This is a genomic window from Rhodococcus sp. PvR099, from assembly GCF_017833315.1.
Classification (GTDB): Bacteria; Actinomycetota; Actinomycetes; order Mycobacteriales; family Mycobacteriaceae; genus Rhodococcus_G; species Rhodococcus_G oryzae.
Genome location: NZ_JAFIBV010000001.1, coordinates 1,036,247 through 1,093,917, shown reverse-complemented (window position 1 = coordinate 1,093,917; position 57,671 = coordinate 1,036,247). Strand labels below are relative to the sequence as shown.

Sequence of the window (57,671 nt, the reverse complement as noted above, 5' to 3'; positions counted from 1 at the left end):
CCGGACCCGCTACCGGGGTCAGCCCCGCGGTTTCAGCGGCGGTCAAGATGGGCACGTCCCCCACCGGCCGGCCAGGATCCGCGGTGACCCCGGCGAGCAGCCGCTCGAACCGATCGATCAGGGAGGTCACGGTCTGCTCGTCGAGCGTGGCGTTGTCGTAGGTCAGTCGCGCGTCGATACCGGCGGGCGTGCCCCGCGTGGTGAAACGCTCGGTGAGGTCGACCGTGAGTTCGGTGTTCTCCGGAGCGATCACGGCGGGCGGGGCGGCGTGGGCGCTGAACGTCACCCGCGGACGGGGCGCGCCCAGCGTCGCGACGACCCGCTCGAACGGAGTCTCCTGGTGCGCGAAGGCGCGGTGCTCGCTTTGGTCCGTCTCACGCACCAGGTCGGTGAACGCGGCGGACGGGTCGATCGGGGTGCGCAGGGCCACGGTGTTGCAGGTGGGGGCGGTGGCGGGCCGGTCCCGGTTCGCGCCGGACCGGTTCGGCACCGGAGCGGCGACGACGATGTCGTCGGTGTCGGTGAGCCTGCTCAGCACGGCGGCCAGCGCGGTGTGCAGCATGGTGAACGTCTCGACGTCGAGGTCGCGGGCGAGCACCGTCGCCGCAGCGTGCAGGTCGCGGTCGAGCGAGCACGAGATCGAGCCCCGACCGGTCCGGCCGGTCGCCGGGCCTGCGCGGGGCAACACCGCCGATTCCGGCTGCCCGGCCAGCTCCTGCGTCCAGAACGCCAGCTCGTCGGTCTCGCGCCGCATGCGCTCCCCGATCAGTGCCGACTCGGCATGGAGGTCCGCCAGCACGGTGGTCGGCTCGGCGGCGAGCAGGGCCTCCACGAGTTCGACGAAGCGCCGGTGGTGGGTGCGCAACTCCTCCTCGCCATATCGGTTGGGATTGCCGCGGAAGTCGACGAGCGCCCTGGCCGGCGTGCCGCTCTGGTAGATGTTGACCAGCAGGTCCTGCACGGGTCCGGAGGTCACGATGTGATACTCGCCGACGATCGGCCCGAGGGTGATCTCCTGGCGGAAGAGCATCACGTTGACCATCGGCCCCGCCAGCCCGTGCTGCACACCGGTCAGCCCGGCGTCGCGCCGGATGTCCTCGAGACTGCACCGCTGGTGGCGCAGGGCGCCCATCAGTTCCAGCTGTACCCGCCGGACGAGGTCGGCGACGGTGTCGTCGGTGTCGACCGTGATCCGGAGCGGCGCGACGTTGACGAGCATGCCACCGGAATGCTGCAGCGGCGCGGTTGTGCGTGCGGACACCGGCACGTTCACCAGGACGTCGCGGCTCCCCGTCATCCTCGACAGATAGCAGGCGAACGCCGCGATCAGCTGCGCCGCGGGCGTCGCGCCGACCCGGGTGTCGGAGGAGTTCAGCCGATCGAGCGCCGCGTCGGTCAACTGCGCGCTCTCCAGCCGGCAACGGGCCGCCGCAGGCCCGTCCCGGTGCGCGAGCGTGGAGCCGGCCTCGATCCCCCGCACGTGCTCGGCCCAGTATTCGCGGTCGACCTCGAACCGGCTCGACGAGCGGTACTTCTGATCCAGCTCGTAGAGCGTGCGCAGGTCGAGAGCCCGGCTCGGTTCCGGATCGACGCCTTTTGACGCGGCGGTGTAGAGGGCCGCGATGCGGTTCACCATGGTCATACCGCTGTAGCCGTCGAGCGCGACGTGGTGGATTCGCGAGTACCACAGGTAGTCCCTGTCGGCGACCTGGAGAATGGTCATCTCCACCAGCCGGTCCCGCGTCAGTTGGATCGGGGTGACGTAGTCATGGTCGATCCACGCATGCGCCGCACCGAGCGGGTCCTTCTCCTGCCGGAGGTCGAACGACGCGATCGAGGTGTCGATCGAGTGGTCGACCATCTGGCGCGGTTCCCCGCCGGTGTCCACCAGACGCAGGAACGGCGACTGGAATTCACGGGCCGCAGTCACCGCCGCCGAACGCAACAGGTCGAGGTCGACGTCGCCGTGCAGCTCCACGTACTGCGCAATGAAGATCGGCGCCGTCGGGTTGAGTTGCTGACCGAACCACACACTCCGCTGGACCGCCGACAGCGGAAACGCATCAGACGAACCGTCCGGTCTGCGATCGGCGGTCTGCGGCCACTCGACGCCCTGATCTTGATCCGATGATCGATCTTTCATCATCAACCTCGTGTAGAGGGCAGCATCGCTTCGCGGTCGGCGTGTCGCCATCTTTCTGTTCAGACTAACGGCATGTGACGGTTGTCGTCTGCAGTGCTCGGGCCGGCCGGTGTCGCGGCCAGGGCGCGTAGCTCCTTCGCCGCGAGACCCGCGGCCCGGTGGGAGTTCACCCGTTCGAAAGTTCCCCCTGCCGCTCGAAACGAAACGGGTTTTCGCATGGTGGCCCTCGGGTACCCGCCGTGAACAGAAAGGAAGTCCCATGTGCCCGCCCGATGATCCGAAGTATGACGACCTGAACCCCTCCCGAGTGCCCGCGGAGTCCGGCCGTCTGACTACCCAGCAGGGGGTGCGCATCGGTCACACCGACGATGCGATCACGGTGGGTGAGAGGGGCCCAACGCTCCTGGAGGACTTCCATCTGCGGGAGAAGGTCACCCACTTTGACCACGAGCGCATTCCCGAACGTGTCGTGCACGCGCGCGGGGCGGGTGCCTACGGTGAGTTCCGACCATACGACGGCTGGCTCGGTGAGTACACGACAGCGCAGTTTCTCCGCGATCCGTCGATCGCGACTCCCGTCTTCGTGCGGTTCTCCACCGTGGTCGGCTCGCGCGGCTCCGCGGACACGGTGCGGGACGTGCGCGGTTTCGCCACCAAGTTCTATACCGGGCAGGGCAACTATGACCTCGTGGGGAACAACTTTCCCGTCTTTTTCATCCAGGACGGCATCAAGTTCCCGGATCTGATCCACGCGGTGAAGCCCGAACCGGACAACGAGATCCCGCAGGCTCAGTCCGCGCACGACACGTTTTGGGATTTCGTTTCGTTGCAGCCGGAGACCCTGCACGCGGTGATGTGGCTGATGTCGGATCGCGCCCTCCCACGCAGCTACCGGATGATGCAGGGGTTCGGGGTGCATACCTTCCGGTTGATCGACGACGATGGTCGAGGCACTTTCGTCAAGTTTCACTGGAAGCCTGCGCTCGGGACCCACTCGCTGGTCTGGGACGAATGCCAGCTCATCGCGGGCCGTGACCCCGACTTCAACCGGCGCGATCTGTGGGAGGCCATCGAGGCGGGTCAGTATCCGGAGTGGGAACTCGGAGTTCAGCTCGTCGCCGAATCGGACGAGCACGCCTTCGATTTCGACCTGCTCGACGCGACCAAGATCATCCCCGAGGAGCAGGTACCGGTCCGGCCGGTCGGTCGAATGGTGCTCAACCGCAATCCGGACAACTTCTTCGCGGAAACCGAGCAGGTGGCGTTCCACACCGCCAACGTGGTGCCGGGCATCGACTTCACCAATGATCCGCTGCTGCAGGCCCGCAACTTCAGCTACCTGGACACCCAACTGATCCGGTTGGGAGGTCCGAACTTCGCTCAGCTCCCGGTGAACCGGCCGCTCGCCGAGGTCCGCACCAACCAGCGAGACGGCTACGGGCAGCACCAGATCCCGCAGGGTCGCAGCGCCTACACGAAGAACAGTCTGGGTGCGGGGTGTCCTGCGTTGGCCGACGAGGGGGCCTTCCGGCATCGGGCCGAGAAGGTGGAGGGCCACAAGATCCGTGCCCGCAGCGACAGCTTCCGCGACTTCTACAGTCAGCCGCGGCTGTTCTGGAATTCCATGTCCCCGATCGAGCAGGAGCACATCGTCGCCGCATTCGGCTTCGAGCTCGGCAAGGTCCGCAACGGCGAGGTCCGCAACCGGGTGCTGTCGCAATTGAATCTCATCTGCCACCCGCTGGCCGCCCGGGTCGCGCCCCAGCTCGGGCTTCCCTGCCCCTCCCACGATCTCCTTCTTGGCAACGGGGCCAGATCGCCGGCACTGTCCCAGATCGGTCAGGAACCATCGGGCATCGTGAGCAGGAGGGTGGCGGTCCTGGTCGCGGAGGGTGTGGATGTGACCGGCGTCGAGCGCCTGACCGAGTGGCTGAGCGAGCGCGGTGCGGTCGTCGAGATCATCGGTCCCGCCGAGGGGGTCGTGCCGGGCGGCTCCGGCGGTGAGCTGATCATCGACCGCGCCCTCCCGACCACGGCCTCCGTGCTCTTCGATGGAGTCGTGGTCCCTTGTGGCCCCGCGGCCGTCGCGGCCCTCCTCGAGAGCCGCGCAGCCGTCCGGTTCGTCGCCGAGGCCTACGATCACGCCAAGCCGCTCGCGGGGTTCGGGTCCGGGCTCCGCCTGCTGCTCGCCGCTGGGGTGCGCGAGCCGATCGCCGAGGAATCGGATGTGGTCACGGCATCCGGCGTGGTGACATCGGCCGCGGCCTCGGATGCGCTGCCCACCCGGCTGTTCACCGACTTCGGGGACGCGCTTGCCTGCCATCGGGCGTGGGACCGCACGTCGGACCCGGTGGCGGCGGAGACGGGGGGTCCTTCCTAGCCGAGATTCCGGCGCGCGGCCGCGGCGGCCTCGCGGTATTCATCGCGATGGGTCAGCAGGTGCGCGTCGAGCCGCGCATGGTCCTCGAGTCCCGGGATGGTGCAGTCGGTCTCGTGGGGGTACCCGTTGCGCGCCAGCCAGGAATTGACCTCGGCCCACGCCCAGGTCTCCCCCGGGACCAGCGTGACCGGCAGCGGGAACGGATCGTGTTGGTGCCGCTGCCCTGTCACCCAGAGCGCGACGGCCTGCCTGGTGCAGCGGGCCCGCTCGGCGATCATCCGGCGATTCACGAGGTCGGGCTGCGTTCGTTCCGCGGCGACACCGCGCTCGGCAAGGGCCTCGGCGAGATTCATGCCCGCGACGGCGCGTCGGTACGCGGCGCCGACCACGGTGACGACATTGAGGTGCCCGTGAACGGTCACCGTGGCGCCGAGGTCGTCGCGGATCCGATTCTCCACGGAGGCCGGCAACAGGGGGGTGATGAACGAGTACCGATAGCTGTTCTCCTCGTGGTCCACCCGGCGAGCGTAACTGCTGGTCCAACGCCGTGTTGACATTCGTCAACACGGCGTTGGGGCGTGGCGGCCGTCTCGTCCGCGCGGTGCCAGTAACCTAATGATCACTCGGTAATCAAGGAGAAGGCATGACCGTCAGTCTGTCCCGCATCACGATCTCGCGCGGCGAGCTGTCCCTTTTCGAGGCGACGCCCGAAGCGGGCTCGGAGGTCAAGGGCACCGTCGTCATGGTTCCCGGCTTCACCGGCTCCCGGGAGGACTTCCTCCCGATGGCGCCGTTCGTCACCGCCGAGGGCTACCGGCTGATCTCGTACTCCCAGCTCGGCCAGTACGACTCGGACGGACCGGACGGCCCCGAGGCGGTCGGCGAGTACACGATCGCCAAGTTCGCGCTTGACCTCGCCGAGGTGCTCGACCAGGTTGCGCCAGGCGAGAAGGTTCACCTCCTCGGCCACAGCTTCGGTGGCCTCGTCACCAGGGCGGCTGTGCTGAACGACCCGAAGCGATTCCTGGACTACGTGATCCTCGACTCGCCGCCGAGTGGTCAGAACCTGGGCGGCGCCATGGACATGGGCCCGATCCCGGAGCTGCTGTGGGCGGGCGGCAACGAGGCCTTGTGGCAAGCCATGTTCGGCACCTTCGAGGACATCTTCCCTGCACCGGTCAAGGAGTTCCTGCACAACCGGATCATGGTGACCAAGACCGCGAACATCGCCGGGATCGCCCTTACCATGGGCACCGAGCCGGACCGTGTCGGGGAGCTGTCCGCGACCGGCGTGCCGATCCTCGTCGTCGCAGGCGAGCACGACGTCATTCCGGTGGACATCCAGGCCGACGCCGCGGCGCGCCTCGGCGTGAAACTCGAGATCATCGCGGGGGCCGCTCACACGCCGAACGAGGAGAAGCCCGAGGAGCTCACGAAGGTGCTCGTCGAATTCTGGGGCGGGGCAGCCTGAGCGCGGATCGCTTTCATGCGGCGGTGAGCGCGAACACCCGCAGGGAGCGGGTCGTGCGGTGTTCGTACCCATGGTAAGTCGAGAACATGTCCTTGAACGCCTGGAAGATTCGCGTCCGTTCGGGCTCGGCGAGGAGAGTCGCCGTGACAGGGATGGCCTTGCCGCCTGTGGCCACTGTCGCGCTCGGGTCGGCGAGCAGATTGCCGGACCAGGCGGGATGGTTCGCTTGGCCGTAGTTGCTGCCGACCACGAAGATCTGGCTGCCCTCGCGGTAGTACACCAGAGGGATCGTTTTCGGCTCCCCCTTCCTGCGCCCGGTGGTGGTCAGCAGCATCAACGGCGTGGCGAACGGACCGAAGACCGTGTACCGACCGGCGCTCCGCTTCAGCAGCCACCGATCGATGGGCACGAGCTTGCGGTTCGCCCATGCGCCCGCCCGAGTCGAGAGAAAGGCGAGGCCCGGTTTCCGCAAAAGTCTGTTCTCGGTGCCCACCGGATATCGGGAAACGGTGAATCGGCCATGAACAAGTTGACTCGCACGGTTCCGATGGTGTCAACAGTTGATGCGTCTCGGCATTGTTGACACCTGCCGGGCGCGAGTACGACGCTCGACTCCATCGTTCGCTCATCCAGTGCCAGGTCCCCCCAGATCAACGCGTCACAGGGTTGATCTGGGGGGCGATCTCGACCTTGGTCAGGCGCCGACGTAGGCCGCGAGGTGCTCGCCGGTGAGGGTGGAGCGGGCGGCGACCAGGTCGGCGGGGGTGCCCTCGAAGACGATCCGGCCGCCGTCGTGGCCCGCGCCGGGGCCGAGGTCGATGATCCAGTCGCCGTGCGCCATCACCGCCTGGTGGTGCTCGATCACGATCACCGACTTGCCGGAGTCGACGATGCGGTCCAGCAGGCCGAGCAGGTTCTCGACGTCGGCGAGGTGCAGCCCGGTCGTCGGCTCGTCGAGGATGTAGACGTCGCCCTTCTCGGCCATGGCGGTGGCGAGCTTGAGTCGCTGCCGCTCGCCGCCGGACAGCGTGGTGAGCGGCTGGCCGAGGCTGAGGTAGCCGAGCCCGACATCGGCGAGCCGTTGCAGGATCTTGTGTGCGGCGGCAATCTTGGCCTCGCCGGCGCCGAAGAACTCCTCCGCCTCGGCCACCGGCATCGCGAGCACCTCGGCGATGTTCCGGCCGCCAAGCGTGTACTCGAGCACCGACGCCTGGAACCGCTTCCCCTCGCACTCCTCGCAGGGGGATTCGACGGTGGCCATGACCCCCAGGTCGGTGTAGATGACGCCCGCGCCGTTGCAGGTGGGGCACGCGCCCTCGGAATTGGAGCTGAACAGCGCCGGCTTCACGCCGTTGGCCTTCGCGAACGCCTTGCGGATCGGCTCGAGCAGCCCGGTGTAGGTCGCCGGGTTGCTGCGCCGGGAGCCCTTTATCGCGCCCTGGTCGATCGAGACCACACCGTCCCTGCGGGACACCGAGCCGTCGATCAGTGAGCTCTTGCCGGAGCCCGCGACGCCGGTGACCACGCAGAGCACCCCGAGCGGGATGTCGACGTCCACACCCTGCAGGTTGTGCGACGTCGCGCCGCGGATCTCCAGCGCACCGGACGAGGACCGCACCGATTCCTTGACCGCCGCGCGGTCGTCGAGATGGCGGCCGGTCATGGTGTCACTCCCCCGTAGCCCCTCCACGGAGCCCTCGAAGCAGACGGTGCCGCCCGCCGTGCCTGCGCCGGGGCCGAGGTCGACGACGTGGTCGGCGATCACGATGGTCTCCGGCTTGTGCTCCACGACCAGCACCGTGTTGCCCTTGTCGCGCAGCTGCAGGAGCAGGGCGTTCATCCGCTCGATGTCGTGCGGGTGCAGGCCGATGGTCGGCTCGTCGAATACATAGGTGACGTCGGTGAGCGACGAGCCGAGGTGCCGGATCATCTTGGTGCGCTGCGCCTCGCCGCCCGACAGCGTGCCCGCCGGTCGGTCAAGCGAGAGGTACCCCAGCCCGATGTCCGCGAACGAGTCGAGCAGGTGCCGCAGCGCGGTCAGCAGCGGCGCCACCGAGGGTTCGTCGAGACCCCGGACCCAGTCGGCCAGATCGCTGATCTGCATCGCGCAGGCGTCGGCGATGCTCTTGCCCTCGATCTTGGAGGATCGAGCCCCCTCGCTGAGCCGGGTGCCGTCGCACTCGGGGCAGGTCTGGAAGGTGATCGCGCGGTCGACGAACGCCCGGATGTGCGGCTGCATCGCCTCGCGGTCCTTGGACAGGAACGACTTCTGGATCTTCGGGATAAGGCCCTCGAAGGTCACGTTGACGCCGTCGACCTTGATCCTCGTCGGCTCCTTGTACAGCAGGTCGTTCACCTGCTTCTTCGTGAACTTCGAGATCGGCTTGTCCGGGTCGAAGAAGCCGCAGCCACGGTAGATGCGGCCGTACCAGCCGTCCATGCTGTAGCCGGGGATCGTCAGCGCGCCCTCGTTCAGCGACTTGCTGTCGTCGTACAGCGCGGTCAGGTCGAAGTCGGAGACGTTGCCGCGACCCTCACAGCGCAGACACATGCCGCCGGTGATGCTGAAGGCGCGACGCTCCTTGATCTCCCGTCCGCCCTTCTCCGTGGTGATCGCGCCCGCACCGCTGACGGAGGCGACGTTGAAGGAGAACGCCTGGGGCGAGCCGACGTGCGGCTGCCCGAGCCGGCTGAAGAGGATGCGCAGCATCGCGTTGGCGTCGGTGGCGGTGCCGACCGTGGACCGGGGGTTCGACCCCATCCGTTCCTGGTCGACGATGATCGCGGTCGTCAGCCCCTCCAGGACGTCGACCTCCGGCCGCGCCAGGGTCGGCATGAAGCCCTGCACGAAGGAGCTGTAGGTCTCGTTGATCATCCGCTGCGACTCCGCGGCGATCGTGCTGAACACCAGCGAACTCTTGCCCGAGCCGGAGACGCCGGTGAACACCGACAGCCGCCGCTTCGGGAGCTCGACGCTGATGTCCTTGAGGTTGTTCTCCCGCGCCCCGGTCACGCGGATCAGATCGTGGCTGTCGGCGGCGTGCAGCTCAGGCGACTGCGTAGCGGTCCTCGTGGCAGAGCTCATCGTTCCCCTTCTGTCAGGCCGCCGTCGCGACCCGTTGTCCCTATATTCCACCGATCACGCCCTCCCGGGCACGGTCTCCCACGCGAAGCCATCCGGGTCGACGAAGGGTCCGGCATCGCTGCCGATGACGATCCGGTGCGATCCGGTTCCGTCCGGGGACACGCCCGCGTCCTTCGCGAGGGCGCGACGGCCGTAGAGCGCCAGCTTGACGTTCGACGGCGGGGTGGCGAATTCGACGTACTTGCGGCCGTAGCTCTTCCCCACCTCCAGTCCGCGGTCGACGTAGAACTGCTTGGTCGCCTTGACGTCCTCGACGCCGAGCAACAGCACGATGTCATCGATCTGCCGGGTGGCCGGTCCGTCGTTCTTCTTCGTGGACGTCGCGATCTTCCAGATCGCGCCGTCCGGGGCCTGCACGACGCCGCCGTAGCCCCAGAACCCCTTCTTGGCCGGCTTCATGGCGGTGGCGCCGCCGTCGAGGGCGGCCCCGACGAAGGCATCGACGATGTTCGGCCGGGACACCACGAGCGACAGGGTGTAGCCGCGGAATCCGGTGGTCGGTGCCTCCGCGGCGCGTACGCCGACATGATCGCCGACCCCGAATGCGGCGTAGAAGGCCTCGGCGGACGAGGGGTCCGGCACCTCGAGGACGACGGACTTGATGGCGGTCATGGGCTTGGTGGAAGTCATGTCAGCGCACCTCGTTGATTCGGAGAAGGTTCCCTGCGGGGTCCCGCACAGCGCAGTCGCGGATGCCGTACGGCTGCTCGATCGGTTCCTGGACGATGTCCGCGCCGTTGGCCACCAGCTTGCCGAAGGTGTCGTCCAGGTCGGGGGTGGCCAACGTGAGGATCGCGTAGGTCCCCTTGGCCATCATCTCGGTGATCATGCGCCGCTCGTCGTCGGTGACGCCGGGGTCGGCGGCGGGCGGGTGCAGGACGAGCGAGGTGTCGGGCTGGTCCGGGTGGCCGACGGTGATCCAGTACATCCCGTTGTAGCCGACCTCCTTGCGGACCTCGAAGCCGAGGGTGTCGCGGTAAAAGGTCAGGGCGGCGTCGCGGTCGTTGTGTGGGAGGAAGGCCGAGTGAATTCTGATGTCCATGGCAGTCACGCTAATTGGGGTGACACCGCCTGCGCTTCTCGATTCCTGATCGGTCTGGTCACCTGCTTCGCGACGCAGGACGGCATCTCCCCCCCGGGGCGCGTCTGGTCCCGGTATGCGCTCGGCGGCATACCGACCAACTCTGTGAATCGGGTGCTGAAGGTGCCCAGCGACGAGCAGCCCACCGCGAAGCAGACCTCGGTGACGCTGAGATCGCCGAGACGCAGCAATGCCATCGCGCGCTCGATGCGCCGCGTCATCAGATAGGAATACGGCGACTCGCCGTAGGCGAGACGGAACTGGCGGCTGAGATGCCCGGCCGACATGTGCGCGTCGCGGGCGAGCGCCTCGACATTCAGTGGCTGCGCATACTCCCGGTCCATCCGGTCGCGGACACCGCGCAGCCGGGCGAGGTCACGAAGGCGTTGTGGCTCGGCGGGTGTGCTGGTCACCTCACGATGGTGGCACGTCCCACCGCGGTTGCCTAGCACCGCAGGCGTCCCACCCCGGTTGCGTCCGGCTCCCCCGGTGTCACCGGGTCGGCGACGGCTCAGGCGACGGTGTCGAGGCGGAGCGGGCCGACCGCACCGCGATCGAGCTGCACGGTGTCCGCGCCGACCTGTCGCCAGGCTGCTCGCAGCTCGTATTCGTCGGCCGTGATGTCGCCGGCCAGATACCGAGCCAGATCCGCGACCTCCTCGCGGCTCACGTCCTCGGAATGATCGTCTGCCAGCGTCTGCGACAGCACCCACCGGTCCGCTTCGCTCAGCGGCTCCCACAACTCGGGCCAACGCCGCGCGTATGTGCATGGGCTCCACATCATCGCGACCTCTCTACCTCGGTCGTACGCGTCCAGGTGGTCCAGCTTCGCCGGCGCAGGAACCACTCCAGGATGTCGCCCGCGTTGTGCGTGTGGTGCTGTCGGGGTGGCGGTTCGTGTGTTGGCGCCTTCTCCCGACGGCAATCGCAGGCGATCGAGCCGACCACGCCGCGGAGGGGGAATCTCGCGCCCCGGATCGCCGGGTGCAGCAGCACGCGCACTCGCTGGCCCGTTCGAACCAGGACCTCGCCCTCGATCGACGCGTAGATCCGTCCGCCGCTGTCGAGATCGACGATCGCGATCGTGGTCGGCAGCGGTTCCGCGTGCATCTCGTTCATGGCGGGTTCGACCACCATCCACGACACGATCGAACCGGATCCCGACGACGGAGCTCCGGTGAACGTGGCTTCCTCGGTTACCTCACCACTCCCGGCGCGGGCGTCTCGCCGGCCGATCTCGTCGACCCGACACGTCACGCGCGGGTGTAGCAGTTGGTGTTGGTACATCGCGGAAACCTCACCTTCGTAACCTTCGCCCCGTGTACGACACATTGCCCGCAGGCGCGGGTACCCGACAACGGTCGGACTACCTGGGTACATGCCTGTATTGCGTGTGAGGTGCATCACACGTGCCGGTCCGGGGGTGTGTGGACCAGGTGTCAGGCGACGAACGAGGTGACGGTCTCGGCCAGGTCGTCAGGGATCCGCATGGGGGTCGTGAGTCCCGCGGATGCGCGCCCGGTGTTCCCCTCCGGGTAGCGCCCGGACAGTGAGCCTGGGGCGGCCACGATGATCCGGACGACCTGGCCGAGCGCCTCTCCCCGATCCCGCTGGGCCAGCGCGAGTGCGAGCATCGCGACATGGTTGCGGGTGTGCAACCAGGGGTGTGGCTGCGAAATGATGTGGGCGCGCTCGAGGTGCCGCCACCTTTCTTGCGCGGTGGGCGCGGTCCGGCCAGCGGTCATCTCGTGGTCGTACAGCGCTCGGGCGGGTGGGGTGATGGCCCGCATCGGGGTCTCCCGGTGTCTCGGTGCTCAGTCGCAGCAGTCGCAGTCGGGATCGGCCGTGTCGTCGCTCGGCCGTCCGGCCGCCGGAGTGGGGCAGCAGGGATCGCCCCGCCAGGCGTTGATTCCCTCCCTCACCGCGATCACGGCGATGACGAGGGCCGCGATCGGGTCGGCCCAGGACCACCCGAACAGGCTGTTGAGGGCGAGCCCGACCAGCAGCACCGCCGACAGGTAGGTGCAGAGCAGGGTCTGCTTGGAGTCCGCCACCGCGGAGAGCGACCCCAGTTCGCGGCCGGCTCGCCGCTGCGCCCAGGACAGGACGGGCATGACGGCCAGGCTGACGGCGGCGAGCGCGATGCCCACGGTCGAGTGGCGGGCCTCGCCGAGACCGAACAGGGACCGGAGCGCGTCGATGCTGACGTAGAGGGCCAGGGCGAAGAAGGAGAAGGCAATGATCCGCAGGGCGACCTTCTCGCGGGCCTCGGGATCGCGGCCCGCGAACTGCCAGGCAACCGCCGCCGCGGAGGACACCTCGATCACCGAGTCGAGGCCGAACCCGATCAACGCCGCCGACGAGACCCGGGTGCCCTCGGTCAGCGCGATCGCTGCCTCGATGATGTTGTAACTGATCGTGGCGCCGACGAACAGCCGGATCCGGCGCGAGAGGACCCGCTTACGTGCCTCGTCGGGTGCGGGTGCCCCTGGCCGTGGACGCGCTGCGGGCAGTCCGAGGTTCGACGCCATCAGCAGCATTCCTCGGTCGCGGCGTCGGGGCAGTACGACGGATCGACCGCGAGGACGAGGCCGATCAGGTCCTCGAGCGCTCTGCCGATCCGCGGATCGGCGAGTTCGTACCGGCTACGGCGGCCTTCCGGAACCGCGATCACGAGGCCGCAGCCGCGCAGGCACGCGAGATGGTTGGACAGGATCTGTCGTGAGACGCCGATCTTGTCGGCGAGATCGGACGGGTATCCGGGCCCGTTGCGCAGGCTCAAGAGGATCTGCGACCGCGTCGAGTCCGACAGCGCGTATCCGAACCGCGATAGTGCGTCGCTGCTCACCAGGGTGTCCATATGTCAATAATACAGATTTATCTGTATTAACAACACCCTGCATCGAACTTGCCGGCTCCGGCGATGAAGATGGCATGAACACTTAAGTTAGGTGTTTCAAACTTTGCGATGTGATCAATCGAAATTTTGCGCGCGCCATGCCCGTCGCCCCGATCGAGGGCGGCTCGGCGAGCGCGCCGTCGCGGCGTCAGCTGCTGATCGGAGGGGCGCTGGCGGGTTCGGCGGGCCTGCTGCTGGGCGCCTGGCCAACGGATCCGCCTATGCCGTCGGTGAGCTCGCCCTCGGGGCGGGCGTCAGCAACGCCGAGGTCTCCGCGTTGCTGCTCGGTGTCGGTGTCGGTGTCGGTGTCGGCGCGATCATCCAGGTGATCGTCCAGATCACGCCGTCCCTGCACGGCCGCGATCGCACGTCCGTGGACCCGGTGGTCCTGGGCGGGATCGGCGTTGGAATCATGCTGATGTACCTGACCGGATTGGTGGTTCCCGCATGACCGACGTCGATCAGGCGGGCTCGATGCCCCGCCGAGCCTTCCTGGCCGCCTCCTGCGCGACCGGCTGCCTGGCCGTCGCGGGCTGCAGCACCGGGGTGGCGGCCGTCGGCAAGGACCGGAGCACCGAACCCGCGCGGGTTCCGGTTTCCGAGGTCCCGGTCGGAGGCGGGATCGTCCTGGCCGAGCACCAACTGGTCCTGACCCAGCCCGAACCGGGCGTCTACCGGGCGTTCGCGGCGGTGTGCACCCACCAGGGCTGCCTCGTGTCCGAGGTGAGCGACGGCACCATCAACTGCGCCTGCCACGGCAGTCGCTTCTCGATCGCCGACGGTTCGGTGGTCCGCACACCGGCGCGGGAGGCGCTCGCCGGTTACGCGGTCACCCGCGCCGGGGACATGCTCACCGTCGAGTGACGAGCGGGTCGGGGCGGCCTGCGCGGTTTCGATCCCGACTTCCGGGCAACCCTCGGTTCATGCGAAGCGACACCGACCGCACGATCGTCTCGGCGCTATTGGACGAGGCGGGGAACACCTACGCGGCGCAAGCCGGAATCCGGTTGAAGGACACCCCCGCGCCGCTGTTCCAGTTGTTGATTCTCGCGTTGCTGCTCAGCACCAGGATCTCCGCCGACATCGCGGTCGCTGCCGCGGCAGAGCTGTTCCGCGCGCGTCTCCGCAGCCCACGCGCCGTGCGCGCGGCAGAGCGCCGCACCATCATCGCCGCGCTGGGGCGCGGCCACTATGTCCGATACGACGAGCGCACGGCGACCCGTCTCAAGAACGCAGCCGCCCGCGTCGAGGATCTGTACCGCGACGACCTACGGAGGCTCGCCCGCGAGAGCGATCACGATGTCGCGAAGGCGACCCGGCTTCTCACCGACTTCGACGGGATCGGGCCGGTCGGAGCCGCGATCTTCCTGCGGTCCAGGACGTGTGGAGCTGGGTTCGGCCGTACTTCGACGAGCGAGCCGCGCAATCGGCCGAAGGCCTCCGGTTGCCGACCGATCCGCACAGGCTCGCCGAACTCGCCCCGCCCGACCGGCTCGGCGAACTGGCCGCAGCGCTCGTCCGGGCGTCGCTCGACGAGGACCTTCGCGCGCAGACAGGCCGGACGTGACGTCCACGCACGCAGGGCGGATCAGGTTGCGGACCAGGCTTCCGCGATGGAGGGATACTCCGCGGCGATCTCGTCGACGCGCTCGTCGGTGGCGGTATCGAGCTCCGCCCTGCGGCGCTGCGCGATCACCAGGGGGCCTTCCGTCGTCCCATCGGGTGCCCCGGCGCCGGGACCTGCCGGGGCGTCCGACTCGTACTCGTGAATGATCTCGTCGAGCCGGTTCGCGACGAACTCCGGTTTGCTACTCATGGTCACTCCCCTCGCCCGTGGGCGGTTCGTCGACGGTCATCTCGGACTCGGGTGCAGGTAGTCCTCGCACAACGCCATCACGGCACTCGGCTGAGGTACCGGGCTTCCGGTCGTACTCCCGAGGATGATCATGTCCTCGGTCGAGGAGGTTTCGACGGCGAGCTGCCATCCGCCGGACGGCACCCAGAGCAACGCGACCTCCCGCCCAGGGAACGCGTCCCGCCGGCCCGGCACCGCGATGTAGGCCTCCGAGGCCGGCCCCGCTGTGCAGAACGTGCAGTGCACGTGCTCGGGATCTGCCCCGACCGCGGCGGAAACCGCCTCGACGTAGCGCCGGAACCCGGGTTCGTTGCTGACGTCGAAATCCGCACTGTCGTGCGCTCGCCGCCTCCGCCTGCTCATGCCACGGGTGTTCCCATCCCAGGGGATCCCGAAACCGGTCGGGATGCACATCGTCGCGTTCCCGTGCGCGGGTTTCGGTGGGGTCCTTACGGGCAATCCTGGGATAGAGGGCGGAGATGACTGCCGCCCCGGCGAGAAGGGCTACCTCATGAGATCCGAGCCAGGCAGGCGAAGTGTCGTGCTCATCGGAGACCCGTCGGAACTGTCTGAGTTCTCGGAATGGGCGAGCGCTCACGGCGTGAGCGTGACCCAAGACGTCGGCTCCGATTCGCTGTGCGCGATCGCGACCGAGGACGTGCTCGATGGGAATTGCACCCCGGACGACGCCCTCGTGCTCAGCGCGGCGGCCAAGCTGGGGGTGTGCTGCTTGAACACGGCCGAAGGACGCAGGCTGCTCGAGAACACCGAGAGCACCCATGCAGTGAGCGCCAAGCCGTCGATGCACGGCATGCGCATCATCGATTGCACGCTCTGACATTGCCGGCAGGCGTGGCCAATACGAGGTGGAGAGGGTGACGGTGTGCGCTCGATCTGGAAGGGCACGGTGACGTTCGGACTCGTCGCGATCCCGGTCAGCCTCTACGCGGCGACCGAGGACAAGGACGTCCCCCTGCACCAGGTGCACGCCGCCGACGGGGGCAGGATCCGATACCAACGGGTCTGCACCCTCGACGACGCCGAGGTGCCCTATGAGGAGATCGCGAAAGGCTTCGAGACCGACGACGGCGTCGTGATCCTCACCGATGAGGATTTCGACGTCCTCCCGCTGTCCAGCGCCAAAACCGTCGAGGTGGTGGAGTTCGTGCCGCTCGAATCGATCGATCCGATCTATTTCGACAAGAGCTACTACCTCGCGCCGCAGCAATCTGCACTCAAGCCGTACGTGATGCTGCGCGATGCGCTGCACAAGTCGGGTCAGGTCGCGGTGTCGAAGATCGCGATCCGGCAGCGCGAATCCCTTGCGGTGCTCCGTGTCTACGGCGACGTCATCATGGTGAACACCATGCGGTGGCCCGACGAGGTCCGGACGCCCGACTTCGCCTTCGTGAAAGAGGATGCGCCCCAGGTGAAGCCGAAGGAGAAGGCGATGGCGGGTTCGCTCATCGAGGCGATGTCCGAGCCGGTGTTCGAACCGGAGCGATTCGACGACGACTACCGCGCGGCACTGCAGAAGCTGATCGAGGCGAAGGTCGCGGGCGACGAGGTCACCGAGCCCCAGGCGCCGGCCGCCGAGGCCGACGAGGAGATCTCCTCGTTGTTGGATGCCTTGTCCGCGAGCGTGGAGGCCTCGGGAGGACGCAACGCCACGTCGCCCAAGTCACGCAAGACGAGCAAGTCGGGTGGCAGCAGGGCCAGAGCGGGAACCAGGAAGTCGGGGAGCAAGGACGGGCGACGTCGCAGTACGCGCTCGAAGAAGAAGTCGGCCTCATCGTGAGGCCGGACTCCGTACGAGGAGGCACATCGACATGGACAGGGACGTTGTCATCTGGATCGTCGTGATTGTGGTGATCGTGGTGCTCGCGGCCGCGGCGGTCTGGATGACGAGGAACGCACGGGCACGGCATCAGCGCGCCGAGGCAGCCGACCTTCGTGAACGGGCCACCGCGCAATCTCACGAGGTCGGTCAGGAGGAGGCGCTGGCGGACAAGACAGCCGCGCGTGCACGAATCGCCGAGGCAGAGGCCGACGTGAAGAAGGCCGAAGCCGAGCGGTTGCAGGAGCGCGCTCGAGCCCGAGCGACCGATGCCGCCAAGTCACGCGAGGAACTGGACGGGCAGTTCGAACGGGCCGACGCCATCGACCCCGACGCGACCCAGCGGATCGCGCCGCCAGACCGGGAGCAGCGAACCTGACAGCGCGGGACCGCCCTGCGTCTGGGCGGTTCGGCATCTGAGGAGTCGCCCATGGCCGCCGGCGACAGCGGCGCCACGGAGGAACGTTCTGCCTTCGTGTTCGCTCCCGACCCCGTGTTGACCATCACGATCGAGCCGCGACCCGATGGTGGTCCGGAGCTGCACGTCCACGCGGGCGGCCAGGGCTGCTGGATCGGCCGGATGGCGATGACGCTGGGACTCGCGGTGCGGCTGTGCGGCCCTTTCGGCGGCGAGACGGGTGGAATCCTGACCGACCTGATCGCCGGGGAAGGCATCGACGTGCGCGGCGTGCCGGTCGCAGGCCCGAACGGGTCCTACATCCACGATCGCCGCGGTGGGACGAGGGAGGTCATCGTCGAGATCGATCCGATCGGTCTGTCTAGGCATGAGGCGGACGATCTGTACGGCACGGCACTCGGTGAGGGCATGTCGTCGAGCGTTGCGGTGCTCGCGGGGAGCCGGTCCGAGAACGTGGTTCCGGTCGAGGTCTACACGCGCCTGGTCGGTGACCTGAGGGAGCTCGGTGTTCCGGTGATCGCCGATCTGTCGGGAGCGACGCTGTCGGCCGCGCTGCGCGGCGGGTTGACGGTCCTCAAGGTCAGTCACACAGAACTCGTCGAGGACGGATTCGCGGCCTCGGCGGACGTCGGTTCGCTGGGCACGGCGATGGAACGGCTGCACGCGGAGGGCGCCGAGACCGTCGTCGTCTCCCGCGCGGGCGATCCTGCGCTCGCACTGGTGGGCGGAGAGTTGTGGGAGGTGCCGCCCCCGCCGCTACGACCGGCGGATCACCGGGGCGCGGGAGATTCGATGACTGCCGGTATCGCCGTTGCGGTCGCGTCCGGGGCGTGTATGAGGGACGCGCTCAAGCTCGGCGCGGCCGCAGGCGCTCTGAATGTGACCCGGCGGGGTCTGGGGTCCGGGCAGCGAGAGGTGATCACGAAGCTGGCCGACACGGTCGTCGTCAGGCCCGCCGCGGGATGGTCCCGTCGATGAGGGCGCTGGTCGTGAACGACGACGGCGTGGACAGCGCCGGCATCCAATTGCTGACCCGCGTCGCCGTCGACGCAGGTCTGGAGGTGGTGGTGGCGGCGCCGCACGTCGACCGCGTTCAGTGCGTTGGAGGACGGGGGTCGCCTGGTGCTGTCTCCGCGGCGGTTCGACGGAACGCCCGATGTGGAGGTGACCGCCGTGGAGGCGTCTCCGGCACTGATCGTGTTCGTCGCTTCCGAAGGCGCGTTCGGTCCTGCGCCGGATCTCGTGCTCTCCGGGATCAATCACGGGCCGAACACGGGCAACGCGATCCTGCACTCGGGGACGGTCGGTGCCGCGCTCACCGGCGCCGGTCTGGGCGCAATGGCGGTCGCCCTGTCGGTCGACAGCCCTCGCCCGGAGCATTGGGAGACAGCGGCCGCCGTCGCCAGGCGCGCGATCGAGTGGGCGGCCTCGAGGGGTGTACCGGGCGTCGTGCTCAACGTGAATGCGGCTGACCTCCCGCTATCGGAGGTACGCGGCCTGCGGGCGGCTCCACTTGCCGCCTTCGGCGCGGTCCAGGCGGAGCTGGATCGGCGGGACCAGCACCATTTCACGGTCACCTTCACCCAGATCCGCCGCGGTGAGGCGGAGATCAGTGAGGCGGAGAGGACCGACGCGGGGCTCCTGCGCCGCGGCTGGGTGACCGCGACCGCGGTGCGGGCATCGTTCGAGCCCGCGGAGATCGATATCGAGGCGCTGACCTGTGCGGGCGAGGACCTCGACCCGATGCCGGGGAGCGCGTGAGGTCGACTGGGTCAGTGCCCGCTCGGGACACTGCCTGTCACACCCGCAGGGCGCCGGAGTGCCCGTTGGGGCCGCCGCCCGAGAATCTCGGGCGGCAACCGGGTCGGATCAGAGGTACTGGCCACACACGGGCCATGCGCCCGGGCCCTGGCTCGCGAGCACGTTCTCGCCGACGCGGATCTGCTCCTCGCGGGAGGCGTTCGCGGCGTGGCCCTGGCCACCGTAGGCGGCCCAGGTGCTCGGGGTGAACTGCAGGCCACCGGAGAATCCGTTGCCCGAATCGATGCCCCAGTTGCCGCTGCTCTCGCACTCGGCGACCGCGTCCCAATTGTGACCTGCCGCGTTCGCGGTGCCGCCGGCCAGTCCCATCGGGATGGCGACGAGGGCGCCGGTCGCGGCGATCCAGCCGAGGGTCTTGGTGGCGGTCCGGCGTGCATGGTTGATCGACATGTGATGGGTCCTCTCCTGCATCCGAGGCGGGCGGCGGGGTCTTGCCCCGCGGCGATGTTGGCCTCGTCACTGCCCTGATGTGTTGCGTCGGACCGGATCTCGCTGGGCAGTTCGCGAAGGTGGGCGAGCCGGTGGCGGTTCTCGTTTGTGAACCGGAAGCGACGGTAGCCGCAGTTCGGGGGCCCTCGCACCCCTCGGTTGGCGGTCCCGACGCACGGACACCCGTCCAGATCCGAGGGCTGTCTCCGCCTCCCCCGCAGGTCACGACCGAGATCTAAACATCTCGAAACGTATCCATTTCGTTACCTGAATGTGACGAAGGTCACTCGTATGGTCCCGCATGTCGGGTTGCGTTGGACCCGTTCGTGACACTCTCAGTTCGGTCGTGATGTCCCCCGTGGACCCTGGTCGCCGCGTGTCGGAGGGGTTAGATTCGGTACATGGCCGATGTTTCCTGGGGGCCACAGCTCGACCTCGGCGCCGCGATCACCGAATCGCAGCGACTGATGGATCACGGCGATCCCGCGCGGGCGCGGGACCTGCTGGAGGCCGAATCGGTGCTCGCGCCCCCTGAGGAGTTGGAACTCTGGCAGGGCCTGTGGCAGCTGGCGGATGGCATGGAGCGGGCGCTGCGGGGTGAATCCCTTGTGGCGGCGGCCCGGCTGCGGAGGGGACGGGATCTGGTCGGGTCGTACGAGGACCGGCCGCCGCACGCCCTCGACATCACGGGGCTCCTGGCCTGGTCCACCCATGTGATCGACGAGCTCGCGGTCACGACCCGCGACCCCGACTGGGTCCCGCCGGTGCCCCGGTTGCGGATGCCATGAGAGGCGCTGCGGTCAGTCCGAGGTCATGACGTGGTGCCGGCCCGAGCGGGTTCGGGTGCCGCCTGCGCCTGCCTGCGGTTCAGTGCGAGCACGGGGATCAGCGCCAGCGCGATCAGCCCGCCGCCGAGCGAGAGGACCGCGAAGCTGCTCGAGGCGACCACCATCCCGCTGACGATGCCGCCACCCGCACCGGCGAGCGCGATACACAGGTCGACTGAACCCTGGGTGCGGGCCCGCGTCGCCAGCGGGGTCGAGTCGGTGAGGATGGCGGTGCCGCTGATCAGCCCGAAGTTCCAGCCGAGCCCCAGCAGACCCAGCGCGACGGAGAGCAGCACCACGGAATCGGCGGGTGCGAGGGCCGCGAGGATGCCCGCCGCGAGCAGGGTGACACCGGCCGCGACCACGACCGGGATCCGTCCGTACCGGTCGGCGAGCATGCCGGTCAGCGGCGACGGCAGGAACATGGCCGCGACATGGATCGCGATGACCATCCCGGTCTGTCCGAGGCCGTGTCCGTGATCCATCATGTGGATCGGGGTCATGGTCATGATCGCGACCATCACGATCTGCGTCACCACCATCACGGTGGCGCCGACGAGGATGCCCCGGCGCTGCGTGTCCCGGTCGGGCTCCGGCGGTACTTCCCCGCCCGCGACGACCGGCTCGGACTGCAGCTGTCGCGCGACGCGCAGCGGATCGGGCCGCAGGAACGCCAAGAGGAACATGCCCGCGGCGGCGAATGCGGCCGAGGACAGGATGAACGGGCCCGCCAGCACGGGAATGCCCCACCCGTCCGCGAGGTCACCCATCACCTCAACCAGGTTCGGCCCCGCCACCGCGCCGAAGGTGGTCGCGACCATGATCGTGCTGACCGCCCGGCCCCGATGCGAGGCCTCGGCCAGGTCGGTTCCCGCGTACCGGGCCTGGAGGTTGGTGGCGGTACCGGATCCGTAGACGAACATCGACACGAACAGCAGCGGGAGGCTGTCCATGACCGCGGCGAGCACCACCCCGGCGCCGCCCGCCGCGCCCGCGAGGTAGCCGATGCTGAGCCCGGTCCGGCGGCCGAGGCGGTGCGAGACCCGCCCGACGAGCAGCGCCGCGGCCGCGGACCCGAGGGTGAACAGGGCCGAGGACAGCCCGGCGTATCGGCTCGACCCGAGCATCTCCTTGGTGAGCAGCGCGCCGACGGTGACGCCCGCGGCCAGTCCGGCGCCGCCGAGGATCTGCGAGGTCACCACCACGATCAGCGTGCGGCGTTGGGTGCTCGCCCGGAGATCGTCGACGAGGACGGGAGAGGTGGTGTCCATCAGTGTCTTTCGGGGGTCGGGACGCGCGGGCGCACTCAGCTTATTGCGCCGCGCGTCCGACCCCGACGGTCACGCCCGGTTAGGCGGCGACCGGCACCTCGTCGTCGGCGTCGGCGTCGACCGTTCCCACCGGAGACGGCTCCTGCGCGTAGTGGAAGTGCGGGCGCCGGTGGCCGAGGAACGAGCCGAACCACGACATCACCGCGATGTACCGGTTGCGGAACCCGACCAGGTAGACCATGTGCACGGCCAGCCACAGCACCCAGGCGATGAAGCCGGTGAGCTCGATGCTCTTCACCTTCGTCACCGCACGGAAGCGGTTGATGATCGCCATCGAGCCCTTGTCGCGGAACTTGAAGGCGGTGCCGCGCGGGGTCTTGCCGAGAACGGTCTTGGCGACGTGGCGTCCACCCTGCATGGCCACCGGGGACTGGCCCGGCAGGTTGTTCAGCGAGGTCATGTCGCCGACGGCGAAGATGTCCGCGCGGCCGCCGACCGTCAGGTCCGGGTTGACCAGCAGCCGGCCCGCCCGGTCCGTGTCGCAGCCGGTGCGCTCGGCGAGCACGCCCGCGAAGTCGTTGGCCTGTACGCCCGCCGACCAGACGATCGTCTCGGCGGTGCGCCGCACCCCGGCCTCGCTGCCGTGCGCCTTGAAGGTGGCGCCGTGCTCGTCGATGTCGGTGACCAGCGTGTTCAGCACTACCTCGACACCCGACTTCTCCAGCGAGGCCTTCGTGTACTCGCTGAGCTTGCCGCCGTACGCGGGCATCGCGACACCGGCGCCTTCGACCAGGGTGACGGTGACGTCGTCGGCGGTGATGCCGCGGATCGACTGCTCGAAGTACCGGCCGGCGAGCTCCTTGATCTGACCGGCGAGCTCGACGCCGGTCGCGCCCGCGCCGATCACGATGAAGCTGAGCAGGTTCTTGGCGCGCTCCGGGTCGGTGGTGGTGTGCGCCTCCTCGAAGCAGCGCACGATCTGGTCGCGCAGCCGCTTCGCGTCGTTGACGGTCTTGAGCGCGTAGGTCACCTTGGCGAACTCGTCGCGGCCGAAGTACGACTGGCGCGCACCGGTGGCCGCGATGAGGAAGTTGTAGCCGAGGGTGTGCCGTTCACCCGCGGCCTCGTAGACGAGTTCCTTCGCGTCGGCGTGCACATCCACGACCCGGCCGAGCCGGACGTCGGCGTTCGGGTACTTCGCGAGGATCGCGCGGATGGAGGGAGCGATCTCGCCTGCCGAGAGCACGCCGGTCGCCACCTGGTAGAGCAGCGGCTGGAACAGGTGCTCGGTGGTCTCGGAAATGAGGACGAACGGCGTGCCGGCCTTCGCCAGCTTCTTCGCCGCCGCGAGCGCGCCGAACCCCGAGCCCACGATGACGACCTCGGTCCGGTCCATCCCTGCGTCGACCACGACAACCTCCAGCTCGATCTGATGTATGAGTTACACCGTAGGGATGCATTCCGGTGTTTCGCCAGCTAGCTCCGGGTATCGAGAATTCTCTTATCTGGATTGCTAATGAATAGAATGTGAGCATGGACTTTCGGCAGCTGCGCTACTTCCTGGCCGTCAGCGAGGAGCTGAGCTTCAGTCGGGCCGCGAAACGGTGCTTCATCTCGCAATCCGCCGTCAGCCACCAGGTCACCCGGCTCGAGCAGGAGCTCGGCGCCCCATTGTTCGAGCGGTCGACGCGGGTGGTGCGGCTGACCCCGGCCGGGTCCCGCCTGATCCCCATCGCCCAGCAGGTGCTGAGTCTGGAGACCAAGGCGTACTCCGTCGTGCGCGAGCCCAGGAACCGGATCCGGATCACCGCGAACATGAGCTTCGCGGCGCAGAGCCTCGACGCGATCGCCCGCGTGCGCGAGTCGCATCCGGACGTGGACATCGAGTTCGTCATCAAGAGCTTCACCGAGCGTATCGACGCGGTCGCCTCGGGCGACGCCGACATCGCGTTGATCCGCGGGCGGGCGGATCGGCCGGGCTTGGAGACGGTGCGGCTCGGCGTCGACGACCTGGTGATCGTGACCTCGCGCCGACACCCGCTGTCCGCGTTCTCGACGGTCGAGTTGGGCGAGCTGGCCCCGTATCAGCTGCTGCTCCCGCCGCGCAGCAGCCAGGTGCTGCTGCACACCGTGGTCGAGGACGCCTTCCGTGAGATCGGGCGCCGCGTCTCGCTGGGGCCGTCGATCGCCAGTGACCACGCCGCGACGCTCGAGGTCATCACCAACCCGCGGGCGTGGACCGTGCTGTACGCGAGCACGGCGGCCGAGACGCCCCGAACCGGGCTCTGCTTCATGCGCGAGGCCAACAGCAGGCTCCGGATCCCGGTGTGCGGGGTGGTGCGTACCGGCGGCGCGGACTCGCCCGCCCTTGCCAGCGTCATGCACGCGCTCCGCCAATCGATGGACGGCGGCCCGACGGGTCAGACCGAGGACTAGCCGAAGCCGGCGCGCGCCTCGGCCGCCGCGAGGTCGCGCCAGCCGCTCAACACCCGGTGTACCTGCTCCGCGCCGTGCAGCTCGTCGGGCGGCTCGGGCAGGTGCGCGGGATAGAGCAGGAACGGCCGGGTCTGCGGACCACCGAGCCCGCCGTGCGAGCCGACCTGTTCCTCGAACGCCGCGATCTCGCCGGTGTCCGGCCAGTACCGGCCGTTGATCATGATGTCGGCGACGTTGTCGAAGCCGTCGGTCCTGCGGATCCGCTCGAGGGTGCCGGGGCCGAAGTCCGCCAACGGATCCTGGCCCGCGACGAATCCGGTGTCGACTTCCACGCTGCCGTGCGCTCCCAGCACGATCGATCCCTTGCCCTCGCGGGCCACGAGGACGAACCCCACCCCGGGATGAGTGGTGAGGGCGGGCAGCAAGGATGGATGGTGCTCGGTGATCCAGCGCATCGTCGCGCGACCGGCGGCGAGCGGGAAGCTCACCAGTCCGACGTTCCCCGACGCGAGCACCACCGGTCGCTCGGGCGGCGCGGTGACCCGGTCCGGCGGCGGCGTGGCCCGCAGGCTCGCGGCGGCGTACCCGAGGCCCTCGGCGCCTCGGCCCTGCGCGCCGAGGTCCGGGACATCCTTGTCGTGGTGCAGCCACCGACCGTGCTGGGGTTGCGGCCGACCCGCCTCGCACTCGCGTAGGACCAGGGCCTCGAGGGTCTCGCCGAAGCGGCCGGTGAACGTCTCGCCCTGACTCTGGCCGTGATCGGAGAGGACGACGATGTTGTACGGGCGGTCGGCCTGTGCCGCGACGGCGGCGATCATGCCGATCTCCGCGTCGAGCTTGCGCAGCACCGCGAGGGTCTCCGGCCGCTCCACCCCGGAATGGTGTGAGACCTCGTCGTAGCCGACGAGGTCGACGTAGATCACGTTGCGGCCCTTGATGATGTCGCCGATGACCGCGGCCACCACGACGTCGGTCTCGACGACGGTCGTGAAGGCCCGCACCAGCGGGTAGATCCCGCCGCGGCGGACCCGCGGCCGGATGTCCCGTCTGCGCTGGTGCCAGGCCTGGCGGATCTCGCGCAGCACCTCGGCGACCAGTCGGATGAAGGTACGGACCGCACTCGCCGGATCGATGAAGTAGTCCGCATATCCGGTGCCGCCGCCGCCCATCCGGGCGCCCTTCATTCTGCTGACCACCAGGACGTTGTCCTCGGCGCCGCCGGAGAACAGGTTTCCGCGGCTCGCTCCCCCGTCGGCGAGCAGTCCGGGTATCGACGCGCGTTCACGCTCGCGTTCGGCGTTGTCGCTCGGATTGCTGAACACCGCAATCCTCTTGGTGGCCTTGTCGTACCACCGGAAGGCCGGCACGTTGTGGTTGCTGCCGTGCAGGATCCCGAGCTGGCTGGCACCGGTCTGGCTGCTCCAGTCGGTGTGCCATGGCATCAGACGGTGGGACTCGTCGCGGACCATCGCGGCGAGGGTGGGGACCACCCCCGATCGCATCGCGCGCTGCAACACCTTGTGACCAAGCCCGTCGATCTGGATGCACAGCAGTCCCGGACGATCCGAACCACTGTCGGGTGACCTCTTGCGGCGCAATCGAAACCGCTGTCGACGCACCAGCATCATGCGGTAGGTGTCGTCGCGCCGCGAAGCGATGGCACCGGACACCGCCGAGCTCACCAGCGACAACAGCACCGCGAGGATGATGATGTCGGTGACGCTCTCCGCCGTGGCGAGCGGCAGGATGCGCACGGAGAGCAGCATGATCAGACCGCTGCCGACGAAGACGAACAGGAAGAGCAGCGCCGGTCCGACCCACAGCATGGCTCTCAGCAGGATCGGCCAGAGCACCGTGCTGAGCAGACCGAACAGCAGGGCCAGTGCCAGCGCGCTCGGAGCCGATCCGAGGGGGCCCGGCGCGCCGGTGCTGGCCAGCTCGACGCCGGGCAGCACCGCGTCGATCACCATCAGTGCCGCGGCCGATATCAGCCACAGCACGAGGAACTCGGTGACGGTTCGGGCCGCCGATCCCAGAGTGCGCATGCACACCTCCATTCACCTGGATCGTAGGTGTCCAACGGGCCGGAATGCAGTGTGGCGCGGTGCTAGGTTCGAGGTGGAACACTCCCCACGACGGCGGTGGCAGCCATGGCGATCGACCATTTCGACGTCCTGATAGTCGGTGCCGGCCTGTCCGGGATCGGGGCCGGGTATCACCTGCAGGCGAGATGCCCGGACAAGACGTACGCGATCCTCGAGGCGCGCGGCGCGATCGGCGGGACCTGGGACCTGTTCCGATATCCCGGTGTTCGATCGGACTCCGACATGTACACCCTCGGGTACTCGTTCCGGCCGTGGACGGACGCGAAGTCCATCGCCGACGGCCCGTCGATCCTGAGCTATGTCCGCGACACCGCGCGGGAACAGGGAATCGACCGGAAGATCCGGTTCGACCATCGGGTGATCCGCGCGGAGTGGTCCAGCGCGGACGCCAGGTGGACGGTCGAGGCGCAGCGCGGCCCCACCGCCGAGGTCGTGCGCCTCACGTGCAACTTCTTGTTCATGTGCAGCGGTTACTACGACTACCGGGAGGGCTACACCCCCGAGTTCGCGGGGGTCGACCGATTCGCGGGCCGGGTCGTGCACCCACAGCACTGGCCCGACGACATCGATTGGGCGGGCAAACGCGTGGTCGTGATCGGCAGTGGCGCGACCGCGGTGACGCTGGTCCCGGCGATCGCGGAGTCCGCCGCCCACGTCACGATGTTGCAGCGTTCGCCCAGCTATGTCCTGTCCGTGCCGGACGAGGACGTGATGGCGAATCGGTTGCGCGCGGTCCTGCCGTCGAAGCTCGCCTACGGCATCGTCCGCTGGAAGAACGTGCTGCGCTTCATGCTCTTCTTCACGATGAGCCGCCGGGCGCCCGGAGTTGTCAAGCGACTGCTCCGCAGGCAGGTGCAGGCGCAACTGCCCGCCGGGTTCGACGTCGATGCCCACTTCACGCCTCGCTACGACCCGTGGGATCAGCGCATGTGCTTCGTGCCGCACGGCGATCTGTTCAGGGCGATCCGGCACGGCCGGGCGGACATCGTCACCGATCGGATCGAGACGTTCACCGAACGGGGAATCAGCCTCGCGTCGGGGACGGAGCTCGCGGCCGACATCATCGTGACGGCCACCGGGCTGAAGCTGATCGTCGGTGGCGGGGTCGAGCTGAGCGTGGACGGCGCCCCCGTCGATGCCGCAAAGGCACTGAGCTACAAGGGGATGATGCTGAGCGACGTCCCCAATTTTGCCAGCTGCATCGGCTACACCAATGCGTCGTGGACGCTCAAGTGCGACCTGACATGCGAGTACGTGTGCAGGCTGCTCAATCACATGGCCGCCGACGGTTACCGGCAGTGCACGCCCCGCAACGTCGATCCGTCCATCACCACGATGCCGATCATCGACTTCTCGTCCGGGTACGTGCAGCGCTCGATCCACGAGTTCCCGAAACAGGGATCGAAGAAGCCGTGGCGGCTCTACCAGAACTACGCCCTCGACATCGCGATGCTGAAGTTCGGATCCGTCGAGGACGCGATGGAATTCGTCCGGGCCGATGCTGCGGGTGCCCGTCGTGCGGACGTCGTGGGCTGATCACTCGCCGGGCGGCGGATCGGCTGGTCTGGGATCGTGGGTGCCATGTCTGATCGAACACCGCGGGCCCGATGGCACGGGCACGCCACCGTCTCGATCACGGACCGCGGGACCACCATCCTCACCGACCCGATCCTGACCGACCGGGTCGCGCACCTGCGGCGGCGCCGCGGGCCCAACCCGCTCGACACTCCCCTGCTCCCGGACGCGGTCGTGCTGTCCCACCTGCACGCGGACCACACGCATCTGCCCTCGCTGAGGCTGATCGGCGGCGACGTCCCGATCCTCGTTCCCACCGGCGCGGTCGGCCAGGTGTCGGGGCTCCGGGCGTTCGGCGATCGGTTGATCGAGGTGAGTCCCGGCGACGAGGTGCGGATCGGCGGGGTGCTGGTCCGCGCCGTCCCTGCCGAACACGACGGTCGTCGCTGGCCTCGCGGGCCGCACCGGGTGCGGGCGCTCGGCTACGTGATCGAGGGCGAGGGGCGTACGTATTTCGCCGGGGACACCGCGCTGTACGGATCGATGTCGGACTGGATCCCCGAGTGCGATGTGGCGCTCGTCCCGGTCGGCGGGTGGGGGCCGAGTCTCGGGCCGGGGCACCTCGACCCGGCCGCGGCCGTCCGCGCGGCGGTCGCGGTCGGTGCCCGCACCGCGATCCCGGTGCACTTCGGCACGCTCTGGCCGATGGGGTTCGATTCCGTGCGCCCCGATCGCTTCTACGGGCCCGGCGCCGAGTTCGTCCGCCGGATGGAGGAGGCGGGTCTCACCGCCACCGAACTGCGTCCTGGCGAGTCGAGCTGAGGCGACCGGCAAGAGCAACCCAAGAGAGACCGCATCGGCCGCAGGACAGACCAGGAACTGGGTAACGTCGGGGGTCGAGGATTCGATGAAAAGGGTGGCTTGGGCGTATTCCCCCGTGAGAAGATTGGAAGATTCTCTACCCGGAGTTCTGCTCGAGGCTGACGAACCTCGGCTGGTGTGCATCGATCGAAGTCGGTGCAGGTCAGCCCAGATTGCTAAGGCGGCGGCGGATGGACACGTCGAATGGTTCCCACGGGGCCGGAAACGGATTCTCGGCGGCGCAGCGCGAGCTCGAGGTGTTGCGAACCGAGCTCGACGACGTGGACCAGCACCTGCTCGAGGACGTCCGCGCACGTATCGACGTGTGTACCCGGATCGCCCGACTCAAGAGGCGGAACTCCATACCGATGATGCAGCCGCAGCGCATCGGGGTGGTCCAGGACCGCGCGCAGACCTATGCGGTCGAGCACGAGCTGTCCCCGGACTTCTTTCGTTCGCTCTACGAGCTGCTGATCCGTGAGACCTGCCGGGTCGAGGACCTGATCATCGACGCCGACGGATCCGAGCCCGAGGGGGCGCGCGGGCCGTCTGGACGTGGGGGCTGACGCCCATGACGCCGACGCGAACGCTCCTCATCGACAACTACGACTCCTTCACCTACAACCTCTACAGTCTGCTGGCCGAGGTGAACGGCGTACCGCCGACCGTGGTGTCGAACGATGTCGACTGGGCGTCGGTGAACCTGGCCGACCACGACAACATCGTCATCTCGCCGGGGCCGGGAAGGCCGGACCGGGATCGGGATTTCGGCATCAGCGCCGCCGCGATCACCGAGGGCGATCTGCCCGTTCTCGGAGTGTGTCTCGGGCACCAGGGGCTGTGCCACCTGTTCGGGAGCCAGGTCCTGCCCGCGCCGTTCCCCATGCACGGGCGGGTCTCCGAGGTCCATCACACCGGGGAAGGACTGTTCGCGGGAATCCCCTCGCCCTTCCGCGCGGTCCGGTACCACTCCCTGATCGTCGAGGATCTCGACGATCGGCTCGAGGCGCTGGCACACACGCGCGACGGCCTCTTGATGGCGGTGCGCCACAAGGAGCGGCCGCTCTGGGGCGTTCAGTTCCACCCGGAGTCCATCTGCACCGATCACGGTCGCGCGCTGCTGACCAATTTCCGGGACCTGACCCCGCGGGCGCGCTCCCGCCGGGCGACGGCACGCCCGATACCGCTGCCGCTGGCCGAACCCCGCTATCGCGTCGACAGCATGCGCATCGACCGGCCATTCGATCCCAAAGAGATCTACGAGGCGCTGTTCGCCCACGGCCCGAACAGCTTCTGGCTGGACGGCAGCGCGGCGCTCGAGCCGGACTCGCGGTTCTCCGTCATGGGCGACTGCTCGGGCCCGCTGGCCGAGTACGTCACCTACAGCGTCACCGAGACCACGGTGCGGGTGCACCAGCAGGGAAAGCTCGCGCGGGAGGTCCACAGCACCTTCTTCGACTACATGGACAAGCAGCTGCGCGCCCGCGCGGTGGCCCCCCGCCCCGACCTCCCGTTCGGCTTCTGCCTCGGGTACGTCGGGTACCTCGGCTACGAGCTGAAGGCAGACACCTGTGGGCAGCTCGTCCACACCTCGTCGAACCCGGACGCCGCCGTCGTCTTCGCGGACAGAGCCCTGGTGCTCGACCACGAGGCCGACTGCTGCTACCTGCTCGCGCTCGACGACGGTTCCGGAGACCCGGCGGGCACCCGCTGGCTGACCGAGACGGCCGCCGCGCTGTCGGAGTTCGACGTGGTCCCCCACGAACCGCCGGCGCCGCCCCCGCTGGTCCATCTCGATGCCGACCCCGAGCCACGGTTCCGGCACAGCCGGGACGCCTATCTCGCGCTGATCGAGCAGTGCCTCAGCGAGATCCGGTCCGGCGAGTCCTACGAGGTGTGCCTCACCAACACCGGGACCGTGGACGGGCCGATCGACCCGCTGGACCGCTATGCGTGCCTGCGCGAGATCAGCCCGACCCCGTACAACGCGCTCCTGCAGTTCTCGGGGATCTCGGTCCTGAGCGCCTCGCCCGAGCGCTTTCTGCGGATCGGCGCGGATCGGGTGATCGAGTCCAAGCCGATCAAGGGCACCCGGCGGCGGTCGTTCTCGCCGGACACCGACGAGGCCCTGCGCCGCGACCTGGGTGAGGCCGAGAAGGATCGCGCCGAGAACCTGATGATCGTCGATCTGGTCCGCAACGACCTTTCGCGTGTCTGCGTGCCGGGCTCGGTGCACGTCCCGAAGCTGTTCGACGTCGAGACCTATGCGCCCGTGCACCAACTGGTCTCGACCATCCGCGGCACCCTGCGGCCGGGTGTATCGGTGGTGGACTGCATCCGGGCGACCTTCCCCGGCGGGTCGATGACCGGGGCGCCGAAGGTGCGCACCCTCGAGATCCTCGACAAGCTCGAGGACGGCCCGCGCGGGGTCTACTCGGGTGCGATCGGGTACTTCTCGCTCACCGGCACCGCTGACTTCTCCATCGTGATCCGGACCCTGGTCGCCACCGCCGACGAGGTGACGTTCGGTGCCGGTGGCGCGATCATGGCGATGTCCGACCCGGACGAGGAGTACGAGGAGACGATGGTCAAGGCCGTCACCATGAAACGTTGCCTGTCCATGAACATCGACCATCAGGACCAGGCCGGACCGTGATCGACACGGGATCTGCGCGAGCGTCGTCGCAGTTCCGCACCGCCGCCGTCGTCGGCGGTGCGGGATCGGTCGGCGCGATGTTGGTGGCGTTGCTGCGCGGCGACGGGGTCCGGGTCCTGGTGGTCGATCCCCGCTGTGCGGCACGCACGGACGCCATCACCGATCCGGATGCCATGGCCGCGGACCTGACGGCCCCTACCGGGGAGCTCGTCGCGGCGCTGCGCTCCGCGGACCTGGTGGTGCTGGCCGTGCCGGAGTCGGTCGCGCTGGCCGCCGCCCCGACTCTCCCCGGACTTCTCTCCCCCAGCGCGGTGCTCGTCGACACGCTGTCGGTCAAGACGCGGTTCGCGTGTGCGCTCACGGAATCCGCGCCGGGGACTGCGGCCGTCGGGGTCAACCCGATGTTCGCACCCGACCTGGGTATGGCCGGCAGGCCGGTGGCCGCGGTCACGTATTGCGGGGGTCACCAGGTCGACCGGTTCCTCGCGTCCCTGTCCGGATGGGGGGCCGAGATCGTCCGGCTCGCACCGGAACAGCACGACCGGATCGTGGCGGCGACGCAGGCGCTCACGCACGCCGCGGTGCTGGCCTTCGGCCTCGCGCTGACCGAGCTCGACGTGACGAACGAGGAGCTGGCCGCCAGCGCGACCCCGCCGCACACGGTGGCGCTGGCGCTGTTGGCCCGGATCGGGCTCGGGAACCCGGCGGTGTACCGCGACGTCCAGGCCGGGAATCCGTTGGCGGGCAGGGCACGTGATGCGCTGGCGGCGGCGGTGACCCGATTGTCGTCGGTGGTCGAGCACGGCACCGAGGCCGATTTCGACGCGCTGGTGGCCGCGGCGAGTCGACCCCTCGGCGACCGCGCCCGGCGGTACGGGGATTTGTGTGCGGAGATCTTTCACGGCCTGGCATCCGAGGACGTGTCGGTGCGATCGGAGGTGATCGAGTCGTGACCGGTCCGTTCGAGCTACACGGCGGGACGTTCGAGGGCCTGCTGTCGCCGCCCTCTCTGCCCGAATGCGAAGAGTCGAATCCGGTCGAGAGCGCGGTGATCCGCGGCCTGGTCAGGAGCTGGCCGCGCCGAGCCACGGTGCGGAGGGTCGAACCCGAGCTCGACGACTTCTTCGATCCGGCCAAGGCCGACTTCCCCGAGGCGCTGCTCCCGTTCCGCGAGCACGACCTCTACCGCTGCCTGGACGAGTCGAAGAAGGACCGGCTGCGGGCCTGGGGGTGGATCGCCTACAACAAGAACGTGATGGACATCGAGCAGTTCGTGGTCAACCCGGGTTTCCAGTTGCTCTCCCGCGACGCGTTCGGCACCGGGCTCGGCGACGGCCACCGCGCGGCGGCGCTGCAGTCGATGGTCGACGAGGAGTACCACACCCTGATGCACCTCAACGCGAGCGCCGCGACGCGACGCCACCGCGGGTGGCCGTTGCGCGAGGACGCGCTGCCCGCGGCCCAGACGGTCCGCCGCCACCACGCGGCCGTGGCCCGGCACACCGATCCGAGGGCCGCGGCGCTGACGACCCTCGCCTACACCACGGTCGCCGAAACATCGATCAGCGCCTACCTGGGCCTGATGACCGGGGACGAGGCGGTGCAGCCGTTGAACCGGGCGACCGTGGCGCTGCACCGACGCGACGAGCAGTGCCACTCCTCCATCACCGGCGACCTGGTGACGCTGGTGTACGACACGCTCGACGCGGACGACCGGCACACCCTGCTCGAGGGTCTGCGCGAGGGGGTGGACGCGTTCACCGCGAGCGACCTCACCACCTGGCGGGCCATCCTCGACCAGGAACGGGTCACCGGCGCGGGGACGATCATCGCGGACGTCACGGCGGACGGCGACCGGAAGCCGATGGTGCAGGACTGCAGCGCGATTCGGCGGCTGTGCGAGCGACTGGGCGTCGCTGAGGACATTCGCGACGGATGGTGACGTGGCCCTATGCCGACTCGGCTCTCTCGACCGCCTCGCGGGTGAGATCGACCGCATCGGGGATGCCGGCGGCATTGGCGTTCTCACTCGGCGGGTTCTGGGTGGCGATCTCCGGGAAGTGATTCTGTACGGCCTCCAACGGGACCAGAACCTCCTGTGGCAATTGGTTCGTCCCTGGTTGTCCGCACCCACCCGTCAGCAAGACTCCTGCCAGGATGATCGCAAGCATGGCGGGAGATGTGGCGACCCGGCGACCGTGACCGATCAATGTGAGGAGAGGTACTTCTCGAGCGCGGGACCGACCACGGCCAACGACTCGGGTTCGATCATCTGGTTGTGGCCGCAGTCCACTTGGACCTCGCGGATTCCGCCGGTGACCGCCGGACGCCACTCCTCGGGGGAATGTTCTCCGTTCCCGGAACCGCCTGCCGCGCTGAAGAAGAGCAGGTCGCCGTCGAAGACCGCGGGACGGAATCGGTCCATGATCTGCGCCGAATTGGTGAAGCCGGCGCTGATCCGCTCGAGATGCGCGGCGGTGAGGCCGGTGCGCTGTCCGAGGGACTCGTCGAGCAGCTCGACCGCCCGCGCGTAGGTCAGCTCCTCGCCGTCGGGGGTGCGGAGGTCGAGCCCGAGGCCCTGCAACAGCTCCTCGACTGTCAGCACCTGCGGGATCCCGTCGGCGGTGACATAGCTGTCCATGATGGCGAGCGTCGCCACCTCGTCGCCGTCCCGCCGAAGCTCCACGGCCATGGCGTGCGCGATCACGCCGCCGAGGGACCAGCCGAGCAGGTGGTACGGGCCGTGGCCCTGGACCGCGCGCATCTCCTGCACGTACCGGTGCGCCAGCTGCTCGATCGACTCGAAGCGCGGCCCCCCGCTGATGAGCGGCAGCTGCAGGCCGAACGCGGGGCGGTCCTGGGCGAGGTGCTGGACCAGCCCGGCGTAACCCCAACTCAGACCGATGCCGGGGTGCACGCAGAACAGGGCGGGCTTGGTACCGCTCGGCCGCAGCGGGATCACCACCTGCAGAGCCTCATCGGCGGCCGACTGCGCCGACTCCTCGTCGAGGCGGTGCGCGAGCCCGGCCGGGGTCGGATCGAGGAAGATCGACTGCAGTTGGATCCGGTCCCCGAACCGCGCGCGGAGCTCGGTGACGACCCGGGTGGCCACGATCGAGGTGCCTCCGAGGTCGAAGAAGCTGTCGTCGACACCGACGCGTTCGACGCCGAGCACCTCGGCGTAGGCCTCGGTGATCGCCAGTTCGCTCGGTGTGACCGGCGCGCGGTATTCGTCGGCGCGAGCACCGAACTCGGGTGTCGGCAATGCCTTTCGATCGAGCTTGCCGACGGGCGTCATCGGTATCGTGTCGAGGACCACGACGGCCGACGGCACCATGTGGGCGGGCAGGCGGCCCGAGGCGAAGGACCTGACCTGGGCGGGCACCAGCGTGCGACCCTCGACCGGGTGCACGTAAGACGCCAGCAGTGTGTCCCCGGACGGCCCGGTCTGACCGATGGTGGCCGAGAACGCGATGTCGGGGTGGTGCGTCAGCACGGTGTCGATCTCGCCGAGTTCGATGCGGAAGCCGTGCACCTTCACCTGGAAGTCGCTGCGGCCGATGTACTCGATGGTGTGATCTCCGGTGCGGGGGTCGCGTTGCCAGCGGACGATGTCCCCGGTGCGGTACATCCGCTGCCCCGGATCACCGAACGGGCTCGCCACGAAGCGTTCGGAGGTCAACCCGATCCGGTTGTGATAACCGCGGGCCAGCCCGAGACCGAGGATGTACATCTCGCCGGGCACCCCGACCGGGACCGGCTGCAGGTGGGCGTCGAGCACGACCTCGCCGAAACCGATGGCCGGGTTGCCGATGTTGACCGGCACCCCACTCTCCATCGGGTCGCTGACGCTGGCTTGGATGGTGGTCTCGGTCGGCCCGTAGCCGTTGAACATCCGGCGCCCCCGCGCCCAGACGTCCACCAAGTCCGGCGGGCACGCCTCCCCGGCGACCGCGAGGACCTCCAGCTCCGACAGATCCCGGTCCTCCATCGACGCCAGGGCGGTCGGGGTGATGAAGGCGTGGGTGACGTGCTCGCGCCGGAGCAGGTCCTCGAGATCGGGGCCGCCGTACACGGTGGGCGGCACGATCACCACGCCCGCGGACGTGCCGAACGCCATCATCAGCTCGAACACGGAGGCGTCGAAGCTCGGGGACGCCAGGTGCGAGACCCTCGACCGCTCGGTGACGCCGAACCGGCTGTTCTCCTCCGCGGTCAGGTTCGCGATGCCCTGATGCGTGACGATGACGCCCTTGGGCAGACCGGTGGATCCGGAGGTGTAGATCAGGTAGGCCGGGTGGGCGAGGTGCAGGGGGACGATCCGGTCCGCATCGATGACCGGGGCCGGCGACGACGCGGACATGGACGCGAGGAAGTCGGGGGCGTCCATCACGAGCCACGGAATCGTGTCGGGGAGCTGCCCGCGCCGCGATGCGACGGTCAGCCCGACGACGGCGCGGGAATCCACCAGCATGTACTCGATTCGTTCCGGCGGATAGGTCGGATCCACGGGTACGAACGCGGCGCCTGCCTTCGCCACCGCCCAGATCGACACGATCTCCTCGATCGAGCGGGGCAGGCCGAGCGCGACGAAGGTCTCCGGGCCGACCCCGGACCCTCGCAGCACCCGGGCCAACCGGTTCGACCGCTCGTCGAGCTCACGATAGGTCAGGTGCTCATCCTCGAAGGACAACGCGAGCGACTCGGGTGCCGCGGCCGCGGCGGCGGACAGGATGTCCGGCCACAGCTGCGGCGCACCACCCTCGGGTCCGAGCGCCGGTGCCATATCGGACATCTCGACCTCGCCGAGGATGCCGATGTTGCCGATCGCCCGGTGCGGGTCGGCGGTCACCGCATCGAGAACCCGGACGAAACGATCCGCGAAGGCGTGCACGGACTCGGGGTCGAACAGGTCTGTCGCGTAGTCGATACCGCCACGAACACCCGCGGGCGTGCCGTCCGCCGCGACGTTCTCGGCGAGGATCAGCTCCAGGTCCTCCTTCGCCACCCGGATGTCGAGGTCGACGCCGTCGACCTCGAGGCCCGGAAGTGCCAGGTGCGGCCGTTCGGTGTTCTGGAACTCCAGCGCGACCTGGAAGAGGGGCTGGTAGGACGTGGATCGGGCCGGGTTCAGCGCCTCGACGATCCGCTCGAACGGGAGGTCGGCGTGTGCGAACGCCGCGAGGTCCGTCTCACGGGCCGATTCGAGCAGCTCGAGGAAGTCGGCGTCGGGGTCGACGTGGGTGCGCAGCACGAGGGTGTTGACGAACATGCCGATCATCTCGTCGAGTTCGGCCTCGCCCCTGCCGGCGATCGGGGTACCGATGGCGACGTCGTCGGTGTCGCCGAGCCGGGCCAGTAGGACCGCGAGTGCCGCGTGCATCACCATGAAGACGGTCGAGTTGTTCGCCCGCGCCAGGTCGCCGATGCGGGCGTGCAGCCCGGCGTCGATCGCGAACTCGATGCGGTCGCCGCGGAAGGTCTGCTGCAGCGGACGCGGGCGGTCGGTCGGCAGCGCGATCACGTCCGGCAGGTCCGCGAGGTTCTGGTTCCAGTACTCGAGTTGCGCGGTGATGAGTGACCCCGGATCGTCCTCGGCGCCGAGCATCCGGTGCTGCCAAAGGGTGTAGTCGGCGTACTGCACCGGCAGCGGGTCCCATCCCGGGGCCGAGCCGTTGACCCGGGCGTTGTAGGCGACCATCACGTCCCTGGCGAGCGGACCGAGGGAGGAACCATCGGCGCAGATGTGGTGCACCACGATGGTCAGAACGTGTTCGAGCTCGCCCAGCCGGAGCAACGCGGCCCGCACCGGTACCGCGGCGGTGACGTCGAAGCCTGCGCCCGCGAGTTCGATGATGCGCGAGTTCAGTTCGGCGTCGGTGACGGAGATCGTCGTCAGTGCGGGCAGGACCTGGTCGGTGGGCACCACGAGTTGTGTGGGCTCGCCGTCGTGGACGGGGAACATCGTGCGCAGCGACTCGTGTCGGTCGAGCACGTCCCGGATCGCGGCGCCGAGCGCCTCGGTGTCGAGGCGACCGGACAGCTTGACCGCCAGCGGGATGTTGTATGCGGGCGAGGCGGTGTCGAACTGGTTCAGGAACCACATCCGCTTCTGGGCCAGTGACACCGGGATCACCGGCGGGCGCTCGATCGCGGTGAGCGGAGGCCGCGCATCGGTGCCGGTGCGCTCGGGCGCGAGCAGGGCGGCCAGCGCGGTGATCGTCGGCGACTCGAAGAGTGCACGGACGCCGATCTTGGCACCGAGCGCGGTCCCGAGTCGTGCCGTGACGCGGGTGGCGATGAGCGAGTTCCCGCCGAGGTCGAAGAAGCTGTCGTCGAGGCCGATCCGATCGACACCGAGGACCGCGGCGAACACCTCGGCGATGGTGCGTTCGAGCGGTGTGCTCGGTTCGCGGTACTCGGTGGCGGTGCCGAGGAACTCGGGCTCCGGCAGCGCCGACCGATCGAGCTTGCCGACATGGGTCAGTGGGATCTCGTCGATCAGGACGATGCTCGACGGCACCATGTGGGACGGCAGCCGGCCCGCCAGGTGATCGCTCAACGCCGGTACCCGCACCGGTACGTCCGCCATCGGCACCACGTAGCTGGCCAGCACGGTGTCGCCGGACGGACCAGGCACGCCGACGGTCACCGCGAAGCTCACTCCTGGGTACGCCATGATCTCGGAGTCGATCTCGCCGAGCTCGATCCGGAAGCCGCGCACCTTCAGCTGGAAATCGCTGCGCCCGATGTACTCGACCGTGCGTTCGCCGGACCCGGGTTCCACCCGCCAGCGGACGATGTCCCCGGTGCGGTACATCCGATCTCCCGGTTGCCCGTACGGATTCGCCACGAAGCGGTCCGCGGTCAGCGCGCCCCTCCGGTGGTATCCGCGCGCCAGTCCGACACCCGCGATGTACAACTCGCCGGGGACGCCGGCGGGAACCGGCCGCAGGTACCCGTCCAGTACGACCTCGGACACCCCGCGGATCGGGCCGCCGAGCGTGATGGGCTCCCCCACCGTCATCGGGTCGCTGATGTTGGCCATGATCGTGGTCTCGGTCGGGCCGTACGCGTTGGTCAGCTTGCGTCCCGGCGCCCACCGCGTGACCAGCTCCGGCGGGCAGGCCTCACCGCCGAAGGCCACGTGCTGGAATTCGACGAGTCCCCCCGGGTCCACCGTCGCCAGCGCGGCGGTCGTCACGAAGGCATGGGTGACCCCCTCGACCTTGATCAGGTGCGCGAGTTCGGCTCCGCCGTACACGGACTGCGGTGCGATCACCATCGTCGAACCCAGCCCGAACGCCTGCAGGTATTCGAAGACGGCGCCGTCGAAGCTCGGCGTCGAGAAGTGCAGGGTCCGCGACATCGGCGTCGTGTTGAACCGTTCGCGCTGGTCGGTGGCGAAGTTCTCCAGGCCGACGTGGGTGATCACCACGCCCTTGGGTGTTCCGGTCGAACCCGAGGTGTAGACGACATAGACGGCGTTGTTCATGCCGATCGGCGAGACCCGGTCCGCGTCGACCACCCGACGGGTGGACTGGGCCGCCCGTTCGGCGGTGCAGTCGGGCCCGTCGAGGAGCAGCCACGGCACGGAGTCGGGCAGCCGCGCGCGATCCGCGGTCATGGCGAGTCCGAGGGTCGCGCCGGAGTCGGTGAGCATGTGCTCGATCCGGTCCTGCGGGTAGTTGGGGTCGACGGGCACGAACGCCGCGCCGGTCTTGGCCACCGCCCACACCGCGAGCACCGATTCGATGGATCGAGGGATGCCAAGAGCAACATAGGTTTCCGGACCCGCGCCCCTCGCGATCAGCAGGCGCGCCAACTGCGTCGAACGCATGTCGAGCTCGAGATAGCTGACGTGGCGTCCCTCGTGGACCAGCGCGGTGGCCTCCGGACTCGCGGCCGCCGCGTCCTCGAACAACTCCGGGAGCGTCCTGGCCGAGACACCCGGCCTGCCGTGCACGGGGACAAGGGCGACGCGCTCGTCCGCCGACAGCAGGTCCATCCGCGCGAGCTGGAGGTCGGGGTGGGTGGCCATCGCGACCAGTACCCGCCGTACCCGGGCCGCGATGGACTCCACGGCGGCGACGTCGAAGGCCGTGGCGAGGTACTCGAGCTTCAGGTGCAGGTTCTCCTCACCGGAGGCGACGATGGCCAGCGGGTAATGAGCCGAATCCCGTCCGTCGAAGCCCGCGATGCGCATGCCCGCGATGTCGGTCTGTTCGGTCAGGCCGGCGCGATCGATCGGGTATGACTCGAACACGGTGAGGGTGTCGAACGCGGCGGCGGGTGCGGCGACCTTCTGGATGTCCGCCAGCCCGAGGTAGTGGTGGTCGAGCAGCGCGACCTGCTCGTGCTGGACCCGGTCGAGCAATCCGCCGAGGCTCTCGTACGGATCGAGGATGACCCGGACAGGAAGGGTGTTGATGAACAGGCCGACCATCGACTCGATGCCGGCGATCCCCGGCGGCCTGCCCGAGACGGTGCTGCCGAACACCACGTCGTCGCGGCCGGTCAGCGCGCCGAGCACGATTCCCCATGCGGCCTGGAGCATCGTGTTGAGGGTGAGGCCGCGCTCGCCCGCCAACAGTCGCAGCAGGCTGGTCTCCGCTTCGGACAGCGTCAGCCCGAACTCCTGGCTGCCCGAATGCGGACGACCGTCGTTCGCGGGCGCCAGCACGGTCGGTTCCTCGACGTCCGAGAGTGCCTGCCGCCACGCCTCTGTCGACTGACCGATGTCACGCCGGGACATCCAGACCAGGTAGTCGCGGTAGGGGTGCACGGGCGGAAGTGCCGAGGCGTCCCCGTCGGTCGCGTACAGGGTCAGCAGGTCCCGGATGACGATCGGTGTCGACCAGCCGTCGATCAGGATGTGGTGGTTCGTCAGCGTCAACCGGTACTCGTCCTCGTCGAACTTCACGAGCATCAGGCGCAGGAGCGGCGCGGACGACATGTCGAACCTCGCTGCCCGGTCGGCCGCCACGACCGCGGCATGGGCGTCCTCGCGGTCCTCGGATGCCGTCTCGGCGAGATCGATCTCACGCCACGGCAGCTCGACGTGATCCGCGATGACCTGGACGGCGACACCGCCCTGTTCGGCGACGAACGCCGCCCGCAGGTTCGGGTGCCGATCGAGCAGTGCCTGACCGGCCCTGCGGATGCGGTCCGGGTCGACCGTGCCCCGCAGGGTGATGGTGAGTTGGACGAGATACGGATCGACCGACGCGTCCGACATCTGCGCGTGGAAGAGCAGGCCGGACTGCAACGGGGACAGCGACCAGACGTCGGCGAGGCCGGGGAACCGGCCCTCGAGTCGCTCGATGGTGTCCTGCTCGAGATCCACCAGGGCGAGGTCCGACGGTGTGAGCCCGCCCGCGGTCGGCGCCGCGGCGTGCCGGGCCAGCGCGGTCAGCGCCTCGGCCCACAGGTCCGCCAGCTCGCGGACCTCGAGGGCGCGCAGGACCCGCGTCGGGAACGACCAGGTTGCGCGCAGCCGCGGCCCGTCCGGGGATCCGAGGGTCAGCGCGTTGATGTCCAGGACCGACGCGACCGGCATCTGCTTGCTCGGGGCGTCGTCGAGGCCGGTGTCGGTGACCGGGGTCCAGCCGGTGCCGGGGTCCAGCGTCCCGGCTCCGTCCGTCATCCGGCCGAGGTAGTTGAAGCTGATCTGCGGCGCAGGCAGTTCGCGCAATTCGTTCCGGTGTTCGCTCAGGTATCGGAGCATCCCGAAGCCGATGCCGTGATCGGGTATCGAGAGCAACCGTTCCTTCACGACCTTGACCGCGGTGCCCGCGTCCGGCCCGCCCGCGAAGGCGTCGTCGAGATCGATGTCGGACAGATCGAGCCGGACCGGGAAGATCGTGGTGAACCAGCCCACTGTCCGCGACAGATCGGCGCCCGCGATCACGTGATCCTCGCGGCCGTGGCCCTCCAGATTGACCACCGTCGCCGACACCTCTTCGCCGCGGGCGGAGCGCCACCGGGACACGGCCATCGCAAGCGCCGTGAGCAGGCTGTCGTTGACGCTGCCGTGGAATACCTCCGGAAGCCGCGTCAGCAGCGACTCCGTGACCTCGCTCGGGAGTTCGACGGTGATCTTCTGCACGGTCTCGTTGGTGTCGACCGCCGGATCCAGTGCACGCGAACCGATCACCGGATCCGGACCGGCCAGCATCCGCCGCCACAGGTCCATCTCCCCGGACCTGGTCGCGCTCGCCTCGGCCAGGGCGTGCGTCCAGCGGCGCATCGAGGTCCCCACCGGGGCCAGGACGGGATCCTGACCCGCGCGGATCTGTGCCCACGCCGACGCCAGGTCCGGCACCAGCACGCGCCACGACACCCCGTCGATCACCGCGTGATGCACGACCATCAGCAGTCGGCCCGGGGCATCGGGTTCGCCGCAGTCCGAGGGATCGAACCAGACCACCTGCAGCATCGTGCCTGTCCACGGGTCGAGTCGGTCCGCCGCCGCGTCGAGTTCGGCCGCCGCGATCGCGGAGAACTCGGGGCCCTCCACACCTGCGACCGCGACCCTACGCAGTACCGACGCGGCGGGCACCGACCCCTGTTCGGCGACCGTCATCGCCGGTTCGCGGTCGGGATCGCGCTGGATCAGCCTGGACCGCAACATGTCGTGGTGGTCGAGCACTGCCTGCAGCGTGCGCTCGACGGTGTCCGCGTCCGCCCCTGGCGGCAGCGTGAGCAGTGCCGTCTGGGTGTAGCGGTTGATGTCCCCAGCGGCCCCGGCCCGATCGGTCAGCCAGTGCATGATCGGGGTCAACGGCAGCTCGCCGACGCCCCCGCCCGCGAGCTCGTCGAGCACGATCGCGTCCCCGACCTCGGCCGATTCGGCCACGACGGCGAGCGCGGCGACCGTCTTGTGTTCGAAGACCTCCCGCGGCGAGATCGCGACACCGGCAGCCTTGGCCCGGGACACGAGCTGGATCGACATGATGGAGTCGCCGCCGAGCGCGAAGAACGAATCCTCCACGCCCACCGAATCCAGACCGAGCACCTCGGCGTACAGGGTCGCCAACACGGTCTCGGTCTCGGTGCTCGGCGCGCGGCCGGCATGGACCCGCGTCGCGAAATCCGGTTCCGGCAGTGCCTTTCTGTCCAGTTTGCCGTTCGCGGTCAGCGGGAGTTCGTCGATGACCAGCACCGCCGCGGGCACCATGTGCGAGGCGAGTTGAGTGCCCGCGAACTCGAGCACCTCGTTCTCGTCCGGGCGTAACCCCGGCTCCGGGACCACGTAGGCGATCAACCGGTTGCCCCGCGGGTCCTCGCTCACGAGGGACACGGCCTGCGCGACGCCAGGGAACCGCAGCAGGACCGCCTCGATCTCGCCCAGCTCGATCCGGAACCCGCGGACCTTCACCTGGAAGTCGCTGCGGCCCAGGTACTCCAGTTGACCATCCCGATTCCAGCGGGCCACATCACCGGTTCGGTACATCCGTGCACCGGCGGCACCCATGGGATCCGCGACGAACCGCGCGGAGGTCAGCGCCGCCCGGCCGAGGTAGCCACGCGAGACCTGATCTCCCGCGACGTACATCTCCCCCGTCACCCCTGGCGGGACCGGATGCAGTCGTTGATCGAGCACCGACACCCGCAAACCGGGGATCGCCCGGCCGATGACGGACGCGGACGCCTCGGCGGCGTAGGCGCGGTCGAGTGGGAGGTGACTGACGTGCACGGTGGTCTCGGTGATGCCGTACATGTTGACCAGCGCAGGCGCAGTCTCGCCATGCCTGGCGTACCAGCGGCCGAGCTGACCGAGATCGAGCGCCTCACCACCGAAGATCACGTAACGCAGGGCCAAAGCCGGTGAGTCACCCGTGGCCAGCCGGTCGGCCTCGGCCAGCTGGTAGAACGCGGTCGGCGTCTGATTGAGCACCGTCACCCGCTCGCGCCGCAAGAGTTCGAGGAACATCTCCGGCGAGCGGGCGGTGTAGTAGTCGACGACCACCAGGGTGCCGCCGTACAGGAGTGGGCCCCACAGCTCCCAGACCGAGAAGTCGAATGCGTAGGAGTGGAACATCGTCCACACATCGGACTCGTCGAACCCGAACTTCTCTTCGGTGTTCGCGAAGAGGGTGAGCACGTTGCGGTGCGAGACGACGACGCCCTTCGGCTGCCCGGTCGACCCGGAGGTGTAGATCACGTAGGCGGTGTCCGCCGGGTCGAGCGGGGCCAGCCGATCGGTGTCGGTGACGGGCGCGCCCGATTCCGTGGCGAGTCGGGTGGTCAACTCGTCCGAATCCAGCACCACGACGGGCACGTCGGTGTCAGGCAGGCGTTCGAGGTCGGCACCGGTGGAGATCATGCAGATCGGATCCGCGTCCTCGAGCATGAAGATCAGCCGGTCGGCCGGGTACGTCACGTCGACGGGCAGATAGCCGGCACCGGACTTGACGACGGCCAGCAGCGCCACGATCAGGTCGTTGGTGCGCGGCAGCGCGACCGCGACGAGGGATTCGGGTCCGGCGCCCCTGCCGATCAGGACCCGGGCGAGCCGGTTGGCCCGGTCGTCGAGTTGCGCGTAGGTCAGGGTTTCACCGTCGCAGGACACGGCGACCGCTGCCGGCTGCCGGGCGACCGTGCTCGCGAACCGGTCCACCAGGGTGCCCGTCGGTGCAGGCACGCCCGCGACGTTCCAGAGCGAGGCCATCGCGTCGCGCTCGGCCGGGTCGGTGATCTCGATGTCCCCGACCGCGCGGTCGGGATCCGTGGTGACCGATTCGAGGAGGTCGCACAGTCGCCGGGCGAAGCCGTGCACGGTGCCTGGGTCGAACAGATCGTCGGCGTAGGTGAACATCGCCGAGATCCCGGCCGGGCGCCCGTCCTCCCCGTACCGCTCGGCGAGTGTCAGCTGCAGGTCGAACTTGGCGACGGCCAGGTCGGGATCGATTCCGTCCGCGGTCAGTCCGGGCAGCTCCAGGTGGGGCGGCTCGTTGTTCTGGAACTCGAGCAGTACCTGGAACAACGGCGAGTGTGCGGTGGACCGTTCGGGGGCGAGTGCCTCGACGAGTCGCTCGAACGGCAGGTCCGCATGCGCGAACGCGGCGACGTCCACCTCGCGCACGTTGTCGAGGAGCTCCCCGAACGATGCCCGTGGATCCACCTCGTTGCGCAGCACCAGGGTGTTGACGAACATGCCGACCAGATCGTCGAGCGCCGCCTCGCCGCGTCCCGCGATCGGGGTGCCGACGGCGACGTCGGTGGCTCCGGAGAGCTTCGCGAGCAGCAGCGACAGCGCGGCGTGGCCGGCCATGAACATCGTCGAGTTGTGTTGCCGTGCCACGTCGACGAGGGCGCGGTGCACCCTTGGCGGCACGGTGAACTCGAATCGTTCGCCGTGGAAGCTCTGGTAGACCGGCCGCGGTCGGTCGGTGGGCAGCGCGATCACCTCCGGCAACCCCGAGAGGACTTCCGTCCAGTGGTCGAGCTGGCGCGCGAGCAGGGACTCGGGATCGTCCTCGGAGCCGAGGACGCGGTGTTGCCACAGCGCGTAGTCGGCGTATTGGACCGGCAGCGGGGACCACGGTGCCATGGCACCAGACACCCGCGCGGTGTAGGCGGCCATCACGTCCCGGGCCAGCGGGGACATCGAGAAACCGTCGGCGCTGATGTGGTGGACGACGAGCACCAGCACGTGCTCGTCTGAGCCGATGCGCAGCAGGGCCGCGCGCACGGGCACCGCGTCGGTGACATCGAATCCGCCCGAGATCAGGTCGGAGATGCGCTGCGGCAGTTCGGACTCGGTGGTGTCGATCGCGGTGAGGTCCGGTGCTGCGGCTGCCGCGGGCACGATCACCTGGGTGGGCTGACCGTCGACCATGGGGAACAGGGTGCGCAGCGATTCGTGCCGGTCGACGACGTCGGCGACGGCGCTGCGCAGCGCGTCGGTGTCGAGGTGCCCGGTCAGGCGTACGGCGAGCGGGATGTTGTACGCGGCGGACTCGGTGTCGAACTGGTTGAGGAACCACATCCGCTGCTGCGCCAACGACAGCGGCAGTCGTTCGGGCCGGTCGGTCGCCTCGAGCGACGGGCGCCGGTGCTCACCGTCGGACAGTGCGACACGCTGTGCGAGGGTGCCTGCGGTGGGCGCCTCGAACAGGGCGCGGACGCTGAGGTCGACCTCGAGTGCGGACGACAGCCGCGCGGTGACGCGGGTCGCGCTCAGCGAGTTGCCGCCGAGGTCGAAGAAGCTGTCGTCGAGGCCGACGCGGTCGAGGCCGAGGACGGCGGCGAAGACATCGGTGATGGTGCGTTCGAGGGCAGTGGTCGGCGCCCGGAGCTCGGTGGTGGCGGCGAACTCCGGCGCGGGCAACGCGGCGCGGTCCAGCTTGCCGACGGGGGTCAGCGGGATGTCGTCGAGGATCATCACGCTCGAAGGCACCATGTGCGAGGGCAGCCGGGTCGAGAGGAACTCGCGGACCTCGGCCGGCTCGATCCGGTGTCCGGCGGCCGGCAGCACGTACGAGGCCAGGACGGCGTTGCTCGCCGATCCGTGCCCGATGGTCACGGAGAAGTCGATGCCCTCGTGCTCGCCGAGGGCGCTGTCGATGTCGCCGAGCTCGATGCGGAACCCGCGGACCTTCACCTGGAAGTCGCTGCGTCCGATGTACTCGATCACGAGTCGGCCGGATTCCGGGGAGCGCCGCCACCGAACGACGTCGCCGGTGCGGTACATCCGTTCGCCGGGGCCGCCGAACGGATTCGCCACGAATCGACCGGCAGTGAGGCCGGTGCGACGGTGATAGCCGAGCGCCACGTTGTGCCCTGCGATGTACAGCTCGCCGGGCACCCCGATCGGGACGGGACGCAGGAAGGCGTCCAGCAGGATCTCCTGGATCCCGCGCAGCGGTCCGCCGATGGTGACCGGTTCGTCCACCGACACCGGATCGCTGAAGTTCGTCACGATCGTGCCCTCGGTGGGGCCGTACGCGTTCCACAGTCGGCGCCCTGGAGCCCAGCGCGGCACCAGCTCCGGTGGCGCGGCCTCGCCGCCGAACAGGACATCCTGGAAGTCGTCGAGACCGGCGGGGTCCATCCCCGAGAGCGCCGAGCTGATGATGAAGCCGTGGGTCACCCGTTCCTGCTTGAGCAGCCGGGCCAGTTCGATCCCGCCGTACACCGTGGGCGGCACGATCACCAGCGTCGCTCCCGCGCCCGCGGCGAGCAGGTACTCGAAGACCGACGCGTCGAAGCTGGGACTGGCGAAATGCAGGGTGCGTGATGCCGAGTTCGGGGCGAACAGATCGTGCTGCACGGCGACGAGCTTCTCGAACGACCGGTGCGAGACCACCACGCCCTTCGGGAGCCCCGTCGAGCCGGACGTGTAGATCACGTACGCGATGTCGTCGACCCGCAGGGGGCGCGGGCGGTCGGCGTCGGTGACCGCGGCCGCCGACCTGCCGTCGAACTCGGCCGAGGCCTCCGGATCGTCGATGACCGACCATGCTGCGGTCCCGGGTAGGCGGTCGCGGTACTCGGCGACGGTCAGTCCGAAGGTCGCGCCCGAGTCGGAGAGCATGTGCTCGATCCGATCGGACGGGTAGTTCGGGTCCACCGGGACGAAGGTTGCTCCCGTCTTGGTGATCGCCCAGACCGACATGACCGATTCGATGGAACGCCTGATCGCGAGGGCGACAACCGAACCCGGCCCGAGGCCCCGCGCGAGGAGACTCCTGGCGATCTGATTCGACCGCTCGTCGAGCTCGCGATAGGACATCTCGCGGCGGGCCATCGTCAGCGCCACCGCGGTGGGGTCGATCCCCGCTCCGTCCGTGAACAGCTCGGGCAGCGTCCGCGCGCTCTCGATCGCGCCGCCGTCGACCGGGAGCAGTTCGATTTCCTCCTCGGGCGAGAGCAGCCGCAGCCGGGACAGCGGAAGGTCCGGGGTGTCGGCGAAGGCGTCCAGCACCCGCGCGGTGCGCGCGGCGATGGTCTCCGCGTCCGCGCGCTCGAACAGATCCGGGAAGTACTCGACCTTGAGCCGCAACTGCTCCTCCGCGGAGGCGACCAGGGCCAGCGGATAGTGGGCGGCATCGTTGATCTCGGGGATCCCGAGCACGCGCAGCCCGGCGATGTCGACGTCGGCGGTCAGCGCCGCCCGGTCGAACGGGTACGACTCGAAGACGGTCAACGTGTCGAAGGTGGCCGCGGGCCCCGCCGCGTCCTGGATGTCGCTGAGTCCGAGGTAGTGGTGATCGAGCAGGGCGGTCTGCTCGTCCTGGATTCGGTTCAGCAGCTCGCCGAGGTTCTCGAACGGGTCGAGGGTGATCCGGACGGGCAGCGTGTTGATGAACAGGCCGATCATCGACTCGATGCCGGGGATCTGCGGGGGTCGCCCGGAGACGGTGCTGCCGAAGACCACGTCGTCGCGGCCGGTCAGCTCGGCGATGATGATGCCCCAGGCGGCACGGATCAGCGTGTTCAGGGTCAGACCGCGCTCGCGGGCCACGGCCCGCAGGCGCTGCGTCCGTTCGACCCCCATCTCGACGAGAACCGAGAGCGCGCTGTCCCACTGCAGCCTGGCGCGGTCCAGCGGTGCGACGAGCGTGGGTTCATCGACTCCGGCGAGGGCCTGCATCCACACGTCCATCGACTTCTCGGAGTCGCGCTGGGACAACCACTTCAGGTAGTCCCGGTAGGCGTTGGCCCGCGGCAGCGCCGTCGCGTCGCCGTCGGTCGCGTACAGGGCCAGCAGTTCCCGCAGCATCAGCGGCGCAGACCAGCCGTCGAGCAGGATGTGATGGTTCGTCATCACCAGTCGGTGGGTGTCCGGGCCGGTCCGGATGAGCAGGAATCGCAGCAGCGGCGGCGATTCCATGTCGAATCCGTGGTGCCGGTCCTCGTCCAGGACGCGGGCGACCTCGGCCTCACGATCCCCGTCGTCGAGCGCCGTCAGGTCGAGCTCGGTCCACGGCAGCTCTACGTGCCGGTGCTGCACCTGCACGGTCACACCGTCGATGTCGGCGATGAAGGAGGTGCGCAGGTTCGGGTGCCGGTCGATCAGGGCCTGGCCCGCCCGCCAGATGCGCTCGGGGTCCGCGCCCCGAACATCCAGCGCGAGTTGCACGGTGTACTGATCGACCGACTGCTCGGCCAGCAGCGCGTGGAAGAGCAGTCCGGTCTGCAGCGGCGACAGCGACCAGATGTCGGCGAGGTCGGGGTAGCGGTCCTCGAGCCGTTCGATGGTGCCCTGCTCGAGGTCCACCAGGTCGAGGTCCGACGGGGTGAGCCCGCCCGCGGTTGGGGTGGCGGCGTGCCGCGTCAGCGCGGTCAGCGCCTCGGCCCACAGGTCCGCGAGGTCGATTGCCTCCGCGGCGGTGAGGACCTCGCCGGGGAATGCCCAGGTGGACCGCAGGCGAGGGCCGTCGGGGGTCTCGGTGGTGACCGCGTTGATGTCCAGGACCGCTGACGGTGGCATGTCGACGGTGCCGACCAGGTCCAGATCGGTGTCCGCGACCGGGCTCCACCCGATGCTCGGCCCGTCGTCGGCGCCGCCCGCGGTCAGGCGTCCGAGGTAGTTGAAGCTGATCTGCGGCGTCGGCAGCTCTCCCAGTTCGAGCGCATGCTCGCTCAGGTACCGCAGCATGCCGAAGCCGATGCCGTGGTCGGGGACCGCGAGCAGTTGTTCCTTGACAGCCTTCACCGCGGCACCGGCGTCGCGGCCGCCTGCGAAGGCGTCGTCGAGATCGATGTCGGACAGCTCGAGCCGCATGGGGAAGACCGTGGTGAACCAGCCCACGGTGCGTGACAGGTCGGCGCCGGGGACCACCTGATCCTCGCGGCCGTGCCCTTCGAGGTTGACCACCGTCGCGGTCGCATGCACTCCGCGGTCGCGACGCCACCGGGACACGGCCATCGCCAGCGCGGTGAGCAGTCCGTCGTTGACGCTGCCGTGGAATGCCTCGGGAATCCGGGTGAGTACCGCGTCCGTGACCTCGGTCGACAGTTCGACGTTGATCTTCTGCACGGTCTGGTTCGTGTCGACCGCGGGATCCAGTGCGCGCGAACCGATCACCGGGTCGGTCCCGGACAGCATCTCGCGCCAGCGGACCAGCTCGTCGGTCCTGTTCTCGCTTTCCTGTACGAGGGCGTGCGCCCAGCGCCGCATCGAGGTTCCCACTGGGTCCAGCTCCGGATCCTGGCCCGCGCGGATCTGCGCCCATGCCGACGCCAGGTCCGGCACCAACACGCGCCACGACACCCCGTCGATCACGGCGTGGTGGACCACCATCAGGATTCGGCCGACGCCCGCGCCGGAATCGAGCCACACGACCTGCATCATGACGCCCGCGGCCGGGTCCAGTCGCTGCTCGGCCGCCTCGAACTGCGCGACCACCTCGGCGTCGAATTCGGGATCCTCGGGTGTCGCGGCCACCTCGATCCGGCGGATGAGGTCGGCGGCGTCGACCGACCCCGGCTCGGCCACCTCCATCCTCGCGTCCGCACGCGTGTCCGGACCGGCTGCCCGGTTCGTGTGCAACCTGGCCCGCAACATGTCGTGTCGATCGAGCACGGTCTGGAGCACGCGGCCGAGTTCCCCTGTGTCGGTGAGGTCCTCGGGGGCGACGAGCAGAGCGGACTGGGTGAGCCGGCCGAAGTTGCCGCCGCGTTCGAGCAGCCAGGCCACGATCGGGGTCAGGGGCATCTCGCCGACGCCGCCGCCTGCCAGTTCCTCGAGGGTGACGGCCGCCGAGGTCTCGCCGAGCCCTGCGACCAGGGCCAGCTTCGAGACAGTCTTGGCTTCGAACACGTCTCGCGGGGTCAGCACCACACCGGCGGCCTTGGCTCGCGACACGAGCTGGATCGACATGATGCTGTCGCCGCCGAGCGCGAAGAACGAGTCGTCCACGCCCACCGCATCCAGACCGAGCACGTCGGCGAACAACGTCGCCAGGACGGCCTCGAGTTCGGAGTCCGGCGCCCGGCCGGGCGTGGCAAGGGCACCGAAGTCCGGCTTCGGCAACGCCTTCCGATCGAGCTTGCCGACCGGGGTGAGCGGCAGGCCGTCGAGCACGATCAGCGCGACGGGCACCATGTAGGGCGCCAGGATGCCGCTGACGAACGAGAGGATCGAGGCCTCGTCGAGTTCCACCCCCGGCTCGGGGACCACGTAGCCGACCAGCCGGCCGGGGCCGGAGCCGTTCGAGTGCGCGGTCGCGACCGCGCTGGAGACGCCCTCGTAGCTGGCCAGCGCCGCCTCGATCTCGCCGAGCTCGATCCGGAACCCGCGGATCTTGACCTGGAAGTCGGTGCGGCCCAGGTACTCGAGGTCGCCCACCGGCACGGTCCCGTCGACCCCCGTCGTGTCGCCGACGGCGCGAACCCACCGGACCAGGTCCCCGGTCCGGTACATCCGCTCCCCCGGTCCGCCGAACGGGTTGGCCACGAACCGGTCGGAGGTGGTGCCCGCGCGATTGCGGTAGCCGTGCGCGAGCGAGGGCCCGCTGATGTACAGCTCGCCCGGGACCCCGAGCGGCACCGCTCGCAGCCTCGAATCGAGGACCAGCAGGCCGCAGCCCCGGATCGGCCGCCCGATGACCACGGGGTCGCCGGGGCTCATCGGCGGGCTCACGGTCGCCACGACCGTCGCCTCGGTCGGGCCGTAGCCGTTGAACATCCGCCTCCTGGCCGTGACCCACTTACCGACGAGGTCCGGTGGGCAGGTGTCGGCGCCGGTCACCACGCACTCCAGGTCGTCCAGCTGGTGCGGATCCACCGATTCCAGTGCGGCGGGGGTGACGAAGGCGTGTGAGACCCGATCGCTGCGGAGCAGGTCGGCGAGTTCGGTTCCGCCGTAGACGCCCGGTCGGGCGATGACCATCGTCGCGCCCGCGCCGAACGCCATCACCAACTCGAGGACCGATGCGTCGAAACTGGGCGAGGCGAGATGCAGCGTTCGCGACGGCGGGGTGATGGTGAACCGGTCTCGCATCGAGGCCGCGAGATTGGCCAGCCCTCGGTGCGGGACGACGACACCCTTCGGCGTGCCGGTGGACCCCGATGTGTAGATCACGTACGCCGGGTGGTCGAGGGTCAGCGGGGCGATCCGGTCGGCATCGGTCACCGCTGCGGCCGCTGCGGCGGCCAGTCCCGCCTGCATGTCCGGCGCATCGAGTTCGAGGTATCGGGCGAGCGTGGGTAGCCGCCGGCCGTATTCGGTGACCGTGAGGCACACGGTCGCGCCGGAGTCGGCGAGCATGTGCTCGATCCGTTCCGCCGGATAGTCCGGGTCGACGGGGACAAAGGCGGCACCCGTCTTCGCCACGGCCCACACCGACAGCACCGACTCGACCGACCTGGGTATCGCGATCGCCACCACGGAGCCCGGACCGACACCCTCCGCGATCAGGATGCGGGCCAGCCGGTTCGCCCGCTCGTCGATCTCGCGGTAGGTCAGCTCGTGATCCTCGGTGACCAGTGCGAGCGAGTCGGGCGCGAGCGCGAGCGGGGCGGCGAGGATCTCGGGAAGGGTGCGCGCGGGCACGGACTCCGGACCGCGTGCGGGAGCCAGCGCGCTGAGTTCGGCGGCATCGAGCAGATCGATGTCTCCGATCGCGACGGTGGGATCGGCGGTGACCGCGGCGAGGATCGCCACCAGTCGCCGACCGAACCCGGCGACGGTGGCGGGGTCGAAAAGGTCGGTCGCGTAAGTGAACCCGGCGGAGATGCCCGCGGGTGCCCCTGTCTCGTCGAACTCCTCGGTGCAGGTGAGCTGGAGGTCGAAGTTGGAGATCTCGGTGCCCAGATCGATGCCCTCGACCGTCAGACCCGGCAGCTCCAGCCGCGCCCGGTCGTTGTTACGGAACTCGAACACCACCTGGAAAAGCGGGGTGTAGGAGGTCGAACGCTCCAGAGACAGGGCGTCGACCAGACGCTCGAACGGGAGGTCCGCGTGATGGAAGGCGCGCAGGTCCGTCTCGCGGGTCCGCGCCAGCAGGTCGGCGAAGCTGGTGTCGCTCCCCACCCTGCTCCGCAGTACCAGGGTGTTGACGAACATGCCGACCATGTCGTCGAGGGCGGCCTCGCCGCGGCCCGCGATGGGGGTACCGATGGGCACGTCGTCGGTGTCGCACGAGCGCGCGAGCAACACCGCGAGTGCCGCATGCACGGCCATGAACACGCTGGAACTGTGTTCGCGGGCCAGCCGCACCAACTGCTGGTGAACCTGCTGGTCGACGGCGAATTCCTGCACGGCGCCGCGCATCGACGGGACCTGTGGCCGCGGGCGATCGGTCGGCAGCGCCAGCAGCTCCGGCATGCCGTCGAGCTCCTGTCGCCAGTGGTCGAGCTGAATCGAGAGCAGGCTGCCCGGATCCGTGAAGTCACCGAGAACCCGGTGCTGCCACAGTGTGAAGTCGGCGTACTGGACGGGAAGCGGCGCCCACTGCGGGCCGTGCCCGTCGGAGCGGGCGGTGTACGCGACCATCAGGTCCCGCGCGAGGGGGGCCAGCGAGAATCCGTCCGCGCAGATGTGGTGCACGACGAGGGAAAGCACGTGCTCATCGGGGCCGGTGCGGAACAACCCTGCGCGCAACGGAACCGCGGCCGTCACATCGAAACCGGAGCCTGCCAGCGCGGCGATCCGGGTGTCGAGCTCCGCCGCGAGCACCTCCTCGGTGGGAAGATCCGGCAAAGCCTCGGAGGTCGACACGATGACCTGGGTCGGTTCGCCGTCCACGGACGGGAAGAGTGTGCGCAGCGATTCGTGCCGCTCGAGTACGTCCGTCACGGCCGCCCGCAACGCGTCCTCGTCGAGCCGTCCGGTCAGCCGCACCGCCATCGCCACGTTGTAGGCAGGCGAATCGGTGTCGAACTGGTTGATGAACCACATTCGCTTCTGGGCCAGCGAAACCGGCACCGGGGCGGGGCGTGCCCCCGCGACCAGTTCGGGCCTGCCGCTCTCGTGGGAGGCCTGGGATTCGATGCGGGCCGCCATGCCCGCCACCGTGAGGGAGTCGAAGACCTCACGCACCCCGAGCTGCGACCCGAGCGCCGAGTTGGCGCGCGCGACGAGCCTGGTGGCGATCAGCGAATTCCCACCCAGATCGAAGAAGTTGTCGAGCACCCCAATCCGCGGCCTGCCGAGGAGGTCCGCGGTGATCGTCGCGAGGATCTCCTCGATCGGGTTGCGCGGTGCCAGGTATTCCGCGCCGGAGACCAGGAAATCGGGTGCGGGCAGGGCCTTTCGATCGAGCTTGCCGGTCGCGCCGAGCGGGAACTCGTCGAGCACCATGATCTGCGCGGGCACCATGTAGCCGGGCAGTATCTTCCCCAGGGACTCCCGCAGTTCGGTCGTGTCCACCTCGGAGCCGGTTTCCGCGATCACGTAGCCGACCAGGCTCTCCCCGGTGATGGGGCTCTCGTGCACGACAACCACGGCCTGCGCCACCGCGGGGTCGACGAACATGGCCGACTCGACCTCGCCGAGTTCGATTCGCAGCCCGCGGAGTTTGACCTGGAAATCGGATCGACCGATGTACTCCAGCGATCCGACGGCCTCCCAGTTGCGCCGCCACCGGACCACATCACCGGTCCGGTACATCCTCTCGCCGGGGGCGCCGAAGGGACTGGGCACGAATCGGTCCGCGGTGAGCCCGCTGCGGCCCACATAGCCGCGGGCCAGCTGGCTACCGACGAGGTAGAGCTCGCCGGGGATCCCGAGCGGAACCGGGTGCAGACGCGAGTCGAGGACGTACACGCCGGTGTTCCACACCGGTGCGCCGATCGGCACGGTGACACGGTCGTATTCGCTGCACTCCCACGAGGTCACGTCGACCGCGGCCTCCGTGGGGCCGTAGAGATTGTGCAGGTCCGCACCGTTGAACCGGCGGAAGGCATCGGCGGTGGCGGGCGGCAGCGCCTCGCCGCTGCAGAACACCCGGCGCAGCGAGCCGCACCGCGCGGGGTCGGCCTCCGAGGTGAATGCGGCCAGCATCGAGGGCACGAAGTGCATGGTGGTGACCTGCTCGGCCTCGACGATGCGAGAGAGATAGCCGGGGTCACGATGTCCGTCGGGTGCCGCGACGACCAGCCTGGCGCCGGTCTGCAACGGCCAGAAGAACTCCCACACGGACACGTCGAACGTCGCCGGGGTCTTCTGCAGGACCGCATCGGTCGGATCCAGACCGTACGTCTCCTGCATCCAGATCAGGCGGTTGACGATGGCCCGGTGGGAGACCGCGACACCCTTCGGCCGGCCGGTGGAGCCGGAGGTGTAGATGACGTAGGCGGTGTTGTCGGGTCGCAGCGGTGCGGTCCGGTCGGCGTCGGTGATCGGAGCAGTCGAGTGCCTGGACAGGTCCATCGAATCGATCTGCAGTATCTCGACGGTGCTGCGCAGTTCGGCCTGGTCGGCCGTGGTGCTGAGCACGCACACGGGTGCGGAGCTGTCGAGCACGTACTCGGTTCGGGCCGCGGGGTGGTCGGGGTCGAGCGGAACGTACGCACCGCCTGCCTTGACGATCGCGTGGATGCCGATCACGAGCTCGGTGGAGCGCCGGATGGCAACGGCCACGCGCGATTCGGGCCCGACACCCCGGGAGATCAGCTCCCTGGCCAGCTGGTTGACCCGCGCGTCGAACTCCGCGTAGGTGAGTTGTTCGGAGTCGACCACGAGGGCGACCGCATCCGGCGTGCGCGCCGCCTGGTCGTCGAGGAGCCCGACGAGCGTGGTGTCGGGGACCAGGGCGGCGGTGTTGTTCCATCCCTCCAGCACCCGCTCCCGCTCGTCGGCACCGAGCAATGCGATGTCGCCGACCGTAGCGTCGGCGTCGGCGGTCACCGCCTCGAGGATGCGGACGAACCGCTCGGCCAGCCCGGACATCGAGGCGGGGTCGAACAGGTCACGGGCATAGGAGAACTGGGCGGTGATCGGCCCTGGTTCGCGCTGACCGTCGCGATCGGGTGAGTCCGCGTCCTCCCAGTTCTCGGTGAGGATCACCTGGAGGTCGAACTTCGCGGTCTGGGTGTCCACATCGCTGACCCGCACGTCGAGGCCGGGCAGTTCGAGTTCGGTGCCCTCGAGCCCCTGCAGGACGAGCATCACCTGGAACAGCGGCGAATGCGCGGCGGAGCGATTGGGGTGCAGCGCCTCCACCAGTAGTTCGTACGGGAGGTCGGTGTGTCCGAAGGCCTCGAGGTCGGTGGTGCGGGTCTGGGTGAGCAGGTCCGAGAAGGTGCCGCCGCCGTCCACCTGCGTGCGAAGCACGAGGGTGTTGACGAACATGCCGACCACGTCGTCGAGCGCCGCCTCGCCGCGACCGCCGACCGGGGTGCCGATCGAGATATCGGTCGAATCGCTCGCCCTCGCCAGTAGCACCGCGAGCGCCGCGTGCAAGACCATGAACAGGCTGGCGTTCCGCGCTCCCGCGATCTCGAGCAGCCCGCGATGCAGGTGCGCCGGAATGGTGAAGTCGACGACGCCACCGCGAACGGTCGGCTGAGCGGGCCGAGGTCGATCTGTGGGCAGTTCGAGCAGCTCCGGTGCGCCGTCGAGTGCGTGTGTCCAGAAGTCGAGCTGCCGAGAGAGCCGGCTCTCCGGATCGCGTTCGGAGCCGAGGATCTCGCGCTGCCACACCGCGAAGTCCGAGTACTGGACCTCGAGTGGCGCCCACTCCGGTGCCCGGCCCGCCGTACGGGCGACGTATGCAGTCATGACGTCGCGCGCGAGCGGCGGCATCGACAGTCCGTCCGCCGCGATGTGGTGGGCCACGATGACAAGGACGTGCTCGGTGGGGCCGGTGCTGAGCAGCCTGATCCGGACCGGGAGGTCCTCGGCGACGTCGAATCCCGCCGTCGCGATCAGCTTCAGGCGCTCGTCGAGCTCGGCCTCGCCGGTGGCGGTCACCTCGAGATCGGGGATTGCCCTCTCGGCGGGGAGCACCACCTGGACCGGGCCGTTCTCGCTGTTCGGGAATACGGTGCGCAGCGATTCGTGACGGGTGAGGACATCGACGAGCCCCATCCGGAGCGCGGCCACGTCCAGCTCGCCCGACAGGGACACGGCGATCGGGATGTTGTAGGCGGCCGAGGAGGTGTCGAGTTGATTGACGATCCACATCCGTTGCTGGGCCAGCGATACCGGCACCGGACCGGTCCGCGGTACCGCCCGCAGGACGGGTCCCGGCGCCGTGCGCACGCCGCCGGCTCCGATTCGCTCCGCGAGGCTCGCGACGGTCGGTGCCTCGAACAGGTCGAGCACCCCGATCTCGGTGCCGAGGGCGGCGTTGATCCGGGTCACCACCTTGGTGGCGACCAGTGAGTTGCCACCGAGATCGAAGAAGCTGTCGTCGACGCCGATTCGCTCGCGCTGCAGCACGCCCGCGAGGACCGCCGCGATCGCCTCCTCGGTCTCGCCCCTCGGCGCACGGTATCCGGCGACGCTCCCGTCGAAACGAGGCGCGGGCAGCGCCTTTCGGTCCACCTTGCCCGCCGGGGTCAAGGGCACCTCGTCGAGGACGGTGATGCTGGCGGGCACCATGTGCGCAGGCAGCGCGGCCGCGGCCTGGGCGAGGACTCCGGGTTCGTCGACCTCTTGTCCCGGTTCGGGCACGAGGTAGCTCACCAGCACGGTGTCGCCCGAGGGGCCCGGGTGGCCGGTGGTCAGCGCGAAACCGACGCTCGGGTGCGAGCGCAGCACCGCGTCGATCTCCCCGAGCTCGATCCGGTAGCCCCTGATCTTGATCTGGAAGTCGGTGCGCCCCAGATACTCGAGGGAGATCCCGCCGCCGGTATCCGTCCACCGCACCAGGTCACCGGTGCGGTACATCGGTGCCCCGGAGCGCGAGTGCGGGTTCGCGACGAATCGCTCGGCGGTGGTCGTCGGTCGCCGGTGGTAGCCCCTGGCCACCCCGGGACCGCAGATGTACAGCTCGCCGGGTACACCGACCGGGACCGGGTTCAGGCGGGAGTCGAGCACCATCAAGCCGAAGCCGACGAAGGGGCGGCCGATGCCGACCCGCTCTCCGGGTGACAGCAGCCCGCTGGCGCTCGCGATGATGGTGGCCTCGGTCGGGCCGTACCCGTTCAACAGCGTCCGGCCCCGGCCCCACTGTTCGACGAGTGCCGGTGGACAGACGTCTCCCCCGGTGAGGATGCACTCGATGTGGTCGAGTCCTGCCGGATCGACCGATGCGAGTACGGCCGGGATGACGAACGCGTGCGTGACCCGCTCGCGGCTGAGCAACTCGGCCAGTTCGGCACCGCCGTACAGAGTGGACGGGGCGATGACCATCGTCGCACCGGCACAGACGGTCATGAACAGCTCCATGATCGACGCGTCGAAACTGGGCGAGCTGAAGTGCAGGGTCCGCGATTCGGGCGTGACGGCGAACCGCTCGCGAGCATCGGCGGCCAGGTTCGCCAGGGCCCGGTGGGTGACGACGACACCCTTGGGCAGGCCGGTCGACCCGGACGTGTAGATCAGGTATGCCGCATGGTCGATCCGCAGTGGGCCGGTGCGGTCCGCATCGGCGATCGGCGCCGTCGACTGCTCGGACCA

The 57,671-nt window shown here is 69.0% G+C and carries 37 protein-coding genes and 2 pseudogenes (2 of these 39 running past the window's edge); 19 read left to right on the top strand and 20 right to left on the bottom strand.

The window, feature by feature from the left end; all coding sequences use genetic code 11:
• On the bottom strand, nt 1-2,143 hold the start of the coding sequence (locus JOE46_RS04980) for a non-ribosomal peptide synthase/polyketide synthase (protein WP_209926478.1). 24,782 nt of this gene lie to the left of the window's left edge; 2,143 of the gene's 26,925 nt are visible here — the first part of the coding sequence; it begins with the start codon at nt 2,141-2,143; its stop codon lies off the left edge, out of view.
• Between the two features lie 259 nt (nt 2,144-2,402).
• Here JOE46_RS04980 and JOE46_RS04975 point away from each other — a divergent pair, with 259 nt between their 5' ends.
• Nucleotides 2,403-4,523 carry a catalase gene (locus JOE46_RS04975; RefSeq protein ID WP_209926468.1) on the top strand — a complete coding sequence of 707 codons (2,121 nt, stop codon included), beginning with the start codon at nt 2,403-2,405 and terminating at the stop codon, nt 4,521-4,523.
• Here the strand turns inward: JOE46_RS04975 and JOE46_RS04970 are convergent.
• Nucleotides 4,520-5,041 carry a hypothetical protein gene (locus JOE46_RS04970; RefSeq protein WP_097209689.1) on the bottom strand — a complete coding sequence of 174 codons (522 nt, stop codon included), beginning with the start codon at nt 5,039-5,041 and terminating at the stop codon, nt 4,520-4,522. The two genes, JOE46_RS04975 and JOE46_RS04970, sit on opposite strands and share 4 nt — an antisense overlap.
• A 125-nt stretch (nt 5,042-5,166) precedes the next feature.
• Between JOE46_RS04970 and JOE46_RS04965 the strand changes: the two genes are divergently transcribed.
• The gene (locus JOE46_RS04965) at nt 5,167-5,994 is read left to right on the top strand and encodes an alpha/beta fold hydrolase (RefSeq protein WP_097209690.1); all 828 of its coding nucleotides are present in this window, start codon (nt 5,167-5,169) and stop codon (nt 5,992-5,994) included.
• A gap of 13 nt (nt 5,995-6,007) precedes the next feature.
• Here JOE46_RS04965 and JOE46_RS26275 read toward each other — a convergent pair whose 3' ends face one another.
• The 10 genes from JOE46_RS26275 to JOE46_RS04915 form a co-directional block, all read right to left on the bottom strand.
• Entirely contained in the window at nt 6,008-6,487 is a 480-nt protein-coding gene (locus JOE46_RS26275) for a nitroreductase/quinone reductase family protein (protein WP_269590329.1), read from the bottom strand.
• Nucleotides 6,488-6,688: 201 nt separating this feature from the next.
• On the bottom strand, nt 6,689-9,079 hold the full coding sequence (locus JOE46_RS04955) for an excinuclease ABC subunit UvrA (protein WP_097209691.1): 2,391 nt from the start codon (nt 9,077-9,079) through the stop codon (nt 6,689-6,691).
• A 54-nt stretch (nt 9,080-9,133) separates the two neighbouring features.
• Nucleotides 9,134-9,751, bottom strand: coding sequence for a glyoxalase (locus tag JOE46_RS04950; protein ID WP_097209949.1), 618 nt, complete (start codon nt 9,749-9,751; stop codon nt 9,134-9,136).
• A 19-nt stretch (nt 9,752-9,770) separates the two neighbouring features.
• Nucleotides 9,771-10,181 carry a VOC family protein gene (locus JOE46_RS04945; protein ID WP_179800399.1) on the bottom strand — a complete coding sequence of 137 codons (411 nt, stop codon included), beginning with the start codon at nt 10,179-10,181 and terminating at the stop codon, nt 9,771-9,773.
• Between the two features lie 5 nt (nt 10,182-10,186).
• Nucleotides 10,187-10,633 (bottom strand): helix-turn-helix transcriptional regulator, encoded by a 447-nt coding sequence (locus tag JOE46_RS04940; protein WP_097209693.1) that lies wholly within the window; start codon nt 10,631-10,633, stop codon nt 10,187-10,189.
• Between the two features lie 98 nt (nt 10,634-10,731).
• A complete protein-coding gene (locus JOE46_RS04935; RefSeq protein ID WP_097209694.1) occupies nt 10,732-10,929 on the bottom strand; it encodes a hypothetical protein in 198 nt (65 codons plus the stop codon).
• Between the two features lie 71 nt (nt 10,930-11,000).
• Nucleotides 11,001-11,507, bottom strand: a complete 507-nt coding sequence (locus tag JOE46_RS04930) for an OB-fold domain-containing protein (RefSeq protein WP_257016937.1) — start codon at nt 11,505-11,507, stop codon at nt 11,001-11,003.
• A 152-nt stretch (nt 11,508-11,659) separates the two neighbouring features.
• On the bottom strand, nt 11,660-12,010 hold the full coding sequence (locus JOE46_RS04925) for a DUF3703 domain-containing protein (protein ID WP_097209696.1): 351 nt from the start codon (nt 12,008-12,010) through the stop codon (nt 11,660-11,662).
• Between the two features lie 24 nt (nt 12,011-12,034).
• Nucleotides 12,035-12,751, bottom strand: a complete 717-nt coding sequence (locus JOE46_RS04920; protein WP_097209950.1) for a cation diffusion facilitator family transporter — start codon at nt 12,749-12,751, stop codon at nt 12,035-12,037.
• Nucleotides 12,751-13,080, bottom strand: coding sequence for a helix-turn-helix transcriptional regulator (locus tag JOE46_RS04915; RefSeq protein WP_097209697.1), 330 nt, complete (start codon nt 13,078-13,080; stop codon nt 12,751-12,753). Before JOE46_RS04915 ends, JOE46_RS04920 begins: the two co-directional genes overlap by 1 nt.
• A 103-nt stretch (nt 13,081-13,183) precedes the next feature.
• Here JOE46_RS04915 and JOE46_RS04910 point away from each other — a divergent pair, with 103 nt between their 5' ends.
• The 3 genes and pseudogenes from JOE46_RS04910 (at nt 13,184) to JOE46_RS04900 (ending at nt 14,686) form a co-directional block, all read left to right on the top strand.
• Entirely contained in the window at nt 13,184-13,570 is a 387-nt protein-coding gene (locus tag JOE46_RS04910) for a hypothetical protein (RefSeq protein WP_179800401.1), read from the top strand.
• On the top strand, nt 13,567-13,983 hold the full coding sequence (locus JOE46_RS04905) for a Rieske (2Fe-2S) protein (protein ID WP_097209698.1): 417 nt from the start codon (nt 13,567-13,569) through the stop codon (nt 13,981-13,983). The genes JOE46_RS04910 and JOE46_RS04905 overlap by 4 nt, the downstream gene beginning before the upstream one ends.
• Before the next feature lie 59 nt (nt 13,984-14,042).
• Nucleotides 14,043-14,686, top strand: a pseudogene (locus JOE46_RS04900) (endonuclease).
• A 21-nt stretch (nt 14,687-14,707) separates the two neighbouring features.
• Here JOE46_RS04900 and JOE46_RS04895 read toward each other — a convergent pair.
• A complete protein-coding gene (locus tag JOE46_RS04895; RefSeq protein WP_097209699.1) occupies nt 14,708-14,935 on the bottom strand; it encodes a hypothetical protein in 228 nt (75 codons plus the stop codon).
• Between the two features lie 36 nt (nt 14,936-14,971).
• Nucleotides 14,972-15,337 carry a DUF6292 family protein gene (locus JOE46_RS04890; RefSeq protein ID WP_143548360.1) on the bottom strand — a complete coding sequence of 122 codons (366 nt, stop codon included), beginning with the start codon at nt 15,335-15,337 and terminating at the stop codon, nt 14,972-14,974.
• A gap of 238 nt (nt 15,338-15,575) precedes the next feature.
• Between JOE46_RS04890 and JOE46_RS04885 the strand changes: the two genes are divergently transcribed.
• From JOE46_RS04885 to surE, 6 genes and pseudogenes are all read left to right on the top strand, one after another.
• Nucleotides 15,576-15,812: a hypothetical protein gene (locus tag JOE46_RS04885; protein ID WP_143548361.1), complete on the top strand. Its 237-nt coding sequence runs from the start codon at nt 15,576-15,578 to the stop codon at nt 15,810-15,812.
• A gap of 45 nt (nt 15,813-15,857) precedes the next feature.
• A complete protein-coding gene (locus JOE46_RS04880; protein WP_097209702.1) occupies nt 15,858-16,772 on the top strand; it encodes a Ku protein in 915 nt (304 codons plus the stop codon).
• 31 nt (nt 16,773-16,803) lie between these two features.
• Nucleotides 16,804-17,190: a hypothetical protein gene (locus JOE46_RS04875; protein WP_097209703.1), complete on the top strand. Its 387-nt coding sequence runs from the start codon at nt 16,804-16,806 to the stop codon at nt 17,188-17,190.
• Between the two features lie 51 nt (nt 17,191-17,241).
• The gene (locus JOE46_RS04870) at nt 17,242-18,207 is read left to right on the top strand and encodes a PfkB family carbohydrate kinase (RefSeq protein WP_209926465.1); all 966 of its coding nucleotides are present in this window, start codon (nt 17,242-17,244) and stop codon (nt 18,205-18,207) included.
• Nucleotides 18,192-18,269: pseudogene (locus JOE46_RS26705) on the top strand (hypothetical protein); the annotation flags it as partial. The gene JOE46_RS04870 and the pseudogene JOE46_RS26705, both read left to right, overlap by 16 nt.
• Before the next feature lie 82 nt (nt 18,270-18,351).
• A complete protein-coding gene (gene surE, locus JOE46_RS04865; protein ID WP_307861254.1) occupies nt 18,352-18,990 on the top strand; it encodes a 5'/3'-nucleotidase SurE in 639 nt (212 codons plus the stop codon).
• A gap of 108 nt (nt 18,991-19,098) precedes the next feature.
• Here surE and JOE46_RS04860 read toward each other — a convergent pair whose 3' ends face one another.
• Entirely contained in the window at nt 19,099-19,440 is a 342-nt protein-coding gene (locus JOE46_RS04860) for a transglycosylase family protein (RefSeq protein ID WP_097209705.1), read from the bottom strand.
• A 440-nt stretch (nt 19,441-19,880) separates the two neighbouring features.
• Between JOE46_RS04860 and JOE46_RS04855 the strand changes: the two genes are divergently transcribed.
• Nucleotides 19,881-20,267, top strand: a complete 387-nt coding sequence (locus JOE46_RS04855; protein ID WP_097209706.1) for a hypothetical protein — start codon at nt 19,881-19,883, stop codon at nt 20,265-20,267.
• Nucleotides 20,268-20,290: 23 nt separating this feature from the next.
• Here JOE46_RS04855 and JOE46_RS04850 read toward each other — a convergent pair whose 3' ends face one another.
• Nucleotides 20,291-21,577 carry an MFS transporter gene (locus JOE46_RS04850; protein WP_209926463.1) on the bottom strand — a complete coding sequence of 429 codons (1,287 nt, stop codon included), beginning with the start codon at nt 21,575-21,577 and terminating at the stop codon, nt 20,291-20,293.
• A 79-nt stretch (nt 21,578-21,656) separates the two neighbouring features.
• The gene (locus JOE46_RS04845; RefSeq protein WP_097209951.1) at nt 21,657-22,973 is read right to left on the bottom strand and encodes an NAD(P)/FAD-dependent oxidoreductase; all 1,317 of its coding nucleotides are present in this window, start codon (nt 22,971-22,973) and stop codon (nt 21,657-21,659) included.
• Between the two features lie 137 nt (nt 22,974-23,110).
• Between JOE46_RS04845 and JOE46_RS04840 the strand changes: the two genes are divergently transcribed.
• A complete protein-coding gene (locus JOE46_RS04840; protein ID WP_097209708.1) occupies nt 23,111-24,013 on the top strand; it encodes a LysR family transcriptional regulator in 903 nt (300 codons plus the stop codon).
• Here JOE46_RS04840 and JOE46_RS04835 read toward each other — a convergent pair.
• The gene (locus JOE46_RS04835; RefSeq protein WP_097209952.1) at nt 24,010-26,058 is read right to left on the bottom strand and encodes a phage holin family protein; all 2,049 of its coding nucleotides are present in this window, start codon (nt 26,056-26,058) and stop codon (nt 24,010-24,012) included. The genes JOE46_RS04840 and JOE46_RS04835 overlap by 4 nt on opposite strands.
• A gap of 105 nt (nt 26,059-26,163) precedes the next feature.
• Between JOE46_RS04835 and JOE46_RS04830 the strand changes: the two genes are divergently transcribed.
• The 6 genes from JOE46_RS04830 (at nt 26,164) to JOE46_RS04805 (ending at nt 33,092) form a co-directional block, all read left to right on the top strand.
• On the top strand, nt 26,164-27,654 hold the full coding sequence (locus tag JOE46_RS04830; protein WP_097209709.1) for an NAD(P)/FAD-dependent oxidoreductase: 1,491 nt from the start codon (nt 26,164-26,166) through the stop codon (nt 27,652-27,654).
• A gap of 45 nt (nt 27,655-27,699) precedes the next feature.
• Nucleotides 27,700-28,455, top strand: a complete 756-nt coding sequence (locus JOE46_RS04825; protein ID WP_097209710.1) for an MBL fold metallo-hydrolase — start codon at nt 27,700-27,702, stop codon at nt 28,453-28,455.
• Between the two features lie 230 nt (nt 28,456-28,685).
• Nucleotides 28,686-29,060 carry a chorismate mutase family protein gene (locus JOE46_RS04820; RefSeq protein ID WP_097209711.1) on the top strand — a complete coding sequence of 125 codons (375 nt, stop codon included), beginning with the start codon at nt 28,686-28,688 and terminating at the stop codon, nt 29,058-29,060.
• Nucleotides 29,061-29,065: 5 nt separating this feature from the next.
• Nucleotides 29,066-31,150 (top strand): aminodeoxychorismate synthase component I, encoded by a 2,085-nt coding sequence (gene pabB, locus JOE46_RS04815; RefSeq protein ID WP_209926461.1) that lies wholly within the window; start codon nt 29,066-29,068, stop codon nt 31,148-31,150.
• A 77-nt stretch (nt 31,151-31,227) separates the two neighbouring features.
• Entirely contained in the window at nt 31,228-32,103 is an 876-nt protein-coding gene (locus JOE46_RS04810; protein WP_209928960.1) for a prephenate dehydrogenase/arogenate dehydrogenase family protein, read from the top strand.
• Nucleotides 32,100-33,092, top strand: coding sequence for a diiron oxygenase (locus JOE46_RS04805; RefSeq protein ID WP_209926459.1), 993 nt, complete (start codon nt 32,100-32,102; stop codon nt 33,090-33,092). The genes JOE46_RS04810 and JOE46_RS04805 overlap by 4 nt, the downstream gene beginning before the upstream one ends.
• Before the next feature lie 7 nt (nt 33,093-33,099).
• Here the strand turns inward: JOE46_RS04805 and JOE46_RS04800 are convergent, their stop codons facing one another.
• Both JOE46_RS04800 and JOE46_RS04795 read right to left on the bottom strand, forming a co-directional pair.
• Nucleotides 33,100-33,255 carry a hypothetical protein gene (locus JOE46_RS04800; RefSeq protein WP_209926457.1) on the bottom strand — a complete coding sequence of 52 codons (156 nt, stop codon included), beginning with the start codon at nt 33,253-33,255 and terminating at the stop codon, nt 33,100-33,102.
• Between the two features lie 101 nt (nt 33,256-33,356).
• Nucleotides 33,357-57,671: the 3' portion of a non-ribosomal peptide synthase/polyketide synthase gene (locus JOE46_RS04795; RefSeq protein ID WP_209926454.1), read on the bottom strand. It continues 2,553 nt past the right edge of the window; the window shows 24,315 of its 26,868 coding nt (coding positions 2,554-26,868); its start codon lies beyond the right edge, outside the window — the gene reads right to left on this strand; its stop codon occupies nt 33,357-33,359.

Coding starts and splice junctions, on each gene's coding strand:
- JOE46_RS04840 (WP_097209708.1), top strand. CDS start 23,111: ATGGACTTTCGGCAGCTGCGCTACTTCCTGGCCGTCAGCGAGGAGCTG.
- JOE46_RS04905 (WP_097209698.1), top strand. CDS start 13,567: ATGACCGACGTCGATCAGGCGGGCTCGATGCCCCGCCGAGCCTTCCTG.
- JOE46_RS04925 (WP_097209696.1), bottom strand. CDS start 12,010: ATGCGGGCCATCACCCCACCCGCCCGAGCGCTGTACGACCACGAGATG.
- JOE46_RS04825 (WP_097209710.1), top strand. CDS start 27,700: ATGTCTGATCGAACACCGCGGGCCCGATGGCACGGGCACGCCACCGTC.
- JOE46_RS04875 (WP_097209703.1), top strand. CDS start 16,804: ATGGACAGGGACGTTGTCATCTGGATCGTCGTGATTGTGGTGATCGTG.
- JOE46_RS04855 (WP_097209706.1), top strand. CDS start 19,881: ATGGCCGATGTTTCCTGGGGGCCACAGCTCGACCTCGGCGCCGCGATC.
- pabB (WP_209926461.1), top strand. CDS start 29,066: ATGACGCCGACGCGAACGCTCCTCATCGACAACTACGACTCCTTCACC.
- JOE46_RS04835 (WP_097209952.1), bottom strand. CDS start 26,058: ATGCGCACTCTGGGATCGGCGGCCCGAACCGTCACCGAGTTCCTCGTG.
- JOE46_RS04890 (WP_143548360.1), bottom strand. CDS start 15,337: ATGAGCAGGCGGAGGCGGCGAGCGCACGACAGTGCGGATTTCGACGTC.
- JOE46_RS04920 (WP_097209950.1), bottom strand. CDS start 12,751: ATGGCGTCGAACCTCGGACTGCCCGCAGCGCGTCCACGGCCAGGGGCA.
- JOE46_RS04975 (WP_209926468.1), top strand. CDS start 2,403: ATGTGCCCGCCCGATGATCCGAAGTATGACGACCTGAACCCCTCCCGA.
- JOE46_RS04945 (WP_179800399.1), bottom strand. CDS start 10,181: ATGGACATCAGAATTCACTCGGCCTTCCTCCCACACAACGACCGCGAC.
- JOE46_RS04810 (WP_209928960.1), top strand. CDS start 31,228: ATGTTGGTGGCGTTGCTGCGCGGCGACGGGGTCCGGGTCCTGGTGGTC.
- JOE46_RS04955 (WP_097209691.1), bottom strand. CDS start 9,079: ATGAGCTCTGCCACGAGGACCGCTACGCAGTCGCCTGAGCTGCACGCC.
- JOE46_RS04830 (WP_097209709.1), top strand. CDS start 26,164: ATGGCGATCGACCATTTCGACGTCCTGATAGTCGGTGCCGGCCTGTCC.
- JOE46_RS04845 (WP_097209951.1), bottom strand. CDS start 22,973: ATGGACCGGACCGAGGTCGTCATCGTGGGCTCGGGGTTCGGCGCGCTC.
- JOE46_RS04950 (WP_097209949.1), bottom strand. CDS start 9,751: ATGACCGCCATCAAGTCCGTCGTCCTCGAGGTGCCGGACCCCTCGTCC.
- JOE46_RS04930 (WP_257016937.1), bottom strand. CDS start 11,507: ATGTACCAACACCAACTGCTACACCCGCGCGTGACGTGTCGGGTCGAC.
- JOE46_RS04915 (WP_097209697.1), bottom strand. CDS start 13,080: ATGGACACCCTGGTGAGCAGCGACGCACTATCGCGGTTCGGATACGCG.
- JOE46_RS04965 (WP_097209690.1), top strand. CDS start 5,167: ATGACCGTCAGTCTGTCCCGCATCACGATCTCGCGCGGCGAGCTGTCC.
- JOE46_RS04850 (WP_209926463.1), bottom strand. CDS start 21,577: ATGGACACCACCTCTCCCGTCCTCGTCGACGATCTCCGGGCGAGCACC.
- JOE46_RS04870 (WP_209926465.1), top strand. CDS start 17,242: ATGGCCGCCGGCGACAGCGGCGCCACGGAGGAACGTTCTGCCTTCGTG.
- JOE46_RS04860 (WP_097209705.1), bottom strand. CDS start 19,440: ATGTCGATCAACCATGCACGCCGGACCGCCACCAAGACCCTCGGCTGG.
- JOE46_RS04895 (WP_097209699.1), bottom strand. CDS start 14,935: ATGAGTAGCAAACCGGAGTTCGTCGCGAACCGGCTCGACGAGATCATT.
- JOE46_RS04820 (WP_097209711.1), top strand. CDS start 28,686: ATGGACACGTCGAATGGTTCCCACGGGGCCGGAAACGGATTCTCGGCG.